At 62.8% G+C, this 57,671-nt stretch carries 46 protein-coding genes and 2 tRNA genes (1 of these 48 running past the window's edge); 31 read left to right on the forward strand and 17 right to left on the reverse strand.

The window, feature by feature from the left end; all coding sequences use genetic code 11:
* Nucleotides 1-451: 451 nt before the first annotated feature.
* From DWY03_RS01855 to DWY03_RS01895, 9 genes are all read left to right on the forward strand, one after another.
* Nucleotides 452-715, forward strand: a complete 264-nt coding sequence (locus DWY03_RS01855) for an HPr family phosphocarrier protein (protein WP_022094575.1) — start codon at nt 452-454, stop codon at nt 713-715.
* A gap of 133 nt (nt 716-848) precedes the next feature.
* Entirely contained in the window at nt 849-2,552 is a 1,704-nt protein-coding gene (gene ptsP / locus DWY03_RS01860; RefSeq protein WP_117757234.1) for a phosphoenolpyruvate--protein phosphotransferase, read from the forward strand.
* 74 nt (nt 2,553-2,626) lie between these two features.
* Nucleotides 2,627-3,559, forward strand: coding sequence for a 1-phosphofructokinase family hexose kinase (locus DWY03_RS01865; protein ID WP_006233969.1), 933 nt, complete (start codon nt 2,627-2,629; stop codon nt 3,557-3,559).
* 189 nt (nt 3,560-3,748) lie between these two features.
* The gene (locus DWY03_RS01870; protein ID WP_117820247.1) at nt 3,749-4,681 is read left to right on the forward strand and encodes a 1-phosphofructokinase family hexose kinase; all 933 of its coding nucleotides are present in this window, start codon (nt 3,749-3,751) and stop codon (nt 4,679-4,681) included.
* Between the two features lie 201 nt (nt 4,682-4,882).
* Complete coding sequence (locus tag DWY03_RS01875; protein WP_117820246.1) at nt 4,883-6,277, forward strand: CCA tRNA nucleotidyltransferase; 1,395 nt, start codon at nt 4,883-4,885, stop codon at nt 6,275-6,277.
* A 127-nt stretch (nt 6,278-6,404) separates the two neighbouring features.
* Nucleotides 6,405-6,481: transfer RNA gene (locus DWY03_RS01880), tRNA-Glu, on the forward strand.
* 22 nt (nt 6,482-6,503) lie between these two features.
* Nucleotides 6,504-6,580 (forward strand) — tRNA-Glu (locus tag DWY03_RS01885).
* 150 nt (nt 6,581-6,730) lie between these two features.
* The gene (locus DWY03_RS01890; RefSeq protein WP_117820245.1) at nt 6,731-8,038 is read left to right on the forward strand and encodes a lysylphosphatidylglycerol synthase transmembrane domain-containing protein; all 1,308 of its coding nucleotides are present in this window, start codon (nt 6,731-6,733) and stop codon (nt 8,036-8,038) included.
* A 116-nt stretch (nt 8,039-8,154) separates the two neighbouring features.
* On the forward strand, nt 8,155-8,766 hold the full coding sequence (locus DWY03_RS01895; protein ID WP_158558596.1) for a TetR/AcrR family transcriptional regulator: 612 nt from the start codon (nt 8,155-8,157) through the stop codon (nt 8,764-8,766).
* Nucleotides 8,767-8,954: 188 nt separating this feature from the next.
* Here DWY03_RS01895 and DWY03_RS01900 read toward each other — a convergent pair whose 3' ends face one another.
* The 6 genes from DWY03_RS01900 to DWY03_RS01925 all read right to left on the reverse strand — a co-directional run bounded on the left by DWY03_RS01900 (nt 8,955) and on the right by DWY03_RS01925 (nt 16,114).
* Nucleotides 8,955-10,388 carry a radical SAM protein gene (locus DWY03_RS01900; RefSeq protein WP_117837195.1) on the reverse strand — a complete coding sequence of 478 codons (1,434 nt, stop codon included), beginning with the start codon at nt 10,386-10,388 and terminating at the stop codon, nt 8,955-8,957.
* A gap of 152 nt (nt 10,389-10,540) precedes the next feature.
* Entirely contained in the window at nt 10,541-11,875 is a 1,335-nt protein-coding gene (locus tag DWY03_RS01905; RefSeq protein WP_233506802.1) for an ABC transporter ATP-binding protein, read from the reverse strand.
* A gap of 12 nt (nt 11,876-11,887) precedes the next feature.
* The gene (locus DWY03_RS01910) at nt 11,888-12,910 is read right to left on the reverse strand and encodes an iron ABC transporter permease (RefSeq protein WP_117837193.1); all 1,023 of its coding nucleotides are present in this window, start codon (nt 12,908-12,910) and stop codon (nt 11,888-11,890) included.
* A 22-nt stretch (nt 12,911-12,932) separates the two neighbouring features.
* Complete coding sequence (locus tag DWY03_RS01915; protein WP_117837192.1) at nt 12,933-14,504, reverse strand: ABC transporter substrate-binding protein; 1,572 nt, start codon at nt 14,502-14,504, stop codon at nt 12,933-12,935.
* 4 nt (nt 14,505-14,508) lie between these two features.
* The gene (locus DWY03_RS01920) at nt 14,509-15,042 is read right to left on the reverse strand and encodes a hypothetical protein (protein WP_117837191.1); all 534 of its coding nucleotides are present in this window, start codon (nt 15,040-15,042) and stop codon (nt 14,509-14,511) included.
* Between the two features lie 145 nt (nt 15,043-15,187).
* Nucleotides 15,188-16,114, reverse strand: a complete 927-nt coding sequence (locus DWY03_RS01925; RefSeq protein WP_117837190.1) for a sirohydrochlorin cobaltochelatase — start codon at nt 16,112-16,114, stop codon at nt 15,188-15,190.
* 458 nt (nt 16,115-16,572) lie between these two features.
* Here DWY03_RS01925 and cobM point away from each other — a divergent pair, with 458 nt between their 5' ends.
* Genes cobM through cobK form a run of 17 tightly spaced genes read left to right on the forward strand, consistent with a single transcriptional unit; the run spans nt 16,573 to nt 33,000 of the window.
* Nucleotides 16,573-17,364, forward strand: coding sequence for a precorrin-4 C(11)-methyltransferase (gene cobM, locus DWY03_RS01930; protein WP_022094563.1), 792 nt, complete (start codon nt 16,573-16,575; stop codon nt 17,362-17,364).
* Between the two features lies 1 nt (nt 17,365).
* A complete protein-coding gene (gene cbiD / locus DWY03_RS01935) occupies nt 17,366-18,550 on the forward strand; it encodes a cobalt-precorrin-5B (C(1))-methyltransferase CbiD (RefSeq protein ID WP_255413190.1) in 1,185 nt (394 codons plus the stop codon).
* Nucleotides 18,543-19,232: a precorrin-2 C(20)-methyltransferase gene (gene cobI / locus DWY03_RS01940; protein ID WP_117837189.1), complete on the forward strand. Its 690-nt coding sequence runs from the start codon at nt 18,543-18,545 to the stop codon at nt 19,230-19,232. The genes cbiD and cobI overlap by 8 nt, the downstream gene beginning before the upstream one ends.
* A 42-nt stretch (nt 19,233-19,274) precedes the next feature.
* Complete coding sequence (locus DWY03_RS01945; RefSeq protein ID WP_231500783.1) at nt 19,275-20,366, forward strand: cobalt-precorrin 5A hydrolase; 1,092 nt, start codon at nt 19,275-19,277, stop codon at nt 20,364-20,366.
* Nucleotides 20,366-21,109, forward strand: coding sequence for a precorrin-3B C(17)-methyltransferase (gene cobJ, locus DWY03_RS01950; protein ID WP_117773819.1), 744 nt, complete (start codon nt 20,366-20,368; stop codon nt 21,107-21,109). The genes DWY03_RS01945 and cobJ overlap by 1 nt, the downstream gene beginning before the upstream one ends.
* Nucleotides 21,097-22,569 carry a precorrin-6y C5,15-methyltransferase (decarboxylating) subunit CbiE gene (cbiE, locus tag DWY03_RS01955; protein ID WP_117837187.1) on the forward strand — a complete coding sequence of 491 codons (1,473 nt, stop codon included), beginning with the start codon at nt 21,097-21,099 and terminating at the stop codon, nt 22,567-22,569. Before cobJ ends, cbiE begins: the two co-directional genes overlap by 13 nt.
* A complete protein-coding gene (locus tag DWY03_RS01960; RefSeq protein WP_231500782.1) occupies nt 22,566-23,948 on the forward strand; it encodes a cobyrinate a,c-diamide synthase in 1,383 nt (460 codons plus the stop codon). The genes cbiE and DWY03_RS01960 overlap by 4 nt, the downstream gene beginning before the upstream one ends.
* A complete protein-coding gene (locus DWY03_RS01965; protein ID WP_117837186.1) occupies nt 23,941-25,083 on the forward strand; it encodes a nicotinate-nucleotide--dimethylbenzimidazole phosphoribosyltransferase in 1,143 nt (380 codons plus the stop codon). Before DWY03_RS01960 ends, DWY03_RS01965 begins: the two co-directional genes overlap by 8 nt.
* On the forward strand, nt 25,080-25,628 hold the full coding sequence (locus tag DWY03_RS01970) for a bifunctional adenosylcobinamide kinase/adenosylcobinamide-phosphate guanylyltransferase (protein WP_117837185.1): 549 nt from the start codon (nt 25,080-25,082) through the stop codon (nt 25,626-25,628). Before DWY03_RS01965 ends, DWY03_RS01970 begins: the two co-directional genes overlap by 4 nt.
* The gene (locus DWY03_RS01975) at nt 25,625-26,392 is read left to right on the forward strand and encodes an adenosylcobinamide-GDP ribazoletransferase (RefSeq protein ID WP_158558597.1); all 768 of its coding nucleotides are present in this window, start codon (nt 25,625-25,627) and stop codon (nt 26,390-26,392) included. Before DWY03_RS01970 ends, DWY03_RS01975 begins: the two co-directional genes overlap by 4 nt.
* A 41-nt stretch (nt 26,393-26,433) precedes the next feature.
* Nucleotides 26,434-27,390, forward strand: coding sequence for a histidine phosphatase family protein (locus tag DWY03_RS01980; protein ID WP_233506803.1), 957 nt, complete (start codon nt 26,434-26,436; stop codon nt 27,388-27,390).
* Nucleotides 27,390-28,364 (forward strand): adenosylcobinamide-phosphate synthase CbiB, encoded by a 975-nt coding sequence (cbiB, locus tag DWY03_RS01985; protein WP_117837182.1) that lies wholly within the window; start codon nt 27,390-27,392, stop codon nt 28,362-28,364. The genes DWY03_RS01980 and cbiB overlap by 1 nt, the downstream gene beginning before the upstream one ends.
* A complete protein-coding gene (locus tag DWY03_RS01990) occupies nt 28,361-29,584 on the forward strand; it encodes a histidinol-phosphate transaminase (RefSeq protein ID WP_158558598.1) in 1,224 nt (407 codons plus the stop codon). The genes cbiB and DWY03_RS01990 overlap by 4 nt, the downstream gene beginning before the upstream one ends.
* On the forward strand, nt 29,577-31,076 hold the full coding sequence (locus DWY03_RS01995; protein ID WP_231500780.1) for a cobyric acid synthase: 1,500 nt from the start codon (nt 29,577-29,579) through the stop codon (nt 31,074-31,076). Before DWY03_RS01990 ends, DWY03_RS01995 begins: the two co-directional genes overlap by 8 nt.
* Nucleotides 31,073-31,588, forward strand: coding sequence for a cob(I)yrinic acid a,c-diamide adenosyltransferase (locus DWY03_RS02000; protein WP_117839768.1), 516 nt, complete (start codon nt 31,073-31,075; stop codon nt 31,586-31,588). Before DWY03_RS01995 ends, DWY03_RS02000 begins: the two co-directional genes overlap by 4 nt.
* A complete protein-coding gene (locus DWY03_RS02005; protein ID WP_117839769.1) occupies nt 31,589-32,230 on the forward strand; it encodes a precorrin-8X methylmutase in 642 nt (213 codons plus the stop codon).
* Nucleotides 32,227-33,000 (forward strand): precorrin-6A reductase, encoded by a 774-nt coding sequence (gene cobK, locus DWY03_RS02010; protein ID WP_117837179.1) that lies wholly within the window; start codon nt 32,227-32,229, stop codon nt 32,998-33,000. The genes DWY03_RS02005 and cobK overlap by 4 nt, the downstream gene beginning before the upstream one ends.
* Before the next feature lie 211 nt (nt 33,001-33,211).
* Here cobK and DWY03_RS02015 read toward each other — a convergent pair whose 3' ends face one another.
* The 6 genes from DWY03_RS02015 to metK all read right to left on the reverse strand — a co-directional run bounded on the left by DWY03_RS02015 (nt 33,212) and on the right by metK (nt 41,876).
* A complete protein-coding gene (locus DWY03_RS02015) occupies nt 33,212-34,426 on the reverse strand; it encodes an ABC transporter permease (RefSeq protein ID WP_117837178.1) in 1,215 nt (404 codons plus the stop codon).
* Nucleotides 34,423-35,196 carry an ABC transporter ATP-binding protein gene (locus DWY03_RS02020; RefSeq protein WP_117837177.1) on the reverse strand — a complete coding sequence of 258 codons (774 nt, stop codon included), beginning with the start codon at nt 35,194-35,196 and terminating at the stop codon, nt 34,423-34,425. Before DWY03_RS02020 ends, DWY03_RS02015 begins: the two co-directional genes overlap by 4 nt.
* The gene (locus DWY03_RS02025) at nt 35,196-36,632 is read right to left on the reverse strand and encodes an efflux RND transporter periplasmic adaptor subunit (protein WP_158558599.1); all 1,437 of its coding nucleotides are present in this window, start codon (nt 36,630-36,632) and stop codon (nt 35,196-35,198) included. The genes DWY03_RS02020 and DWY03_RS02025 overlap by 1 nt, the downstream gene beginning before the upstream one ends.
* A gap of 129 nt (nt 36,633-36,761) precedes the next feature.
* On the reverse strand, nt 36,762-38,495 hold the full coding sequence (locus DWY03_RS02030; RefSeq protein ID WP_158558600.1) for a L,D-transpeptidase: 1,734 nt from the start codon (nt 38,493-38,495) through the stop codon (nt 36,762-36,764).
* 149 nt (nt 38,496-38,644) lie between these two features.
* Nucleotides 38,645-40,252, reverse strand: coding sequence for an L-serine ammonia-lyase, iron-sulfur-dependent, subunit alpha (gene sdaAA / locus DWY03_RS02035; protein WP_117837174.1), 1,608 nt, complete (start codon nt 40,250-40,252; stop codon nt 38,645-38,647).
* Between the two features lie 343 nt (nt 40,253-40,595).
* Nucleotides 40,596-41,876, reverse strand: coding sequence for a methionine adenosyltransferase (gene metK, locus DWY03_RS02040; protein WP_117837173.1), 1,281 nt, complete (start codon nt 41,874-41,876; stop codon nt 40,596-40,598).
* A 318-nt stretch (nt 41,877-42,194) separates the two neighbouring features.
* Here metK and gltX point away from each other — a divergent pair, with 318 nt between their 5' ends.
* The 5 genes from gltX (at nt 42,195) to DWY03_RS02065 (ending at nt 49,528) form a co-directional block, all read left to right on the forward strand.
* Nucleotides 42,195-43,670: a glutamate--tRNA ligase gene (gene gltX, locus DWY03_RS02045; protein ID WP_117839770.1), complete on the forward strand. Its 1,476-nt coding sequence runs from the start codon at nt 42,195-42,197 to the stop codon at nt 43,668-43,670.
* 210 nt (nt 43,671-43,880) lie between these two features.
* Nucleotides 43,881-46,334: a primosomal protein N' gene (gene priA / locus DWY03_RS02050; protein WP_117839771.1), complete on the forward strand. Its 2,454-nt coding sequence runs from the start codon at nt 43,881-43,883 to the stop codon at nt 46,332-46,334.
* An 18-nt stretch (nt 46,335-46,352) separates the two neighbouring features.
* Nucleotides 46,353-46,889 (forward strand): peptide deformylase, encoded by a 537-nt coding sequence (def, locus tag DWY03_RS02055; RefSeq protein WP_117790334.1) that lies wholly within the window; start codon nt 46,353-46,355, stop codon nt 46,887-46,889.
* A 321-nt stretch (nt 46,890-47,210) separates the two neighbouring features.
* Nucleotides 47,211-48,131: a methionyl-tRNA formyltransferase gene (gene fmt, locus DWY03_RS02060; RefSeq protein WP_117839772.1), complete on the forward strand. Its 921-nt coding sequence runs from the start codon at nt 47,211-47,213 to the stop codon at nt 48,129-48,131.
* Nucleotides 48,128-49,528: an RsmB/NOP family class I SAM-dependent RNA methyltransferase gene (locus tag DWY03_RS02065; RefSeq protein WP_117839773.1), complete on the forward strand. Its 1,401-nt coding sequence runs from the start codon at nt 48,128-48,130 to the stop codon at nt 49,526-49,528. The genes fmt and DWY03_RS02065 overlap by 4 nt, the downstream gene beginning before the upstream one ends.
* Nucleotides 49,529-49,669: 141 nt before the next feature.
* Here DWY03_RS02065 and DWY03_RS02070 read toward each other — a convergent pair whose 3' ends face one another.
* The 5 genes from DWY03_RS02070 to DWY03_RS02090 form a co-directional block, all read right to left on the reverse strand.
* Complete coding sequence (locus DWY03_RS02070; RefSeq protein ID WP_055310612.1) at nt 49,670-49,906, reverse strand: FmdB family zinc ribbon protein; 237 nt, start codon at nt 49,904-49,906, stop codon at nt 49,670-49,672.
* A gap of 88 nt (nt 49,907-49,994) precedes the next feature.
* Nucleotides 49,995-53,291 (reverse strand): 4-alpha-glucanotransferase, encoded by a 3,297-nt coding sequence (locus DWY03_RS02075; protein ID WP_117839774.1) that lies wholly within the window; start codon nt 53,289-53,291, stop codon nt 49,995-49,997.
* A gap of 217 nt (nt 53,292-53,508) precedes the next feature.
* A complete protein-coding gene (glgA, locus tag DWY03_RS02080; RefSeq protein WP_197032794.1) occupies nt 53,509-55,770 on the reverse strand; it encodes a glycogen synthase GlgA in 2,262 nt (753 codons plus the stop codon).
* Nucleotides 55,771-55,860: 90 nt separating this feature from the next.
* Entirely contained in the window at nt 55,861-56,988 is a 1,128-nt protein-coding gene (gene glgD, locus DWY03_RS02085) for a glucose-1-phosphate adenylyltransferase subunit GlgD (RefSeq protein WP_117837171.1), read from the reverse strand.
* A 4-nt stretch (nt 56,989-56,992) separates the two neighbouring features.
* Nucleotides 56,993-57,671, reverse strand: partial view of a glucose-1-phosphate adenylyltransferase gene (locus tag DWY03_RS02090; RefSeq protein ID WP_035138263.1) — the 3' portion only. It continues 470 nt past the right edge of the window; the window shows 679 of its 1,149 coding nt (coding positions 471-1,149); its start codon lies off the right edge, out of view — the gene reads right to left on this strand; it ends in the stop codon at nt 56,993-56,995.

The raw sequence follows: 57,671 nt of genomic DNA on the forward strand, positions 1-57,671 counted from the left end.
TAGGGACTGTTTAAACGTTTCAACCCCATAATCAGTCCATATTTCACCGCAAGTTAGAAGAAGGGGATAGCGCTGCCTGTCTATCGGATCGTCCGGGCGGACAAATATTCAGCCTGAATTCCTTTCAGCCGACATTACTCTGGATCGACCGAGTTTCCGCAGCTTGCTCGCCCACAGGGGCCCGTGCGCGGCCTGTGAGATTTATCGCGAGTTCCGCACGAGCCGAAGAGCACTTAATGTGCTCTTCGTGCGAGCAGGACTGTAGAGCAGGAAATCTCACAGGCCGCGCACGGGCCCCTGTGGGCGAGCAAGCGGACGACAAACACATCTGTCCAATAATTCGTCTGAAACACAATGAAAAACCGTTTGATGTGAGTTAATATAAACAACGTCGTGAATCTGACTCCTGCCACATGCATGACAGGGGTTAAACACAAAAAAGGAGTCAACTATGGTTTCTGAGAAGGCTACCCTCGTTAATCCTCAGGGTCTGCACATGCGTCCGGCTGGTCTGTTCGCCTCCACCATGGGCAAGTACGCCTGTGACGTGACGGTCGTCACCCCCGAGAAGGAGGTCAACGGCAAGTCCCCGATGGCCCTCATGGCTGCTGGTATCCCCTGCGGCACCGAGGTCGAGGTCAAGTGCGACGGCGCTGACGAGGCCGAGGCTCTGGCTGCTGCCATCGAGCTCATCAAGAGCGGTCTTGGCGAGTAGAACTCAAACGGGTCGCATGTTGAACAACTAAGTTCATATTTGGGGGCGCAGTGACCTGTTGTAAGGTAGCTGCGCTCTTTTGTCATGGATATGGCAAAACGCTTTATCACATGACACGGAGAGAGGAATGGGAATGTATCAGGGAGTCAACGCTTCCGAGGGCATCGGTATCGGCACCGTCATGGTCGCCGTCGATCCCGACTTGACGTTTGAGCCGCACGAGGTTGCTGATTCGGCCGCAGAGAAGGAGCGCTATCAGACCGCTCTTTCGGTCTTCTGCGAGAAGACCCAGGCTCAGGCCGACCACATGAAGGAGACGGTGGGCGAGGCCGAGGCCGAGATCATGAGCGGACACATTGTCCTGGCTCAGGACCCGGGCATGACCGACGCCATCAACGCCGCCATTGACGGCGGCACCTGCGCCGAGCAGGCGCTCATGGACACCTCGACCATGTTCGAGAACATGTTCCTGTCCATGGACGACGAGATGTTCCGTCTGCGCGCCGCCGACATCGCCGACATCCGCACCGGTATTCTGGCCGAGCTGCTGGGCAAGGAGGTCGTCGACCTCTCCGTCCTGCCCGAGAACACCGTCGTTGTCGTGCACGACCTCACGCCGTCCATGACCGCCACGATCGATAAGGCCCACGTTGCCGGTATCGTCACCGAGACCGGTGGCCGCACGTCGCACTCCGCGATTATTGCGCGCGCCCTCGAGATCCCGGCTGTCCTTTCGGTTTCCAACAGCTGCACCGCGCTGCGCAACGGTATGACCGTTGTCGTCGACGGCGGCAAGGGTATCGTCGAGGCCGATCCCGACGAGGAGACGCTCGCCGCTTACACTGCCAAGGCCGAGGCTTTCGCTGCCGAGAAGGCAGCCCTCGAGGCCTTCCGTGGCAAGCCGTCCGTGACTGCCGATGGCATCAAGAAGATCATCGCCTGCAACATCGGTAACCCCGATGACGTGCCCAACGCGCTCGATCACGACGCCGAGGCTATCGGTCTGTTCCGCTCCGAGTTCCTGTTCATGGACTCTGCTGAGCTTCCTTCCGAGGAGGAGCAGTTCAACGCCTACCGTAAGGTCGCCAGCGCGCTCAAGGGTGCTCCGGTCATCATCCGCACGCTCGATGTGGGCGGCGACAAGGAGATTCCGTATCTGCACATGGTCAAGGAAGATAACCCCTTCATGGGCTTCCGCGCCGTGCGTTACTGCCTGGCCAATCCCGACCAGTACAAGGTACAGCTCCGCGCTCTGCTGCGCGCTAGCGCCTTCGGTGACGTCAAGATCATGATCCCGCTCGTCACCTGCGTCGAGGAGGTCTTGGCTGTCAAGGAGCTCGTCGAGCAGTGCAAGGCCGAGCTGACCGAAGAGGGTCGCAAGTTCAACGAGAACATCGAGGTCGGCATCATGGTCGAGACGCCCGCCGCTTCGCTGCTCGCAGACCGTCTGGCCGAGGTCGCCGACTTCTTCTCTATCGGCACCAACGACCTGATCGGATACACCATGTGCGCCGACCGTGGCAACGACACCATCTCTAACCTGTACCAGGTGTACTATCCCGCCGTGCTCCGCTCGCTCAAGAACATCATCGAGAGCGGCGTTAAGGCCGGCATCATGGTCGGTATGTGCGGCGAGGCCGCTGCCGATCCGCTGCTCGAGCCGCTGCTGATCAGCTGGGGCCTGGAGGAGTTCTCGATGAGCGCTCCGTCGATCCTACGCGCCCGCAAGACCATCAGCCAGTGGACCAAGGCCGAGTGCGACGAGCTCGCCGAGAAGGCGCTCGCCTGTAACACCGCCGCCGAGGTCAAGGCACTGCTTGAGTCCGCAGCTCGCTAATTTGGTATCAGAGGTATCCGCGTGGTTGGAATGGGCCGGCCACGCGGCCCTCACATATACAGGGGGTACTGTAAATGTTCTACACGCTAACCGCTAACCCGGCTGTCGACATGACGGTTTCGAGCTCTCCGCTCGAGCCCGACGAGAACGTCCGCACCGGCTCGGCCAGCTACACGGCTAACGGCAAGGGCCTCGACGTGTCCTTCGCCTTTAAGAAGATGGGCGTCGACACCGTCGCGCTCGGCTTCTTCGCTGGCTTCACGGGCAAGTTCATCGTCGAGGAGGTCATGAACCTGGGTTGCCTCTGCCGCCCGGTCTGGACCGACGGTATCACGCGCATTAACACCTACGTCAACGATGGCCAGCACGAGTACGGCATCCTGAACCCTGGCGCTCCTATTACGCCGCAGCACCAGGAGGAGCTCTACAACATCCTGGACACCGCGGGCGATCTTGAGTGCCTGATCGTCTCCGGCTCCGTGCCTCCCAAAGCTACGCCCGACTTCCTGGCTCAGGTCATGGAGCACGCTCAGGCTCGTGGCGCCGACGTCGTCCTGGACCTGTCCTCCGACAAGCTCAAGGAGCTCGCTCACAAGAAGCCGCTGCTCATCAAGCCGAACCATCACGAGATGAAGGCCATCTTCGGCGTGCCGGTCGACACCGACGACGAGGTTCGCGTTGCCATGAAGATGGCTCACGACGCTGGCGTTCAGAACGTGCTGCTCACCCGTGGTAGCCGCGGCGACGCTTACTTCTCCAACGGCGAGGACATCTGGTACGCCAAGCGTGAGTTCAACATCAAGCTGGTTTCTTCCGTCTGCGCCGGCGACTGCACCCTCGCTGCGTTCCTGCACAAGTGGTACAGGGATCGCGACAACGTCGAGGAGGCCATGAAGCTCGCTATGGCCACCGGCGCCAACGTTGCCGAGTCCGTCGGCATCGGCGACTTCGGTCACGTCGACGAGTACAGCAAGCGCGTTGCTGTCCGCAAGCTCGATCGTCAGTAATCGAAACGCGACATATTCGTGCGCATGCGGCGCCCCGGTTTCGGCCAGGGCGCCTTTTTTGTTCGGCCATGGGGGAGAGGTGTCCTTCCGTACTTCATCGCTTCCACACCGTTCGCCGAGTTGTCCTAGCCTTTTACCGATGTGTGGAATATACTTTCATTAACACGTTGCTTCGTGAAAGGAACATTCATGATTTACACGCTCACTGCAAATCCCGCCATTGACTACAACATCGCCTGCGACGGCCTTGCTGCCAACACCGTCACGCGTACCCGCAACGCCGTCTACACGCCCAACGGCAAGGGTCTCAACGTCTCGTTTACGCTTGACCACTACGGTGTCGACACCACGATCTTGGGCTTTTTCGCCGGCTTCTCGGGCGAGTTTATCGTTAAGGGCGCTGAGGCCCTGGGCGTGCCCGTCAAGCCCGTGTGGACCGACGGCATCACGCGCGTCAACGTGTTCCTCAATGCCGGCCCCGACACCGAGTACAACATGGTCAACGCCGGTGCCGCCATCAACGATGCCAACGAGCAGGAGATGTTTGAGCTTATCGATTCGCTTGATGACATGACCTGCCTGGTCATCAGCGGCTCGCTGCCTCCCAACACTTCCGAGGGCTTCCTGGCCGAGGTCCTGCGCCGCGTCAAGGCCAAGGGGGCCGAGTTCGTCCTCGATATCTCGAGCCATCAGTTGGCCGACCTCATTGCTATGGAGCCGCTCCTCATTAAGCCTAACGACGACGAGCTGCTCGACATCTTTGGCATTAAGGTGAGCGGCGGCGACGACGAGTCCGTTAAGGGTGCCATGGCCGAGCTGCACGCCAAGGGCGCCAAGAACGTGCTGCTGACCCTCGGCGGTGCCGGTGCGTACTTCTCCAACGGCGAGCACATCTGGTTTGCCAAGCGCACCTTTGACGTCAAGCTGTTGTCGACGGTGTGCGCCGGCGATTCCTCACTGGCCGCCTTCCTGTCTGTGTGGCACGACGCCCCCGAGCGTGTTGAGGACGCTCTGCGTCTCTCGATGGCCACCGGTGCCAACGTGGTCGAGTGCCCGGGCCTGGGCGATTTTGCTAAGGTCGATGAGTATCAGAAGGGCATCGCCATCCGTCAGGTCTGCTAACGCAGCGCACGGACCTTGCATCTTTGCTTTGTAGAGCACCCGTCTCGGATTGCCGAGGCGGGTGCTTTTTCATGTTTGTAGTCGATGCCTTGGGATCCAATCGTGCTTGAAGCGCGTTCGCGTGTGCGCCCGCTCTCATTTCTTGCTAGACTTCATGGAAACCATCAATCGATATGCCCGCAATTGCAGGAGGCCACAGGAATGTGCAATGTTTCGCTCAACGCTACGCAGCCGTCAGCTGCCTCTCTGCGCGTGCTGTGCGCTCTTGAGGATGCTGGTCTTGAGGCCTGGTACGTGGGCGGTTGGGTGCGCGACGCCCTGATGGGTTGCCCCAGCCACGATGTTGATATGTGCTGTAGCGGCCTGTGGCAGGAGTCCAAGGTGGCGCTCGAGGCCGCTGGTATCGCGGTCGTGGAGTCGGGCATTAAATTTGGCGGAATCACGGCTATTTCCGATTGCGAGCGTATCGAGGTCACCACGTACCGTCTGGATGGCTTTTACACCGATGGTCGCCATCCCCAGAGTGTGGAGCGTGCCGCCTCGCTCGAGGACGATCTGGCGCGCCGCGACTTTACCGTCAACGCTATGGCATGGCATCCCGAGCGCGGGCTTGTCGACCGCTACGACGGCCAGGGTGACTTGGAGCGCAAGCTGATTCGCGCTGTCGGCGATCCCAAGCGTCGCTTTAACGAGGACGCCCTGCGCATGTTGCGTGCGGTGCGCTTTGCCTGCCGCCTGGACTTTATGATTGAGCCCGAGACTAAGCGCGCGCTTGCCGAGTGCGCGCCGCTGCTCGACGCCGTGGCGCGCGAGCGTGTGGGTATTGAGCTTGAGGGCATTCTTTCGACCGGTCATGGGGGAGACGCGATGCTGCGCTACCCCGAGCTCATCTGTGCCTCTGTGCCTGAGCTGGCAGCGGGTCGCGGCTTTGATCAGCGAAGTGTCTATCATGCGTTTAACGTTTACGAGCATATCGCCCGTGTGCTGACGGTGGCAGGGGAGCTTGCGCTGTGCGACGGCGTCGCGCCCTCGTCGAGCCTTATGTGGGCGGCGTTTTTGCACGATGTGTCCAAGCCCGATTGTTTCACGGTCGATCACGCCGGCAGCGGACACTTCTACGGTCATCCCGAGCTCGGCGCCAAGAAAGCGCGCGTCATTATGGATCGCCTGGCGCTCTCGCACGACCTGGTGCGCGACGTGTGCCTGCTCATCAAATATCACGACAAGCCGCTGCGCCCCGAGCGCTCCTGCCTGCTCAATATGATGCGCGCGCTTTCGGGCGAGGGCGTCGACACGCCGCGTTTGATGGACGAGCTCATGGATCTTAAGCGTGCCGACACGCTCGGCAAGGCCCCGTCGTGCTTCTATTACGTTGAGACGATTGAGGAGATGCGCGCGATGGCGCACGAGCTGCTGAAGGCGGGGGAGCCCTATACGCTCAAGATGCTCGCCATCAACGGCGGCGACCTGATCCGTGCCGGTGTGAAGCCGGGGCCTGAGCTAGGCCAACTACTCAACGCTGCCCTCGATGCCGTTATCGAGGACAACATCCCCAACGAGCGCGAAGCTCTTTTGGTTCATCTCAACTTGAATTAGCTACCAAGTTTACCTGCGTATTCCATAACCTGCCGACAATTTTTCGGCAATTTGGAATTTCTTCTTGCGCTGACGTTTTTTGTCCCGTAATATATTTCCTCGCAGCACGGCAGTGCAGATGTCATGTGGCCCGTTCGTCTAGCGGTTTAGGACGCCGCCCTCTCAAGGCGGAGATCACCAGTTCGAATCTGGTACGGGCTACCACTTCTTTTCTGCTGAGGCTTATGGCCCGTTCGTCTAGCGGTTTAGGACGCCGCCCTCTCAAGGCGGAGATCACCAGTTCGAATCTGGTACGGGCTACCACGCATCTGATACCCGGTCTTCCCTTGGAAGGTCGGGTTTTTTATTTTCAAACAACCGTCTGCAATTCCCGTTTGAACCAGAGCTTTGCGTTCTGTCTATGGCCCTTACGGGTACAATATCCAAGATATTTTGACTGTTAGAAGGAGTCTCATGACGGAGTCCTCTCAGCATACGTCTAAGCCCCAGGTCGAGGTTGAGGCCTCGGGCGGAGATGACAATAAGAGCGCACGCCGCGGCGCCATCTTTATCGGCGTCGTGCTGGTGGGTTATATCGTCTATCTGGTGGTAACCGGGCAGATGGGGCAGTTCTGGGCCGCAATGTCGAGCGTCCAGGCGCCATGGCTCGTTGTCGCGTGTCTCTGCATGTTCATGTATCTGTTCTTTGGCATTGTGGCCTATGCGATCGCCGTCTGGCTCGACCCATATTCGCCCGTCGGTATTCGCGACCTCATTTCGGTCGAGGCGAGCGGCATCTTCTTTGGCAACCTTACGCCCATGATGATGGGCTCGACTCCCGCCCAGATCTACCGCCTGACCAAAGCGGGCCAAAACGTCGGCGAGGCCGGAGCCACGCAGTTCACGCGCTTTATCGTGTACCAGTTTGGACTCGTTGCCTGGGGCGCTATCCTACTGCTTGCTCGCATGCCGTTTTTTGCCGAGCGCTATGGCGACATGACGCTGCTGTGCGTCTTTAGCTTTGGTGGACACTGCTGCATCTTGCTTGGCATCTTCGCCGTCGCGCTCATGCCTAAGACCGTCACGCGCGTCGCCCATTGCATCATTAATTGGCTCGAGCGCATAGGCGTCTCGTCCACTAAGATCGAGGGATGGCGCACGTTTGTCGATGGCGAGATCTACTCGTTCTCCGAGAAGTTCAAGCTTTCGGCTGGCCACTTTTCGTCCATGCTGCTCACGGTGGTCATCACCATGCTGCAGCTCGCGTTTTTCTACCTCGTGCCGTATTTCCTGATGCTTGCCTTTGGCCACCACGAGGTCGACTTTTTCTCGGTCATGGCCGCGAGCGCCTTTGTCCAGCTGCTGAGCTCTGCGGTCCCCCTGCCCGGTGGAACTGGTGGCGCTGAGGGCGGCTTTGCATTGTTCTTGGGTCATTTCTTTGGGTCGGCTTCGACCGCTGGCTATCTGCTGTGGCGCCTCATTACGTTTATTGCGCCGACCATTTTGGCTGCGCCCCTGCTGGGCCTTAAGAGCGCCCACAACGAGAGCATCCATGCGCGCTGGGATCGCGTGATGCGCAAGCTCGGCCGCACGCCTCAGACGCCCTCTGCGCCCACTATGCCGCACCCCACGAATGCTGTTACCGTTGATCCCAAGAAGCGCGCTCAGAAGGCTTCTGGGACCGCTAAGCCGGCTCATAAAGCCTATGTGCGCCAGACAGGCGATGGTATTCGCGTATCTCCGTCGGCACTCAATAAGAAGAAGCATCCCAAGTCGCAGTAGGGCAGTCGTGCGTTCTTCATGATGCGGGGCATATTTGTGCTGTATGGGGGATAATCCTCTTACGTAGATTATCTCTCATCTGTTGATGAATGCTCGCATATCGAAGGGACACGCCCATGGCAACCAGCAAACCGCGTCTTGATCGTCGCATCATTCGCAGCCGTAATGCCATCCTTTCGGCTTTCGAGCGCCTGCTCATGGAAAAGCCGCTGGCAGACATTACGGTGAGTGCCATCGCGCGCGAGGCCAATGTCGACCGCAAGACCTTTTACGTTCACTTTGGTACGGTTGACGGCCTGCTCGATGCCATTGCCGTCGATGTGGTGGAGATGATTGTCGACTCGGTCGAGAAAACGCTTGCTTCTATGGACGGTGACACCAGCGAGCGCGCTCTTGGCGCGGCGGCGACCTTCTTTAAAACCGTTAATGAGGCGCTGTGCAACAACTTAGTGCTCAATCGTCAGCTGATCGAGAATATTCCGCTCGATGATTTCATGGCTCGTCTTCGTGCGCCGCTCGAACATGAGATTGCCGAGCGCGATCTGCTGCCCCAAGGTCTCAAGGACGAGATGTTCGACTATTATCTGGCGTTTTTGCTGTCGGGTATTATCGGTATCTATCGCACGTGGGCACTGTCTGACGGCTCGGTTCCTATCGAGCGCGTCTCTGAGGTCGCCAACGACCTGACTCTCAACGGTCTGTCGAGTCTGGAATCTCGCTTCGAATAGCATCGATAATTCAACAACTTAAAGAAGTTGCGGTGGAATAGGGATTGTTTTGGTTATTGGAAGGCCGTTCCGGTCCCTATTTCACCGCAACTTAGTAAAACTGTTTTGATGGTAAGGCGGAGCAGCCTCGAAGATGAGCCTCGAGACTGCTCCGCTTCATTTCTGAGCGTTTGTCGTGTAGGGCAGCATTAATCGCCGTTTTTGAGTATGCGGCCCTGTTTTTCGAACTTGTGCATGTCGCTATCGGCCATGCCCTGCGACTTGTCCTCGTGACGCTTGGCGTATAACGGATCGTCGAAGTCGTTCCAGATGCGGTCGGCGACAGGTGACCATGCCTCGGCGGCAGCCTGGGTCTTTTCGCGCAGCTGCTCGGGTGACTCCTTCTCGATTAGGTCGGTGCTCATTGCGCCACTCTCGGCGACCAGTTTTGGCAGCACGTCGGGATTCTCGAGCATGGGGCATGGTTTGAGGTAGTTGTCGTTAAACGGCATGTTCTCGTAGTACTTCATAAAGAGGGGAGAGCGCAGCGCGTCGAGTAAGCTCACATCGTGGATGTTGGCGTTTGAGTAGTGGATGAACACGCACGGCTCCACGTCTCCGGCGGCGTTGATGTGCAGGTAGCGGCGGCCGCCGGCGATACATCCGCCTACAAACTCGCCGTCGTTTTGGAAGTCGAGCGTAAACAGCGGCTTCTTCTCACGCATTTCGCGGATAAAGTGATACATGTGCTCGCGCTGCTTGGGCGTGGGCATGAGCTCGGGGGTTGCATTGCGGCCAACCGGCATAAAGTGGAAGTACCAGCAGAAGAGTGCTCCCTCGCCGATCATCCAGTCCATGTTCTCCTCGGTAGCAACCGTATCGGCATTGGCGCTGGTCCAACAGGTGGAGATACCAAACGGCAAGTCGCGCTCGCGCAGGAGTTTCATGGCGTGCTCGATCTTTGCGTAGGTACCCTCGCCGCGACGGGCGTCGGTGGTGTGCTCATTGCCCTCGGCGCTGATGGCGGGGACAAAATTACCTACGCGAATCATATCGTCGCAGAAGGCCTCGTCGATCAGCGTGGAGTTGGTAAAGCAGAGAAACACGCAGTCCTGATGTTTTTCGCAAATTCTGATCAGGTCGTGCTTGCGGACGAGCGGCTCGCCGCCGGTATAGATGTAGATATGCGTACCGAGCTCTTTGCCCTGTGTAACGATAGAGTCGATGTCTTCGAACGAGAGATTCTGCTTGTAGCCGTACTCGGCGGCCCAGCAGCCCGTGCAATGCAGGTTGCAGGCGCTCGTGGGATCGAGCAGGATGGCCCACGGAACGTTGCACTGGTACTTTTCGCGGTTCTTTTCCTGCTCTGGCCAAGCAAGCAGGTTAGCGTCGACAATGAGGGTCTTAAGCAGCTTGGTTCGCATCTGGGGATTAAGGCTGAACACACGCATGATCAGGTCATACCAATTGCCGCGGCTCTTGATGACATTGGTGAATGCCTCTCGCTGTACAGGAAATACGCGATTGGGGACCAGCTTGTTCACGAGGTCCATGATTTTGTCGATGTTTTCTTGCGGGTTGTCGTCGAGATAATCGATGAGCTTGTTGAGCGCTGCACGCTCTGCTGACTGTGTAAGCGACATGGGTATATCCTTTCACGTGTGCTCTGTGTGTGATAATACCCACTTGTGGATTAAACGAAGTCTAAAGATTTGTAATGTGTCTATTCAACGAATCAATTTAATTTGGGGTGAAGCGTTATAGCGGATGCTCTCTAAGTTGCGGTGAAATAGTGTCAGATGGGGATGCGGACGATTTCTTGGACCGCGCCTAGGCGTATCCAATTGGAATCCTCCGATTCGCCTTTGCACGCTTGCATGACCTCGATACCATGCGAGCGTGCGAACTCGATGAGCTCTGCGTTGCGGGCGTTTATGGTGCCGAAGGCGGCGGGGCACACGATAAGGCGCGCGCAGTGGACGAGGAGCTCTTTGGCGCGGGCTATGGTTTTATCCCCGATCGGCTCGAAGGCGCGCTCGGCCACGCATTCCGTCGCCAGGTCGCGCGCGAGCTCGCAGTCGATGTCCCCTTCGTGCAGAACGCCCGCGTAGAACGCCTTGCCCTGCCGGATGAGCTGGCGAAACACAGCCGACCCCGTACCTGCGCCGGCGATGACGAACGTGTGCGCATCGCCGTGTGGGCGCCCAATTTCCACGCTGCCGAAGCGCTCGTTGAAGGTGCCATGTTGAAGGCCGTAGAGCTCGCCAATCGTCTCGCGCGTGAATATGTCCTCGGGTGCGCCGGCGCGGAAGACCCGGCCGTCCTTCACGCAAATCACTTTGTCGGCGCTTTTCTGCGCGAGCTCGAGTTCGTGGATGGACATGATGACAGCCACATTCCGCGATTTCGCAAGGTGGCGAAGTATTCGCAGCAGGTCGATCTGGTAGCGGATATCGAGATACGATGTGGGCTCGTCGAGCACGAGCACACGCGGATCCTGCGCGATGGCGCGTGCGAGCATGACGCGCTGGCGTTGCCCGTCGCTTATCTGCATGAAGTCGCGCTCGGCGAGCTCTTCCACATGTGCGGTTTTCATGGCCTCGTCGACCCGACTATGGTCGTCGGGCGAGAGTGTGCCCATTCGCCCGGTGTAGGGATGCCTTCCCGCCTCTACGATATCGCGGCAGGTGAGGAGCTCGGTCCGGGGGCGATCTGTCAGCATAACGGCAAGGTTCCTTGCGAACTCCGCCGTCTTCCATCGGGAAATCTCCCGCCCGTCGAGCTCGACCGCGCCGGCAAGCGGTGCCAGATGGCGTGTGATGGTTTTCAAGATGGTCGACTTGCCCGAGCCGTTCGGCCCGATGAGTGCCACGACGTCGCCCGCGCGAACCTCCAGATCGACGCCTTCGACTACGACCTTCTTGTCGTAGCCCGCCGACAGGTCGCTTATGCGGAAAAGCGGCGCTCCGTCAGCCTGCGTTGCGACCGGGGTTTCGAGGTTCGACTCCGCTCGGAGGAGGCGTCCCGTGCGCAGTTCCGCACGAGCCGAAAGTGCATTCTGGCGCTTTCGTGCGAGCTCAGGATTGTCTAAGCATGGAATGTCCCCTCCGAGCGTTTTGGGCTGCGGCACGAATTTCCCCATCTACCTCACCCGCTTCTTCAACATGAGTGCGATAACCACCGGCGCGCCGAAGATGGCGGTGACGGCGCTGATGGAAAGCTCGACGGGGGAAAACAGCGTGCGCGCGATCAAATCGCAGCCCGCGCAGAAGATGGCGCCTCCCAAGAAGCACGCAGGAATCACTCGGATGGGCTTCGACGACTTCAGCGCCGACTTAACGAGATGCGGAACCGCGATGCCTACGAACGACACCGGACCAGCGAACGCGGTCACGCAGGCGGAGAGCATGCTCGCTAGAAGGACGAGCACCACGCGGAAGCGTGCGACGTTCACGCCGACGCTTTTCGCGTAGGCTTCTCCCAGCTGGAAGGCGGAAAGGGGCTTCGATATCGCGAATACGCATGCGCTCACGGTGATCACCACGACCGCGATGACCGCGACGTCGTCCCAGCTCGAACCCGAGAAGCTACCCAAAGACCAGTTGTGCAGGTTCACGATGGACTGGTCGTCGGCGAAGGCGATGAGGAAGTTCGTCGCCGCCGAGCAGATGTATCCCACCATGACGCCCGCCACGATGAGCATGGCCATGGAACTTATGCGCCGTGCGATGAGGAGCACGAAGCCGATGGTGATAAGCGAGCCCAGAAACGCTGCGACCACCATGGCCGGCGAGGACATGGCCTGGTTCGCGCCCAGAAGTACGATCATCGTAAGCGCGACGACGAACTTTGCGCCCGAGGAGACGCCCAAGATGAACGGGTCGGCGATGGGGTTGTTGAAAAACGTCTGCAGCAGGAACCCGGAGAGGGAAAGCGCCCCGCCGAGAAGCACGGCTGAAAGCACACGCGGCAGGCGAATCTCCCAGATGACTTGGCTTTCCATGGAATTGGCCGCGCCGCCCGAAAGGATGCCGGGGATGTGGTCTGCGGGCACGAGCACGCTCCCGATGCACAGGTTGGCCCCGACGAGCACGATGAGGGCAACGGCGAGCAGCGCCGTCACGACGCGACACCGCGCGGCGCGCCCCGATTCGTCGTATGTCATGGAAAGTCGGCTTCTCATGGTGCTAGCCGAGCTTCCTCAGATAATGGAAGTCGCTCGCGTCATCGCCGGTGAACGCCCCGTGCAGCTCGTCGATAATGTCGGCGGTAGAAGTCATCTGCTGGTACATGTCGGCGCTTGTGACCCAGACGTTGCCGTTCTTCACGGCTTTGAACTGCGACAATAGCGCGTTTTTGCCTACGAAGTCGTTCAAGGTGGCAACCGATTCGTCGATGGTGCCGTTGTAGACGATGATGTCGGCATCCTTCGCCGTCGCGTAGAAGCGCTCCATTTCGAGCGTTACTGACGAACCTGACGTCGACGCCGTCTGCGCGTCATCGAGCGCGTAGTTGCCGCCTGCAAGCTCGATCATCTGCGCCACGTAGTCGCCCGCCCGCCGCGTGACGGCGGCCCCGTTCGAGTTAATGTAGAAATACGCCACGGTTTTACCTGACGACGCAAGCCTCGACGTTTGCTCGACGCGGGCCTTCTGCTCGTTGAACAGGTGCGCGGCCTCGTCTTCCTTGTCGAATAGGACGCCGAAAAGCTTAATCCACTCGACGCGCCCGAGTGCTTCGGGCTCGCTCGACGACTGTTCGGTGAGCACGACGAGTCCGAGCTTCTGCAGCTTTTCCTTCACATCGGGCGTGTGGTTGATCATAGTGTTCTCGATGGCGAGCGTGCAGCCCGAGGCCGATATTCGCTCGTAGTCGGGCGCGCTGTACTTGCCGCCGTAGGCGATCGCCCCACTTTCGAGCGCGCTTTTGAAGCCCGCGACCGAGCAATCGTCGGCCTTCGTGCCCGACATAATGATATTGTCGTTCGCATCGAGCGCGTCGACCAGGCACATCGTCGCCGACGACACGAGGTACACCTTGTCGGCGGGGCGCCTTATGACCGCGATGTCGGAGCTCAACCCATCAGGTACCTTTGCATTTTGCGGCACCACGAGGAAGCGCTCCCCGTTCGAAATGCAGATAAGCCGCAGGCCGCCTTCGTACTCGTCGACAGTGAAGTGCTCGGCGTATTCAAGCTGAAGCGTCCCCGTCGGCTTCCAGCCGCAGCCCAAATCGGCGTTGTGGAAGTCGGCCGCGGCGTTTGAAGCCGTTCCCGCAGGGGAGCCGCCGCTTGCTTCGTCGCCCGATTTCTCCTTCATGGTGGATGAATCGAAGTGGAGCGTGTAGTCGATGGTGTGCGGCGTTGACATGGCGACGGTCTCGGCCGACACGGCGATGTCCTCGTCGAGCGTGACGGGTATCTCGAACGTGGAGTTGCCGCCGTCGTTTACGGGCGCGTAGTCTACGCCGTCGACGGTCATCTTGTCGTAGTTCGAACTCGACCAGGTGATGGTCGCGGTGTAGGCGTCGCCATCCTTCACAATTGTGGTGGGTGAGGCGATGCTTGCGCGCCCTGACCCGCCGGCAAGCGAGACGCTCACAGTGTATTCCTGAGAGCCTGCCGTGCCACCGGTCGCGTTCGGGCTCGCACTGCACCCCGCGAAGGGAAGCGCGAGCAGGGCGACGAGAACGCAGGCGATCGCGCGCACCGCGATGCTGCGACGCTTCCTGCTTTCCCCCTTGGGAAGAATCGACCGCATGGCGTTACTTCTGTGCGTCGGCGCGCAGATCGACGCCGGCGGATTCGAACACGAGCGTGCGGTCGTACCACTGCTCTTTTCTAATACTCCACGCGGCGCAGGCGGTGTCCTCGTCGAGCGCTTCAACGGGCACGTCGTAGGTGTACTTGCCTTCCGCGTTTTCCACATAGGGGATGAAGTCGGCCTCGCTCGCGGCGGCAGCCTCGTCGCCCGTGCCCATGAAGAGCTTGCCGTAGCCCGTGCCGGAAAGCGTCATCACGCAGTGCATGGAGCCGTTTTCCACGATGAGCTGGGCGTCCACAATCCTGAACATGTTCGAGCTGGAATCTACGGTGATCGGATAGGTGCCGTCGGCCACCTTGTCGGCGGTGATGGGGGCAGCGCTTGCGCCCTCGGGCGCATCGGCCGCCTGTTCGGTCTTTTCCTGGGAATCGGCATCGCTTGCCTTTGCGCTGTCGATTGAATTTCCGCCGCAGCCGGCGAGCGAGAACGCGAAAAGCGCCGCTGACAGGGCGAAGGCGAGGGTTTTCTTCAACATGGAGGGGGTTCCTTTCAATCGCTTCGACCGCCCGCGCCGTGCGGTGGGCTGACGGGATGCGAATGCAACGGGCATGCGCCGTCAGTCGGGGAAGGCGCATGCCCGTTGCACGGGGACGCGACCGGCGCCCCCGTGCGCGGCGAGTTTACAGCTTGGCGATGGCGTCGTCCACGTGCGAGACGTAGATTTCGTCGACCGCGACGTTCTGTCCCAGACCCTGGAGCAGGCACGTCACTTCGAAGCCGGCGGCCACGAACTTCGCAGCCCAGCTGTCGGGGTCGGTCTCGTCTGCCATGTCGTTGTTCGCGTGGTCGCCCGCGACCACCATGAACGGCGCGAGCACGGCCTTCTTGTAGCCTGCGGCGCTCGCGGCGGCGATAACATCCTCGCAGGTCGGTTCAGCCTCGACGGTGCCGACGAAGAACTGCGTCAAGCCCTCGTTCTTAAACACTTCCTGCATCTTGGCATAGTCGGCGTTGGAATCGGCTTCGGTGCCGTGACCCATGAGGCACAGCGCCGTCTTGCCGTCGTCGAAGGACGCCATGTTCTCCTTAATGGCTGCGGCCACCTTCTTGTAGTCGTCGTCGGAGGTGAGCAGCGGGTCGCCGAGCGAGATCTTGTCGAACTTGTCGGCGTACTTGTCGAGCTCGTCTTTCACGTCGGTGTATTCCAGGCCACCCATGAGATGCGTCGGCTGCACGACGATTTCCTTCACGCCGTCTTCCACGCAGCGGTCGAGCGCCTCGGTCATGTTGTCGATCGTGATGCCGTCGCGCTTCTTCAGCTTGTCGATGATGATCTGCGCGGTGAAGGCGCGGCGGATGTCGTAGTCCTGCCAGTACTTCTCGCGGATAGCGTCTTCGATGGCGCCGATGGTAATGTGGCGCGAGTCGTTGTAGCTCGTGCCGAAGCTCGTGACGAGGATGACCGGCTTCACGGCCTTCTCCTTTTCACTCGATTTCTCGGAACTCGCGGAGGTGTTGGAGCAGCCCGCGAGCGCGACTCCGGCGAGCGCGACGGCTCCGGTTGCTGCGGCGCCCATGAAGCCGCGGCGTGACATCTGGTCGGACATGGTATTTCCTTTCCTCGGTTTGCCGGTCCCCCGGCGACAGTTGCTTGTCGGCACAAGCGAAAGAAAAGCGCACCCCTCGGGGTTCACAAGGAGCTAACGCCACGGCGATGCCGTGAGGAAAAGGCGAAGCAGTCTGGCTTGGGGCGCGAGGCGGTTCGCCCGCGCGTCCTATACAGTAATGTCCCTTGCCCAGGATTCCCACCTGGTTCCCTCCGCAAGCCAGCGCGGGCTGTGCGGGCGCCGCGCCGGTCATTTCCTTTTATCCGATTGTCATATGCTCGTTGCCGAAACTTTTACTATGATAGTGGGCACTTGTGAACGTGTCAAAGCCAGGGCGGGCGGCATTGCGCCTCCTGCCTGCGTATTTGCGCCGATTGCCGCTGCGGGCGCCGTGTTTTGCCTGCTGCGCGAATGGCGGCGTAAACGGTTGCGATGAGAAACGGGAAGGGAAGGCTCGGATGATTCATATCGTTGGCGCAGGCTCGGGCGCCGCCGACCTTATCACGCTGCGCGGGGCGCGCCTTCTGCGCGCAGCCGACGTGGTCGTTTGGGCGGGAAGCCTTGTGAACCCCGAGCTGCTCGCTGAGTGCAAGGAATCCTGCATCGTCTACGACAGCGCGCACATGACCTTGGAGGAAGTGCTCGACGTGATGTGCGCGGCAGATGCGCGGGGCGAGGAAGTGGTGCGCCTGCACACGGGCGACCCGTGCCTGTACGGCGCCATCCAGGAGCAGATGGACGCGCTCGACGCGCGCGGCGTGGACTACGAGGTGGTGCCCGGCGTGTCGAGCTTTTGCGGTGCCGCGGCGGCGCTTCGCCAGGAATACACGCTGCCGGGAATCAGCCAGTCGGTCGTGATCACGCGGCTTTCCGGACGTACCCCCATGCCCGCGGGCGAGGGCATGCGCACCATGGCGGAAAGCGGCTCGACTATGGTCATCTTCCTGAGCTCGGGTATGCTCGCCGAGCTTTCCGCCGAGCTTTTGGCCGCGGGCCGCAGCTCCGACGAGCCGGCGGCGCTCGTGTACAAGGCGACCTGGCCTGAGGAACGCGTGGTGCGCTGCACAGTGGGCACGCTCGCCGATGCGGGCGCGCGAGAGGGCATCGACCGCACGGCACTTGTGGTGGTGGGCCGCGTGCTCGGAGCTCGCGGCGGGCTTGCGCACGACGGCGCGCAAGCGGAGTCGTACGAGCGCAGCAAGCTTTACGACCCTTCGTTTGCCACGGGGTATCGGAAGGCGAGCAGCTAGCGTGGCCTTCGAGCACTACATATATACCGGGACGACCCGCCTGCGCTGCGGCTACACCACGGGGAGCTGCGCCGCGCTCGCGGCGAAGGCGGCCTGCGAGATGCTCTTGTCACGAAAGCCCGTCGGCCTCGTGTCGATCGTCACCCCCGGCGGGCTGCCCGTCGAGGCGAACGTGGTCGACGCATGCATCGGCGAGGGGTGTGCCCAGTGCGCCGTGCGAAAGGACGCAGGCGACGATGCCGATGTGACCGACGGCGTGCTCGTGTACGCGCGCGTGGAACATGCGGGGTCCGGCACGGGCGCTGCGGGCAGCAAGGGCGTGCCCACGCGCGAATCGGAAGTTTCCGTCGATGGCGGCGTGGGCGTGGGGCGCGTGACGCTGCCCGGGCTCGAGCAGCCGGTGGGGGCGGCCGCCATCAACGCGACGCCGCGCGCGATGATCACTTCGGCGGTGCGCGAGGTGTGCGCCGCGCACGGCTTTTCTGGAAATATTGCTGTGACGATTTCGGTACCCGAGGGCGTTTCCCTTGCCGAAAAGACCTTCAACCCGCACCTGGGGATAGAGGGCGGCATCTCCATCCTGGGCACGACGGGCATCGTCGAGCCGCGCAGCCTCGCTGCCTTGCGCGACAGCATCGTGCTCGAGATCCGGCAGCATGCGGCTATGGGGCGGCGCGGAGTCGTGCTCACGCCCGGCAACTACGGCGGGCAGTTCATCTCGGGGCATTTCCACCTAAACGGTGCGCCGGTGGTCTTCATCTCCAACTTTGTGGGCGATGCGATTGATTGCTGCGTTCGCGAGGGATTCACCAATGTCCTTCTTGTGGGACACATCGGCAAGCTGGTTAAGGTCGCCGGCGGCATCATGGACACCCATTCGCGTACCGCCGACTGCCGCGCGGAGATTCTGGCCGCCCACGCGGCCTTGGCCGGCGCGGGCGCGAAGACCGTGCGCGAGATCATGTCGTCGGTCACGACCACGGCGGCGCTCGAGGTAATCGAGGCCGCCGGCGTGGGGGACGCTGCGCGCGCATCGCTCGCTGCGGCAATCGAGGACAGGTTGCGCCGCCGCGCGGCGGGCGCATGCGACATCGCCGCGGTCGTGTTCGACGCCGAGCGCCGCGAGCTTTTCCGCACGTCGGGCGCCGATGCAGTTATCGGGGAATTGGGGGCGACGTATGAATAAAGGCGTGCTGTACGGGGTGGGCACGGGGCCTGGCGACCCCGAGCTGCTCACGATCAAGGCCGTCCGCACAATCGAATCGTGTCCGGTCATCGCCGCACCGCAGACGGCGGACGGGGCCATGGTCGCGCTCGACATCGTACGCGGCGCCGTCGACCTTACAGGCAAGACGGTGATCCCCGTGCGATTCTCGATGACGCGCGACGTCGAGCGCCGCGCGGCCGAGCATGCCTCGCTTGTTCGCGAGCTTGTCGCGCACCTGGATGCGGTCCGCGACGTCGCGCTGCTGAACCTGGGGGACCCGAGCATCTACGCCACCTTCCAGCGCATAGCGCCCGACGTGCGCGCCCGCGGGTTCGAGGCGCGCGCCATTCCCGGCGTGCCGAGCTTCTGTGCGGTCGCCGCGGCGCTCGAGCGCGACCTCACGCCCGAGATGTCGTCGCCTCTGCACATCGTGCCCGGCGGCTACGACGACGTGCGCCGCGCAATCGGCTGGCCGGGGACGAAGGTGGTCATGAAGGCGCGCCGCTCGCTTGCGGACACGAAGCACATCCTTCGCGAGGAGGGCGCCTTCGACGGTGCCGAGCTCGTAGAGGACTGTGGGCTTCCGGGCGAGCGCGTGTACCGCTCGGTCGACGATGTGCCCGATCGGGGCAGCTACTTCTCGACGATGGTGGTGCGCTAGATGAGGGTTTCCTGCATAGCGTTCACTGAGAGGGGGTATGCTTTGGCGGAGCGCACCGCTCGTGCGCTTTCCGATTGCGCGCAGACAGGTGAAGATGACCCTGGCTGGGACGTTTCCGTTTCGCGCGGGTTCGGCGAGGGGAAGGCCGACCTGCGCGCATGGACGGCGCTCGCGTGGGAAGCGTCGGACGCGCTTCTGTTCGTGGGCGCGGCGGGCATCGCCGTGCGGGCGATCGCGCCGCATGTCGCCTCGAAGGCAAACGATTCCGCGGTTGTGGTGATCGACGAGGCAGGGCGCTTTGCCGTCTCGCTTTTGTCGGGGCATTTGGGCGGTGCGAACGAGCTTGCGCAAACTGTGGCACGCGCGGCAGGGGCCATCCCCGTCATCACCACGGCGACCGACGTCCGCGGCGTGTGGGCGGTGGATACGTGGGCGCGCTGTGCGGGGCTCGCCGTTTCGAATCCCGAGGCTATCAAGCGAGTGTCGGCGCGGCTGCTTTCGGGCGGGCGCGTGGCGCTCTATTCCGCCATGCCGATTTCGGGACAGCCGCCTGAGGGGGTTGACATTGTGTCCGACCGCGCTCGGGCCGATATCGTCGTGTCGCCGTTCGCTGGCGCGAATGCAGGTGCGTCCGTTCGCACGGCGGAGACAACGGACGAGGTCGTGCCCGCCGGTGAGACGGGGAAGCCGGCGGGCGTGCGGGCGCAGGCGCCTGCGCCCGAGCCGCTTCACCTTGTCGTGCCCTGCATCGTTGCGGGCATAGGGTGCCGTCGCGGTGCGTGCGCCGAAGCGATCGGGGAGGCGTTTCTTCTCGCGTGCGGGCAGGCGGGCATCTCGCCTTCGGCCGTTCGCGAGGCGGCGACGATCGACGTGAAGGCGCGCGAGGAGGGCCTGCTCGCCTTCTGCCGCGCGCGCAATATCCCGCTCGCGACGTATTCCGCAGAGGAGTTGTCGCAGGTCGAAGGCAGCGTTTCGCCATCTGATTTCGTGTGCGCGACGGTGGGGGTCGACAATGTGTGCGAGCGCGCGGCGCTCGCGGACGGGGGTAAACTTATCTTCCCGAAGCTCGCTCACGGCGGCGTGACCGTCGCGTTTTCCAAGGTAACTTTCGAACTTTCGTTTAAGGAGCGGTGATGGGAAAGCTCTTCGTGGTGGGGATCGGCCCGGGCGGCCCCGACGGCATGACGATTGCGGCTCGGCGCGCGCTCGAGGCGGCCGACATCGTTGTGGGGTACACGAAATACGTGGAGCTCGCGCTCGCCGCCGTGCCTGACGCGGCGCATCTCGCGACGCCGATGATGCACGAGGTCGAACGGTGCCGCCTGGCGCTTTCACGCGCGCAGAGCGGAGAAGCCGTGGCGCTCGTGTGCAGCGGTGACGCGGGCGTGTATGGCATGGCGAGCCCCGTGCTGGAGCTTGCGGAGGACTACCCCGATGTTGACGTGGAAGTTATCGCCGGGGCCACCGCGGCTCAGAGCGGGTCGGCGGTGCTCGGCGCCCCGCTTGCCCACGACTTCGCGGTCGTGTCGCTCTCCGACCTGCTCACGCCGTGGGATGTCATCGAGCGCAGGCTCGCCGCCGTGGCGAGCGCCGACTTCTGCATCTGTTTGTACAACCCGCGCAGCAGAAAGCGCGCCGACAGGCTCTCGCGCGCGGCGAAGATTATGCTCGAATGGAAGGCCCCCGACACGCTCTGCGGCTGGGTACGCAACATCGGGCGCGAGGGGCAGCAGTCGGGCATGTGCAGGCTCTCCGAGCTGGAGGAGTTCGACGCCGACATGTTCACCACCGTGTTCGTCGGCAACGCGGACACGAAGCGCGTAGGCGGCCGTATGGTCACGCCGCGCGGGTATCGGGAGATTCCATGCGAAAGGTAACGATCATCGGGGCGGGGCCCGGAAACCCCGACTTGCTCTCGCGTGCGGCGCTCGACGCGATCGACATCGCCGACGTGGTCATCGGCGCTCATCGCGCGCTTGTCGGCATCGACGTGCCGCCCGACGTGGTGAAATGCGAGCTCGTGAAGACGGCGGACATCGTCGCCGCGCTCATTGATGCGGCGTCGTGGCAGCGCGCCGTGGTCGTGATGACGGGCGATGTGGGGCTGTTCAGCGGCGCGCGCCGCCTGATGGAGGCTCTCTCCGGCGACGCGCAGGTGGACGTGCACGTCATTCCCGGCATAAGCTCAGCGTCGTATCTCGCCGCGCGCCTCGCGCGTCCATGGCAGGATTGGCGCTTCGCGAGCGCTCACGGCGTGGCGTGCGACATCGTGGCCGAGGCCGAGCGCGCAGGTGAGCTCTTCCTCGCCACGTCGGGCGGGGAAGACCCCTCGCGGCTTTCGGGCGAGCTTGTGCAGGCGGGCTTCGCGGACGCGCGCGTGACGGTGGCCGAGCGCCTGTCGTACCCCGACGAGCGCATCACCTGCGCGACCGCAAGTGAAATCGCAGGTCAGACGTTCGACGACTTGAACGTGATGCTTATCGAGTTCGCAGGCTGCGCCGGGTCGCCTGCGGGCTCTAGCGCAGCCTCCGAGGCGCCGGCCGGCGCGTCTGCGCCCGCGGCGGCTTCTTTCGCGGCGGACTCTGCGGGCGCATTCCGCGCCGCGAGCTCCCGCTGGCCGTACGCTTCCTCGGGCATTCCCGACGAGCTCTTCATCCGCGGCGAAGTTCCCATGACCAAGCAGGAGGTGCGCGCCGTCGCGCTCGCGAAGCTGCGCCTTACCGCGACCGACACCGTGTGGGATGTCGGCGCCGGCACGGGGAGCGTGTCGATCGAGGCGGCGCTCGTCGCGCGAGCGGGGTCGGTATGGGCGGTCGAGCGCAACGCGGCCGGCGTGCGGCTCATCCGAGAGAACGCGGATGCATTCGGGTGCGGCAACGTGCATGCGGTCCCCGGTGTCGCCCCCGAAGCGCTCGCGAAACTGCCTGTCCCCGACGCCGTGTTCGTCGGCGGGAGCGCGGGCGAGCTTCCCTCCATCGTGGAGGCGGCGCTCGAGAAGAACTCGCAGGTTCGCCTGTGCGTGCCATGCGTCACCGTTGAGACGCTCACCGAGGCGTGCGCGCTCCTCTCGGGTTCGCGCTTTAAGGGGTTCGAGGCGTGCCAGGTGTCGGCCGCCCGTGCCGAGGCTGTAGGCTCGCACCATCTTATGAAGGCGCAAAACCCCGTGTTCCTCGTCAGCGCGCGTGGTGCGGGCGCGGATGCCGAGGAGCTTGCCGAAGTCGGCGCGCTTGCTGAGTCGCCTGTCGGGGAGGACCTCTCTGTCGAGGGGAACCCATCCGTTGAGGTGGTCTCGCTTGCTAACTGCAGCGCCGCAGGTGGGGAAGGCGGCGCCCGGTGAGCACGTCCATCCCGCGCTTCATGGTCGCTGCGCCCTCGAGCGGGAGCGGCAAGACGGTCGTAACGTGCGCGCTCCTGCGCGCGCTCGCGCACCGCGGCATTGCATGCGCGGCCTTCAAATGCGGCCCCGACTACATTGACCCGCTCTTTCATCGCCGCGTCGTGGGCGCGCGCTCGGGCAACTTAGACGGCTTCTTCACCGACGCCCCGACGCTTCGCGCCCTGCTCGCCCGCGGCGCCGCGGGCGCGGATATCGCGGTGCTCGAGGGGGTCATGGGCTTCTACGACGGCATGGCGCCCGGCGTGGCCGATGCGAGCAGCTACCAGGTTGCGCGCGACACGGAAACGCCGGTCGTTTTAGTGGTGAACGGGCGCGGGGCGTCTTTATCGCTCGCCGCCGTAATCCGCGGCATCGCCGAGTTCCTGCCTTGTGCGAACGTGCGCGGCGTCGTGCTGAACAAGACGAGCGCCGCTGCCTGCGCCTACGCGAAGCCTGCGATCGAGAAGCACGCGGGCGTCGCGGTTTTGGGTAATATCCCCGCCGACGAGGCGTTCTCGCTCGAAAGCCGGCATCTGGGGCTTGTGACCGCCGAAGAAGTCAAGCAGCTCTCCGCGCGCATCGACAAGATGGCCGAGCTGGTGGAAAAGAGCGTCGACGTCGACCGCTTGCTCGAAATAGCGGCGACGGCACCCGATATCCGCGAGGATCCTTACCGGTTGGAGCCGATCGCGGGAGCGTGGCCCATCATCGCCGTCGCGCGTGACGAGGCGTTCTCGTTCTACTACGAGGAGAACCTGCGCGCGCTCGAGGACCTGGGTTGCGAGCTGGCCTTTTTCAGCCCCCTGTGTGATAGCGAGTTGCCCCGGGGGACAAGCGCCCTCTATCTGGGGGGCGGCTACCCGGAGCTCCATGCGCGGCAGCTTTCCGAGAACGCGCTGATGCGCGAGGCGGTGCGGCGCGCGGTGGAATCCGGTATGCCGACGGTCGCCGAATGCGGTGGATTTCTGTACCTGCAGCGCGAAATCGCCGATAGCGAGGGGCGGCGCTGGCCTGTTGCGGGCGCCCTTGAGGGCGCAAGCGAGAACGGGGGAAGGCTGTCCCATTTCGGGTACGTGGAGCTCACTTCTCAACGCGACGGGCTCTACGGGCCGCGCGGCACACGCATCCGCGCGCACGAGTTCCACTACTGGCAGTCCACCTGCCCGGGCGGCGACTTCTGGGCGCAGAAGCCCCGGCGCGACAAGGGCTGGCCGTGCATGACGACCACCCCGTCCCTGGTTGCGGGCTTCCCGCATGTGTACTATCCTGCGAACCCCGACGTTGCGCGCGCGTTCGCGTCTGCCGCAGCGTCGTTCGCAGAGAGGAGACGGCATGGCTGAAGCAACTGAAACCGCGCTTGCCTGCATCCGCGAGGAAGTCGAGCGCGCGTTCTCGTCGGCGCCGGGCGCCGTGCTCGAAGCCGCGCTCTCCCGGATTGCGCCCGCAGACGAGTGCGCCCGCGCCGCCGCGTACGCCGCGTGGGACTCCATCGCGCACCCCTTGGGGGGATTGGGCGACTTTGAAGACGCCGTCGCGCGTATCGCCGCAGCTCAGGGGAGCGCCGAGGTGGCCGAGTTTCCCCGTGCGCTCGCGGTATTCTTCTCCGACAACGGGGTTGTTGCCGAAGGCGTGTCGCAAAGCGGGCAAGACGTGACGCGAGCCGTCGCGCGCAACATGTGCGAGGGGGCCACGAGCGCCTGTCGCATGGCGGCGTTCGCGGGTGCCGAGGTCGTGCCCGTCGACGTGGGTATGGCCCGGGGCATAGAAGACGCGCGCATGGTGCGCGCGAACGTGCGGCGGGGGAGCGGCAACATCGCGCACGGGTCCGCTATGTCTCGCGATGGGGCCGTGCGCGCGATCGAGGTCGGAATCGCCGTCGCGTGCGGGCTAGCCCGCGCCGGCGTACGCCTTCTCGCCGCGGGCGAGATGGGCATCGGCAACACGACCACCTCGGCGGCGGTGGCCGCAGTGCTCATCCGGACGGACGCGCGGAGCCTCGTCGGGCGCGGCGCGGGGCTCTCGGACGCCTCGCTCGCGCTCAAGCGCGACGTGGTCGAGCGCGCTATCGACGCGAACTCGCCCGATCCCGCCGACCCGATCGACGTGCTCTCGAAGGTGGGCGGCTTCGACATCGCGGCGATGTGCGGCTTCTACCTGGGGGCCGCGGCCTCGAAGGCGCCGGCGCTCCTCGACGGGGTCATATCCTGCACGGCGGCCCTGTGTGCGGCGCGCCTGTGCCCCAACGCCTTGGGCTACCTCGTGGGCACCCACGCATCAAGCGAACCCGCAAGCCAGGAGCTCCTTCGCGAGCTCGGCATAAAGGCACCCCTCGACGCAGGCATGCACTTGGGCGAGGGTGCGGGCGCCATGGCGTATCTGCCCCTTCTGGATTCGGCGCTGCGCGTGTACCGGGATGGGAAGACGTTCACGGCGACTGGCATGGCTGCTTACGAGCATTTCGAGGCCGGGAAATGACGGTGACGCTCGTCATCGGCGCCGCCGCGAGCGGCAAGAGCGCCTACGCCGAGTCCCTGTGCCTCGGGCGCGACGGCCCTCGCGTGTACCTGGCAACGATGGAGCCCTTCGGGGAAGAGGGCGCCCGCCGCATCGCGCGCCATCGGGCGCTGCGCGAGGGCAAGGGGTTTTCCACCCTCGAGCGCACGCGTGACGTGGGCACTGCAGTGTCCGGGCTTCCGCGCGGCTGCACGCTTCTTTTGGAGGACGTGGGCAACCTGGTTGCAAACGAGCTTTTCGCGGAAGGCGGCTTGTCCCCACGTGACCCCGACGCTGCGGCGCGCGAGGTGCTCGGAGGCATCGAACGGCTCGCTCAGGCCGCTGCGTATACGGTGGTGGTCACCGTCGACGTGTTCGCCGATGGGATGCGCTACGATGAGGGGACCGAGGCATGGAGGCGCGCGCTCGCGCGCGTGAACGCGGGCGTGGCGGCGCTGGCCGACCGCGCAGTCGAAGTGGTATGCGGGATTCCCGTGTGGATGAAAGGCGAAGGACCTACAAGGTGAAGATAGCTGAGGCAATCGGCGCGGCGTTCGGAACGTTCTCGCGCATCCCCGTCCCGAAATCGGCCTGGACCGATTTCGGATCAACCCATGCGCTTGCCGCGTTTCCCCTGGTGGGCCTTGCGGAAGGCTTCCTCATGACGGCGTGGGGGCACGTGGCGAACCTGCTCGGCGTGCCCGCGACCATCGTCGCGGCCGTGCTCGTGGCGCTGCCTGTGGCGGTGACGGGAGGCATCCACCTAGACGGGCTCTGCGACACCTCCGATGCGCTTGCAAGTTGGGCCCCGCGCGAGCGAAAGCTCGAGATCATGCACGACCCGCGGGCGGGCGCCTTCGGGGTCATCGGTGTTGTCGTGTACCTTATTCTGCAGTTTTCCCTGTTCACCGCGCTGCCGCTTACGGCGGGGGCGTTCCTCGCGCTTCTGTGCTCGCTCGTGTTCTCCCGCGCGCTTTCGGGGCTCGCCGTTGAATGCTGGCCTGCCGCGCGGGCGGACGGCATGGCCGCGGGGCTCTCGCCTTCGAAGAAGCGCTCGGCGATCGCCGTGCCGCTTTGCGCTTTCGCTGCGGCTTCGGCTGCAGGGATGGTCGCGTGCGCTCAGGCCGTCGGCGCCCTTATGGCGGTGGCGGGGCTTTTGGCGCTCGCGTGGTACCGCCATGTTGCCCTGTCCCGCTTCGGCGGGGTGACGGGGGATTTGGCCGGATGGTTTCTGCAATGGGCCGAGCTCGCGATGCTTGCCATGCTGGTGGCGGGGGGCATGCTCCTATGATGCTCGTGGTAGGTGGCGCGCATTCGGGGAAGAGGACCTTCGTGCGCGAAAAGCTCGGGTTCGCGGCGGACGATTTCGTCGACGCGGCGCAGCTAGCGGAGGGCGGCGTGCCCGCGGCTTTTGCCGGCCGCGTCGCGTACCGTGCTGAGGAACTCGTACGCGCGCTCGACGCTGACCGGGCGCTCGAGTGGCTGATCGGCTTCGACGCAGTGATTCTGACCTTGGTCGGCTCGGGGGTCGTCCCTATGCGTGCGGAAGACGCCCAATGGCGCGAGCGCGCGGGGCGCTTGGGATGCGCGCTCGCTGCGCGCGCCGACGTCGTCGTGCGCATGACGTGCGGGATTCCCCAGGTCATCAAAGGAAACCTTGCCGATGCGCCTCGAGGGACGCAGGGCGTGGGCGCGCCTTTGGAAGTCGTCTTCGTGCGCCATGGTGCCACGGCGGGCACGGAAGACCATCGCTACAGCGGGGCGGGCACCGACGAGCCCCTGTCGAGCGCGGGCGAGCGCGCTTTGCGCGACCTCGCGTGCGCTCGTGACGTGTTCCGTGTTATCACGAGCGGCATGGCCCGCACCGACCAGACGGCGCGCATCCTCTTCCCGAACGCGGAGCTTATGGCGTGCCCCGGTCTGCGCGAGATGGATTTCGGTGACTTCGAGGGGCGAAGCGCTGCCGAGCTTAAAGAGAATGTGCGCTACCGCGCCTGGGTAGACTCCTGGTGCGAGACGCGCTGCCCGCATGGCGAGGGCAAGAGCGATTTCACCCGCCGCGTCGTCGCGGCGTTTCGGGAGGCGTGCGAATCGGAGCGCGCCCAGGGGAGTGGGCGCGCCGTCTTCGTCGTTCACGCGGGTACCGTGAAAGCGCTGCTCTCCGAGCTAGCTGTCCCGAAAATGGGATACTTCGACGTGCATACCGAGCCGGGCGGCGCATGGGCCGCCACCTGGGATGGGCGCTGCCTTCGCGACGTTCGCCCCGCTTCGGGGGGCGATGTCCGGTGATGACCATTCTTGCCGTCGCCACCGGGTTCGCGGCCGACCTTGCCTTCGGCGACCCGCGCTGGCTTCCCCATCCCGTCGTCGCCATGGGGCGCGCGATCACGTGGGCCGAAGGCCGCCTGCGGGGCGCATTCCCGCAAACGTCCGCGGGCACGCGTGCCGCAGGGCTTGTGCTCGCCGTGGCGCTTCCGCTTGCGTGTGGGCTTTTGACCTGGGGTATCCTACATCTTTGCGGCATGGTTCACTCCGGCTTGCGCTTCGTGGCCGAGGCATGGGTGAGCTATCAGATTCTCGCGACATGCGAGCTGCGCCGCCAGAGCCTGGCCGTGGCCCGCGCGTTCTCGAAGGGCGGCCTTGTCGCGGCGCGCGAAGCCGTCGGGCTCATCGTGGGACGCGACACGTCTGTTCTCGACGAGCAGGGCGTCGTGCGCGCCGCCGTGGAAACTGTGGCGGAGAACGCGAGCGACGGCGTCATCGCGCCGCTTTTCTACCTTATGATCGGGGGTGCGCCCTTGGGCATGGCGTACAAGGCGGTGAACACGCTCGACAGCATGGTGGGCTACAAAAACGAGCGCTACATCGACTTCGGCTGCGCCTCGGCGCGCCTCGACGATGCGGTGAACTGGATTCCCTCGCGCTTATCGGCCTTGTTCATGATCGCCGTGTGCCCGATCGTCGGGCTCGACGCGCGTGGGGCGGCGCGCATCTGGCGCCGCGACAGGCGTCGCCATGCGAGCCCGAACGCGGCGCAGACCGAGTCAGCGTGCGCGGGCGCGCTTGGGCTGCGCCTGGCAGGACCCGCGGTGTATTTCGGCAAGCTCGTTGAGAAACCGACGATAGGCGACGCGTCCCGCGAAATCGAGTGGGGCGACATCGCCCGGGCGACTAGGCTCATGCTCGCCGCGTCCGTATGCGCGCTTGTCGTCTTCGGCGCCGCGCGCGCGGCGGTCGTGCTCGTCGTGGGGGCGATGGTATGAGGGAAGACCACGCGGCGTCCCGGGCTGCCGGGGGAATCCTGCGCGCCCGTGCGCATGGGGGCAGCTGGCAATCGCTCGGCATCGCTTGCGAAGGGGGCGCCTCCGACCTCATCGACTTCTCGGTGAACGTGAATCCGGCAGGCCCATCCCCGCGGGCCGTCGCCGCAGCTTGCAAGGCACTTTCTCGAATCGACGCATACCCCGATAGGGAAAGCCGCGCCCTCGTTCGCGCCCTAGCGCGCGCCCAGGGCATTCCCGAAGATACTATCGTCTGCGGCGCGGGCGCGTCCGACATCATCTGGCGGCTCGCCGCAGCGGTGCGCCCGAAACGCATCGTCGTGTGCGCGCCGACGTTCTCTGAATATGCGGAGGCGGCATCGTACTACGGCGCTTGCGTGCAGGAGTTCCCGCTCTCCGAAGCGGACGACTTCGACGTGCCCGCCTCCTTCGCCCGCGCGATCGAGGGGCCGAGAGACGTGGCGTACCTCTGCAATCCGAACAACCCGACGGGGCGCCTCGTCGACCCCCGCGTGATCGATGCCGCGGCTTGCCGCTGCGAGCAGGTGGGCGCGCTGCTCGTCGTGGACGAGTGCTTCCTCGGATTTGCGCCCGACGCCCGCGAAAGGAGCGTGGCCACACGCGCCGCGTGTTCGCGCCATGTGGCCGTGCTCTCCGCATTCACCAAGCTCTACGGAATGGCGGGGTTGCGGTTGGGATATCTGATCAGCGGAAACGCCCAACTCATCGAGGGGATTCGCCGGGCGGGGCAGGCGTGGCCCGTCTCCTCGGTCGCCGAGGCCGCTGGCATAGCCGCCCTGGAAGACGTCGAATACGTCTCGCGCACGCGCGATGTATTGGCGGGCGAGCGAGCGTGGCTTTCCCACGAGCTCTCCTCGCTCGGGCTTTCCGTCGTGCCGTCGGATGCGAACTTCCTTTTAGTCCGCACGCCGGCGAAAGACATCCCCGAGCGCCTGTATAAACAAGGGGTTTTGGTCCGCACGTGCGACTCGTTTTCGGTACTGTCCCGTTTCTGGTGCCGCGTCGCGGTGCGCACGCGCAAGGAGAACGCCCGGCTTGCGATGGCGTTCAGCCGCGCGCTTCGGGCGGAAGGCACATCGGGCGAAGGCGAACCCGACGAACGGGGCGGCGCTTCTTGCAGCGGCGCTATGGCGGTCGCGGATGGCCGAGGCTCGGCGAAGGAGGTCGATACCCGTGGGTAGGGCGAAGCCCATCATGATCCAGGGCACCATGTCGAACGCGGGGAAGAGCCTGCTTGCGGCGGGGCTGTGCCATGTGCTTTCGCAGGACGGCCTGCGCGTGGCTCCCTTCAAGAGCCAGAACATGGCGCTCAACAGCGGTGTCACGGCCGATGGGCTCGAGATGGGGCGCGCCCAGATCATGCAGGCCGAGGCGTGCGGCATCGCGCCCGACGTGCGCATGAACCCCATCCTGCTCAAGCCCGAAAGCGACCACCGAAGCCAGCTCATCGTGGCCGGCAAGGCGCAGGGAGCCTTCGCTGCGAGGGACTACTTCGCGCGAAAGAAGGCGCTCATGCCGCAGATTTTGGAGGCGTTCGATTCGCTCGCGGAGGAAAACGACGTCATCGTCATCGAGGGCGCCGGCAGCCCCGTCGAAATCAACCTTGCCAAAAACGACATCGTCAACATGGGGCTCGCGCGCGCCGTGTCCTCCCCCGTGCTGCTCGCGGGCGACATCGACCCAGGCGGGGTGTTTGCCCAGCTCTACGGCACGGTCGCGCTCTTTGCGCCCGAGGATCGCGCTCTTTTGCGGGGGCTTGTGGTGAACAAGTTCCGCGGCGATGTGGAAATCCTGCGCCCGGGTTTGGACCCGCTCGAGAAGATGTGCGGGGTTCCCGTCGTGGGGGTCGTGCCGTATCTTACGCTCGACCTGGACGACGAGGACTCGCTCGCACCGCGCCTATCTGCCCGCGAGGCGCGCGGTGTCATCGACGTTGCCGTCGTGCGCCTTCCGCATCTGTCGAACTTCACCGACTTCGACCCGCTTTCGCGCGTGCTCGGCGTGGGCGTGCGCTACGTTTCCTCGACGACCGATCTGGGCCGGCCCGACCTGGTGGTGCTCCCCGGCTCGAAGACCACGCTCGACGACGCGCGCTGGCTTGCGGCTAGCGGCATCGGAGCCTGTGTACGCGCGCTTTCGGGCGCGGGCACGCCGGTGCTCGGCATATGCGGAGGCTACCAGCTTTTGGGAGACGAGCTTTCCGACCCGCACGGCAGGGAAGGCGCTGGCACCGCGCGCGGGCTCGGGCTCATTCCTGCAAGTACGGTGTTCAAGGAGGAAAAGCGCCTCGCCCAATCGGAGCTGCGCATCACGGGCGCCCAAGGCGCGTTCTCGGTGTGGAACGGCATGATGGCGCGCGGGTACGAGATTCACGACGGCGAAACGACCGTCTCCTGCGCCCCTGCGGGCACGATTGGCGGCAAACCAGAAGGCGCGGCCTGCGGAAACGTGTTCGGAACCTATCTCCACGGCCTGTTCGACGAACCGGGGGTGGCACTCGCCCTCGCGCGCTCGCTCGCGCGCATGCGCGGCCTGCCCGAGAGCGTCGTGGGTGCTGAGGGCGCGGTGTCCGCGGCCGATCATCGTGCGCGCGAGTTCGACCGCCTGGCCGACTCCGTGCGCGGGGCGCTCGACATGGAGTATGTCTACCGCATTATCGAGGAGGGCGTATGATCCACGTGTATCATGGCGACGGCAAAGGCAAGACCACGGCGGCGATGGGCCTCGCCCTTCGCATGCTCGCCGCAGGCCGCCGCGTCGTCGTCGTGCAGTTCCTGAAAGACGGCGAAAGCGGGGAGGTGCGCCTGCTCGCCGAGCATTTCGGCGTGCCCGTGTTCGCGGGGAAGGCGTCGGACAAGTTTACCTGGTCCATGACGTCGGAAGAACTTGCCGCGACGCGCGAGCTGCACGATGGGAACCTCGCTTCCGCGCTCGCCGAGCTCGAGGGCGCGCAGGAGGGGCTGCTCGTGCTCGACGAGGCGCTCGACGCGCTTTCGAAGGGGCTTGTTGACGAGGCGCTCGTGGACCGCGCGCTCGATATGTCCGCGCGCGGCGTCGAAGTAGCGCTCACCGGGCGCGCGCCTTCCCGCAAGATCGTGGAGAAGGCCGACTACATAACCGAGATGCGGTGCGAGAAACACCCCTACGAGCAGGGGATATGTGCAAGGGAAGGAGTGGAGTACTAGATGGATTCCAAGGAGATGGCGCCCGGCGACATCGAGCGGCGCAGCTTTGAGATCATCACCGAAGAGCTCGGCGGCCGCACGTTCCCGCCGCTCGAAGAGCCCGTCGTGAAGCGCGTCATCCACACCACTGCTGACTTCTCGTACGCCGATTCCCTCGTGTTCACCCATGACGCCGCGCACTGTGCGCTCGACGCGCTGCGCGCAGGGGCCACGGTGCTCACCGACACGAACATGGCGCTCGCAGGCATAAGCAAGCCCGCGCTCGCGAAGATCGGCTGCCAGGCCGTGTGCTACATGGCCGACCCGGATGTCGCCGCAACGGCGCGCGCCGCGGGCACGACTCGCGCCGTTGCGAGCATGGACAAAGCTTGCGGCATCGAGGGTCCGCTCATCGTGGCCGTCGGTAACGCTCCCACAGCACTTCTGCGCCTCGCCGAGCTCATGGACGCGGGGAAGATCGCGCCCGCGCTCGTCGTTGGGGTGCCGGTCGGGTTTGTGAATGTGGTCGAGGCGAAAGAGGAGCTACTCGCGCGACGCGTGCCGGCCATCGTCGCGAGGGGTCGCAAGGGCGGCTCGACCGTGGCGGCCGCCATTATGAACGCGCTGCTCTACGAGATCACGCGCCCAGGCGGCCTGAAGTGACGGCGCCCGCATCCGCGCCGGCGCTGCGTATCTTCGCCGGCACCACCGAGGGCCGCCTTCTGTGCGAATGGGCGAGCGGGGTGGGCATCCCCGCCCGTGCCTACGCGGCAACCGAGTACGGAGGCGAGCTTTTGGGCGAGCTCCCGGGCATCGAGGTGCATGCGGGCAGGCTCGAAGAGGCCGACATGGAGCGCGAACTTTCCGGCGCGCGCATCGTCGTCGACGCCACGCATCCCTTCGCTACGCTCGCAAGCGGCAACATCCGGGCCGCTTCGCTCGCCGTGGGTGCACGATGCTTGCGCCTTGCGCGCCCGGTCGAGGCGCTGCCCAAAGGCGTCGTCTCGGTCACGTCGATCGCCTGCGCGGCGCGCTTTCTCTCCGAGAACCCGGGTCGCGCGCTTCTCACGACGGGGAGCAAGGAGCTTGCTCCCTACACGAGCGTCGTCGATTACGCGGAGCGCTTCTTCGTGCGTGTGCTCCCGCTGCCCGGTGCTATAACGAAGTGCATCGACGCGGGGTTTTCGCCATCGCACATCATCGGCATGCAGGGGCCCTTCACCCGCGAGCTCAACGAGGCGATGCTTCGGCAGGTGGGCGCCCAGTGGCTTGTGACCAAGGACTCGGGAACCGTAGGCGGCACGGCCGAGAAGATCGCCTCTGCGCGCGACGTGGGAGCGCGCTGTATCGTGGTCGCCCGTCCCGCCGAGGGAGGCGGGGCCCTTTCGCTTAGGGAAGTGGAGGACGCGCTCTTACGGGAGTTCGCGCGCTAGGCGCTCGCCGCGCCTGTGCGCCCTCCCGCCAGCGAGGAGAAGCGCCTCGAGCAAGCTCGAACCGTACAAGACCGTCATCCGCCAATAGCTCGAGGACGAAGCCCGGAACTGGCGCAAGCAGCCCTTCAATAAGTTGCGGTGAAATAGTGTTTGTTTTTGCTGCTAGATAGCACATTCAGTCCCTAATTCACCGCAACTTGTTGGTGGTGGCTTACTGGTAGCGTAGACACTCCACCGGGTCGAGCTTTGCTGCGCGGCGAGCGGGGTAGAAGCCAAAGATTACGCCGATTCCGACGGAGACGGCGAAGGCCAGCAGCACGGTGGCGATTGAAAAACTCGGTGTGATTTGCCCGCTGGCACCGAGTTCGCCAAGAATCCCGGATCCGGAGGCAAACATCGCGAGGCCCCATGCCAGCAGATAGCCAATCAGGACACCTAGCAGTCCGCCGGTGACGCACAGCGCCGAGGATTCGGCCAAAAACTGCGCGGTGATATCGCGACGACTTGCGCCCAGAGCGCGGCGGATGCCGATCTCGCGGATGCGCTCCGTTACGTTGGTAAGCATCATATTCATAATGCCGATACCGCCGACAAGTAGCGAGATGCTGGCGACAGCGCCCATGATGAGCGAGAACGCGCCCATAAAGGAGTTGAGCGCATCGATGGCGCTTTTCATGGAGGTCGCCGATACACTGTCGTACTCATCCTCCTCCTCGATGCCCTTCATCGCGCGCACCTTGGACTCGATGGTCTTACAAAGCTCATCCATGTCCGTACCCTCGGCGGCAAGTGCTGTCACGCTGGGGAATGAAGGATTCTCGTCGCCAAACAGTCCGGAGATAGTTTCGCGTGGCATATACAGCGTGAGCGAGCCCATGGAGTCGCTGCCCCCATCAATCACGCCTACAATCTGCACCTCGCCGTTGGACACCTTGATGGTTTTCCCCAGCGCATCCTGTTCGTTGCCGTAAAGCTGATCGGCGCCGTTGCGGCTGATGAGCGCCACGCGCGAGCCTGATTGGGACTCGGCCTGGGAATAGGTGCGCCCCGCAACGAGCTTGCTGGCCCCCACGGCGTCGAGCATGTCGCTATCGACACCCTGTGCCATGACGGTATAGCTTTTATCGCCGGTCTTATACTCGGTATACGCGCTGTCGACAATGCCGATCTGCTCTATCTGCGGCACCAGTTTTTGAAGCTTCTCGATGTCCGACTCGGTGAGTTCTTGCGACGAATAGATTTGCACCATGCGTGCCGCATTGAGGCCCAGGCTGTTGACCAGGCTGTTTTGGATGCCGCCGATGAGCGAAGTCATGGCGATAACCGAGGCGATGCCGATGACAATGCCCAGGATGGTGAGCAGGCTGCGCCCCTTGTTGGCCTCGAGCGAGTGAAGGGCTTCCTGGATGAGATCGCGGGCGCTCATGCCATCTCTCCTTTCGGCGGGTTGGCGGAGGCGGAAATCATGGGCAGGCTATCTACGGCGCTGCGCAGGGTCCGCGGTGCATGTGGAATATACGCGCCGTCGTGAATGCGACCGTCGCGGATGGTCACGGCACGGTCGGCCTCGGCGGCGATGCCGGGGTCGTGTGTGATAAGCACGATGGTTTTGCCGCGCTTCTGGAGCTTATGGAAGGTCTCCATCACAAGCGCTCCGGTAGCGGAGTCCAGGTTTCCCGTCGGCTCGTCGGCCAGAATGATGGGCGGGTCATTGACGAGGGCGCGTGCGATGGCGACGCGCTGCATCTGGCCGCCCGAGAGCTCGGATATGCGGTGGTCCCAGTGGTCGACGGGCAGCGTGACAGCCTGCAGCGCGTGCACGGCGCGCATTTCGCGCTGGCTACGGGGCACATTGGTGTAGGCCAGCGGCAGCATGACGTTTTCGATAACCGACAGGCGCGGCAGCAGGTTGAAGCTCTGAAAGACAAAGCCAATGCTCAGGGCGCGAACTTCGGTGAGCTCGTCATCGTCAAGCTCGGCCACGTTGAGCCCTTGCAGGTAGTAGTCGCCCGCCGTCGGCTTATCCAGGCAGCCTAGGATGTTCATGAGCGTTGATTTTCCCGAGCCCGAGGGGCCAGTGACAGCGACGAATTCGCCGGAATTTACCGCCAGGCTCACGTTGTGCAGGATGTGGGCGCAACCCGCCTCGCTCTCAAAAATGCGGTGCACGTTGCGGATGTCGATGACGGGACGCATTACATGCCCTCGTCGGCAGACATGCTGCCCGAATTCGCGCCGTAGCCGCCGTCAGCCATTGCGTCCGCTCCGGTGTCCATGACGAGGGTGTCGCCATCGCGCAGCTTGGTAACCGGCACGTTAGGGTTGATCTCGTTGCCCTGGTCGTCTCGCTTGACCTGTGTCTTGCCGACTACGGCTTCGTTGTCGTTTTGCGTCACGACGGTCACCTTAACGCGACGGGTCTGCTTGCCCTCGTCATCAGTCGCCACGTTGACGTAATAGTGTTCGCCGTCTTCGGTGATGAGCGCCATCGTCGGCACCATTACCACGTCGTCGAGCTGCTCGGTCACCACCGATACCTCGGCCGTCATGCCCGGCTTCAGGCGCGCGTCGGGCGCCTCGATGAGAATGTCGACGTTAAAGGTTACGCTGCCGCCGCCACCGTTGGCGGCGTCGGAGTTTGCCACCGACGCGATAGCCGTGACGGTGCCCATGCTCACGATATCGGGAAACGCGGGATACGTGACGTTGGCGCTCTGCCCAACGGCGATCTTTGCGATGTCCTTTTCGCCCACCTGCACGGTCACCTTCATCTTGGATAGGTCGGCGATCTGCATGCACTGCTTGCCGCCGCTCGTATCGCTTTCGCCCATGATCATGCCGCCCGTTACCGTGGCGCCCACCTTGGCGTTGAGCTCCACGATACTGCCCGAGCTCGGGGCCGTGACCGTACGGCTGACTACCTTGGCGTTCGCCTGATCGAGGTTTGCCTGGGCCGATGCGAGGCTGCGCTGCGCGGCCGATACGGCGTTCGTGTCCGCCGATGCGGCGGAGATGCCAGCCGCTGCGGAAGCTCCCTCGACGTCCGTCATTGGGGTGGCCTGTGCGGCGGCTACGGCTTTCTGCGCGTTGGCGAGGTCTTCCTGGGCGGCTGCAACTGCACGCTGCGCCTCGGCAACGTTGCGATCGAGCTCGTCGTTTTTAATGGTCATAAGCACGTCGCCCTCGTTGACGGATTGGCCTGCCTGCACGTTGATCGAATCGACCGTGCCGTCGACAGAAGGGGAGACCACTGAGGACGAAATGGGTTTGAGCTGGCCTTTCGCCTCGACCGTTGTGGTAAACGTACCCTCGGTCACCATGTCGGTCACAGGCCCACTAGTGCCCTGTGGCTGCGCATTGATAACCAGGGTTGCGATAATGGCAATGAGCGCGATGACTCCCACGACGCCGGCGGCAATACCGCGTCGAATCAGCTTTTTACGTCGACGTTCGGCACGTTTTGCCTTGAGCTTGGCATATGCCTCTTCATCGGAAATCTCGGCCGTATCGTTTGTGCGTTCGCCTTGTTTGTCGGCAGGTATGTCTGTAATCAGAGGAATCGTTTCGGTGGCACCTTCGGGCGAGTGCTCGGTATCATCCGGGCCCGGGGTGAGCGTGGGGACATTCGGCATAGCGTCTCCTTTATAGAAAGAACCTCGATAATTATATGCGCCCACCGGTTGGGGCGGGCGCATATGGCGGATTCTTTCGGAACTGTTAGATTGGAGCGTCAGTTCCCCGTTGTGTGAAGGCGTGTTTTCCTACGAGTGCACGACCACGCACAGGCCGACTTTGATGCAGTCGTGAAGTGCCCTGGCGTCGGCCAGGCGCAGGTTGATGCAACCGTGGCTGCCGCACCACTTGTACGACTCGGCGTTATCGAAGCTCTTGTCGTTTTGCCAGGTGGCATCGTGGAAGCCGATCATATTGCCCTCGAACGGCATCCAGTAGCTCACCGGGCTTTCGTATTTGGGCTTACCGGTCTCGGGGTCCTTGGCTCCGATCAGGGTGCTGCCGCCGTCGTTGCTGTTGATCTGCCACACGCCCTCGGGGGTGGCGTCTTCGCCCGGTTTGCCGGAAATAAAGTTGGCCTCCCAAACGATATTACCGTTCTCGTCATAGTAGCGCGCGTGCTGCTCGGACAGGTCGACGTCGATATACGCCTTCCAGTCGGGCTCTCCCTTTGCGGTAAAGGTGTCGGCCTTCTGGGAGTACTTGATCTCGATTTCGCCGGTCTGCTTGTTGTTGATGGCGTCCTCGACCTGCTTGGCGAGCGAGCTGCTGTCGATGGACCAACCAAAGTCACCGCCTTCGACGGCGCACTGCTTGCCATCGGCGCGCGTCCACCAGCGAGTGGAGCCCACGGTATTAAAGCCGTTGGCGAGCTCGGCTGCCCAGCTGCTGATCTGCGACGTATCGAGCGTGGGGTTGGCCGGATCGGCAAAGCTGATCCACTGCAATACGGAGCTGCCATCAACTTTGCCGGCATCCTCGCCGTTGAGCTTAAGGGTCACGTTGACGCCCAGGAAGTTGTTGGCGGCATCGCATGCGGCCTGAATCTGATCATCTGTCAGCGTTCCATTGAGTGGCTCATAGGCATCGTTGCCGAGCTTGGAAAGATCTACGGTCTCGGCCAGCGAGGAAAGCTCGAGCTCGGCATACTTAATGACATGCTCGCGGTTGATTTTTTCGTTGGAGCGCGCCTTCTCGACGGTAAACTTGCCGGCCTGCTCGTCATAGGAGCTATTGGCCTCGAACGTGCCCGAACGGCCCTCGTTAAACTCGTCGATAGCGGCGCCCAGGTCCTCCTCAAACTTCTTTTGGTCAAAGGTGTCGGAGAGCATGGACAGGTCGACGTCTTGATCAAGATCGACTTCGTTGGAGGTAGCAGTTGTTTTGGTCTTGCCGCTTAAGGATTCCACAAGGCGGACCGGCCAAATAAAGGCTTCGTTGTGGTTGATGATTTCTTTTGCGGCAGCTTCACCGTCGACGATGGGTTCATCGGACTCGGGCTGATAGGTCCAGCTAAAGTCATCGCCTGTCACGGTGAGCTTATAGTGCTTCCATGCCGAGTTGACCTTGGTGGCGGCAGACGAAGCGTTGGAGAACGAGACGTCGACGCCGGCGATGGTGGTGTTGGGGTAGGCTACCTGCGAAAATGCTACGACGCCTACGATATAGACAATGACGATTAGACCCAGGACGACAAAGAGCGTCGTCTTTTTGCCCGACTTTTTGTTCTCGGCGGGTTTGCGCGCGGGGCCACGATCGCCCCGAGCGTGCGTGGGGGGCTGCTTGGGCGCATTGCCGTTTGCCTGGCGCTGCTGACGTTGTTGACGCTGCTGTCGCTGTTGGTTCGGGCGTTGGGAAGCGTTTGCTGCACTACGCTGCTGACCGTGGCTCGGCGCGATAGGACGCGGCGACTGAACGCCGCCGGTGTGCCTGCTCGGCTGCTGCGGATCGGGAATCAGTTGAGTTCGATCGTTTTGCGACATCGTATGCATATCCTTCGATTTTCGCCTTGCGGTTCATCGTGTTTTTACTGGGCTTGCATTATAGCGATTGCCCTGCTGTTTGTGGTACGGAAACGGTGGCATTCAAAAGAGGTGGGACATTTGTCCCACCTTTGAGTCGTTCTTTGCCGCTATCCGCACACACCGCATTTTGCACAGGCCGAAAGTGCGGCCGGAGCCTGCGCGATGCCGCCCTTTGCCGTCTCGCGCAGCGTGGCCGGCAACGCGTGGCCCACCGAGAGCATGACATGTGCCATCTGGTCAAACGGCACCAAGCTCTTAATGCCTGCGAGAGCGAGTTGTGCCGAGCTAAAGGCCGCTGCCACGCCAATGGCGTTGCGGTTTTGGCAGGGCACCTCCACGAGGCCACCGACGGGGTCACAAACGAGGCCCAGCAGGTTACTCAGCGCGATGGAACTGGCGTCGAGCGCCTGCTCGGGCGTGCCGCCGAGCATCTGCACCAGCGCGGCGGCTGCCATGGCGGCGGCGCTTCCCACCTCGGCTTGACAGCCACCCTCGGCGCCGGCGACGCAGGCGCTCGTGGTGAGGTTGAGGCCGATGGCGGCTGCGCAGTAGAGCGCGTCCATGACTTGCTCGTCGTCGAGCTGCAGGCGATCGGCGAGCGCAAGCACGCAGCCGGGTACAACACCCGCGGACCCTGCCGTGGGGGCGGCGACGATCACTCCCATCGTGGCGGAGCGCTCGAGCACGGCCATCGCGCGGGCCACGGCTTCGGTCTGGACGGGGCCCATCAGGCTTTCACTCAAATCGTTGCGGCCGGTGGCTTCGACAAGCTTGGCCTCGCCGCCGATTAGCCCGCCGAGCGAACGCTGCGGATTGGCGAGGGGGGCCGTGGTCTCCTCGCGCATAACCTCGAGCACGCGGCGCATGGCGGCGACGGCGTGGGCCTCGCCGGTCAGACGCGCCTCGCGAACGGCCATGACGGCGCCGATGCTGAGCCCCAGTTCCTCGCACGCATCGAGCAGCTGCTCACCGTCGTCGAAGATTTCCTTGGCCGAGACGCCGGGGGAGAGCGACGAGGCAGAACCGGGGAGCTCGATAAACGTTGCGTAATCGACATTGTCGAGCTTGCGCAGCATGGGGACGACGGTGTCGTCGGGCGCGCCGTCGGTCTCAAAGACGGAGTAGGCCTGGCCGCCCACTTCGGTGCGGTAGGTGCGGCAGAAGGCGATGTTCACGTGTGCGTAGGCGAGCAGGTTGGTGAGCGCGGCGAGTACACCGGGGACGTCCTTGTGCGCCACGAAGAGTGTGGAGTACATACCTGAGATGTCGACGCCGACGCCGTTAATGCGGCTGATGCGCATCTTGCCACCGCCCAGGCTCTCGCCGCGGACCTGTGCCGTGGCGCCCGTGTCGTCGACCATGTCGATGTCGACGGTATTGGGGTGGATGGAGGCGTCGTCGCCCTTGATGTCAAAGTGATATTCTAGGCCCTGCTCGCGCGCGAGGTCGAAGGCCTGCTTGATGTTCTCGTCATCGGTGTCGAGGCCCAGGATGCCCGCGACGAGCGCACGGTCGGTGCCGTGGCCGCGGTAGGTGTGGGCGAAGGAGTTCCACAGGCCAAAGGTGACCTTGGTGATGCGGCCTTCCAGCAGGCTGGCGGCAACTTGGGCGCAGCGCAGGGCGCCGGCGGTGTGCGATGAGCTGGGGCCGACCATGACGGGGCCCAAGATCTCGAATGCCGAGGTCGTAGCTAGTGTTTGCGGCTTGCCTGCCATGGGTGCTCCTGTTCTATCCCGTCGTCCCGAGGGGCGGGGCATACTCTATCCCGCCGTTCCGAGGGCTTTGGTATTTGGTCGCCTGCTCGGGCAGTCCTGCTCGCACGGAGAGCACATTAAGTGCTCTCCGGCTCGTGCGGAACTCGCGACCGACCAGATACCAAAGCCCTCGGAACTTAGGATACATGGTTGAAGTCGCTCTGCTGCGAAATTTATCGGCCTATGACCTATTCCATGTCCCAGGTCGGCTCATCTTCACCACCTTTAAATAAAAAAGAAGTACCGGTTGGAGCCGGTACTTCTTTTGGTGCGTTGTTTTTTGGCTGTAGCTTTTCGAGTTAGCTTACAGGCCGCAGGCTGCTTTGAGTTCTTCGACTCGGTCGGTCTTCTCCCAGGTGAAGTCGGGGTCTTCGCGGCCAAAGTGACCGTAGGCTGCCGTCTTTTCGTAGATGGGGCGACGCAGGTCTAGGTCGCGGATGATTGCGCCCGGGCGCAGGTCGAAGGTCTTCTCTACGGCCTCGACGATCTTGTCCTCGGCGACCCTAGCGGTACCGAAGGTGTCGACCATGATTGAGAGGGGCTTGGAAACGCCGATGGCGTAGGCAAGCTCGACCTCGCAGCGGTCGGCCAGACCGGCGGCGACCACGTTCTTGGCGACCCAGCGCGCGGCATACGCGGCGGAGCGGTCAACCTTGGTGCAGTCCTTGCCACTAAAGGCACCGCCGCCGTGACGGCCGTAGCCACCGTAGGTGTCGACGATGATCTTGCGGCCGGTGAGGCCCGTGTCGCCCATGGGGCCGCCCACGACAAAGCGACCGGTGGGGTTCACGTAGATGTCGGCGTTGTCCCACGGCATGTTCTCAGCGGCCATGACCGGGGTGATGACGTGCTCGATAAGGTCGGCCTTGATCTTGCCCATGTCCTCGATCTCGGCAGCGTGCTGCGTGGAGATGACGATGGTCGTGACCTCGACGGGCTTGCCTTCCTCGTAGCGCACGGTGACCTGGGTCTTGCCGTCGGGACGCAGATAGGGCAGGGTTCCGTCGTGACGCACGGCGGCCAGGCGCTCGGCTAGGCGACTCGCCAGGTAGTGCGGCATGGGCATGAGGGTCTTGGTCTCGTTGGAGGCATAACCGAACATCATGCCCTGGTCGCCGGCACCGATCAGGTCGATCGGGTCGGTGGTAGCGCCGGTCTGGGTCTCGAAGGACTCGTCGACGCCCTGGGCGATATCGGGTGACTGCTCGTGGATGAGGCTCATAACGCCGCAGGTGTCGCAGTCAAAACCGAACTTGGCACGGTTGTAGCCAATGCGGCGGATAACGCCGCGAGCGATTTCCTGCACGTCGACGTAGGCCTGGGTGCGAATCTCGCCGGCGACGATGACGGTGCCGGTGGTCACGAGGGTCTCGCAGGCGCAGCGAACGTTCTCCACGTTGGCAGGCACGCCGTTGGGGGCGATGTAGCCCTGCTCCTGGAGCTCTATTTCTTTGGCGAGGATTGCGTCGAGGACGGCGTCGCTGATCTGGTCGGCGATCTTATCGGGATGACCTTCGGTCACCGACTCCGACGTAAAAACGAAGGACCCGTGTTGGGGTGGGATGGAACGAAGTTCTTCTGACATGATTGTCCTTTCAAAAACGTGTCCCAGCGACCGTTACCATTCCGCCGGGCTCTCTATGCAAGGGCACATCATAGCGCGTAATTCAAACATTCACACCCTTTCCGCACCTATTCATTGGGGACAGACTTAAATGACCGGCCGGGCACTCATTGGGGACAGGCTTAAACGAACAGCCTTACCTAAGTGCCGACAGGTTGCCCAAAGACTGGTCATTTAAGTCTTTCCTCAATGACTGGGTCGGTGCCCTTTATGCGGAGGTTGCTTTGATGCTTTATACTGGTGCGGTTAGACATCCATCCTGCAATCGAGGAGATTTCCATGGCATCAGACGTTCGCGTCCGCTTTGCACCCTCACCGACGGGCAAGCTGCACATCGGCGGCGCCCGCACCGCTATCTATAACTGGGCTTTCGCCCGCTCAAACGGCGGCACGTTCATCCTGCGTATCGACGACACCGACCCCACCCGCTCCACCGACGAGAACACGCAGATCATCCTGCGCGCCATGCGTTGGCTGGGCCTGGACTGGGACGAGGGTCCCGAGGTGGGCGGCGACTTTGGCCCCTACGCCCAGACCGAGCGCTTGGACCTGTACAAGCAGGCCGCCCAGAAGCTTTGGGACGAGGGCAAGGCCTATCCCTGCTTCTGCACCAAGGAGCAGCTCGACGCCGACCGCAAGGCCGCGCAGGAGCGCAAGGACCCCTTCCAGGGCTATCAGCGCCGTTGCCGCGATCTTGATCCCGAGGAGGCCCGCCGCCGCATCGAGGCCGGGGAGTCCTACGTCCTGCGCATCAAGGTGCCCGTGGACCGCGGCGACGTCGTCATCCACGATGCCGTCCACGGCGAGGTGACCTTCGACGCCAAGGAGCTCGACGACTTTGTCATCTTCCGCTCCGATGGCACGCCCACGTACAACTTCGCGACCGTCGTCGACGACGCCATGATGAAGATCACCCATGTCATCCGCGGCGACGACCACCTGTCCAACACCCCGCGCCAGGTCATGGTCTACGAGGCCCTCGGCGCGCCCGTGCCCACGTTCGCCCACATCTCCATGATCCTGGGCGCCGACGGTAAGAAGCTCTCCAAGCGCCACGGCGCAACTTCGGTGGAGGAGTACCGCGACGCCGGTTACCTTTCCGACGCCTTCGTCAACTACCTGGCGCTGCTCGGCTGGTCGCTCGACGGCGAGACCACGATCATCCCGCGCGATGTCCTAGCCAGCAAGTTCTCGCTCGACCGCATCTCCAAGAACCCGGCGACCTTCGATCCCAAGAAGCTCGATTGGGTCAATGCCGAGTACATCAACGGCATGTCCGACGCGCAGTTTGCCGATGAGATCATGGTCCCCAAGCTGCACGAGGCGGGTCTCATCGAGGGCAACGTCGAGTACGGCGAGGACTGGATTGATGCGCTTGCCGCCATCGTCAAGCCGCGCACCAAGATGCCGACCGACGCCGTGACCGTCGCCGCTCCCATCTTTGCTACGGCCGAGACGCTCGAGTATGACGAGAAATCCGTTAACAAGGGCCTGGCTAAGGAAGGCATGGGCGCCATTCTGGATGTCGCCAAGGCTGCGCTCGAGGGCGTGGACAAGTGGACTGCCGGGGCCATCGACGCCGCGCTTGAGCCGCTGCCCGAGCAGATGGACCTCAAGAAGCGCGTGGTGTTCCAGGCCTTGCGCGTCGCCGTCTGCGGCAACATGGTTAGCCCTCCGCTGGGCGAGACCATGGCGCTCGTCGGCCGCGACGACTGCCTGGCGCGTATCGACCGCGCTCGCACGATGGCGCTGTAGTAGACGCGCAAATGCATGTATCCGAGCCCCGTTCACCCGAGCGGGGCTCTTGTTTCTGTACCGATGAGTGGGTTGCTGGGACAAAATAATCAGTAGTGTTTGTCCCATGTTCGAGTGACGCAACGAGCTCGACACTCGTATCGGCCATGGGACAAACTCTACTGATTATTTTGTCCCACCCCTTTCAGGTCCGTTCGTTAGAGGTGGTGTATGGCTCAACAACTGTCGCTGTTTGGTTTGCCGGAACCGGAGGAAGCTCCGGTGAAGCCCAAGCCTGCCGCTGCCTCGGCTCAGTCTAAGCCTTCGTCCGAGCCCCCTGCCGCCTACGCGAGCGTGGTCCTCGACATCCCCACCCGTGCGCTGTCGGAACCGTTTGCTTACGGCATCCCCGAGTCCCTTGCCAACGAGGTCCAGATCGGATCCACGGTCCTGGTCCACTTTGGTAACCGTGCCGCCGCGGGCTATGTCGTCGACATTGCGCCTGATCTGGGCGATCTGCCGGGCAACAACTCCCTCGACCCGGTGCGCATCAAGCCCATCGAGGCCATCCTCAGCAAACCGCTCTTTACCGCCGAAGCCGCCCGCATCGCACGTTGGATGAGCCGCGAGTATGTCGCGACGCTTTCCGAGTGTCTGCGCCTGTTCTTGCCTCCGGGTGGCAGCCCGCGTGTGGTCAAGGGCGACGACGGTGTGTGGACGGTTGAACGTCCAGCCGTCAAACCCATCCAAAACCGCTGGGTGATGCTTACGCCCGAAGGCTTTGACTACACGCCACCCAAGACCGCGGTCCGCCAGCGCCAACTCATCGAGGCGCTCCAGTGTGGTCCTGTCACGACGCGCGACCTCAACCTTCTCTATAACAGTATGTCGGCGACCATCAAGGCGCTCGAAAAACGCGGCATCGTGGTGGTGGAGGAGCGCCGTGCCTGGCGCGGTTGCAGCGAGCAGACTACGCTGTCCTCGGCAAGCGGCAAGGCGCCGGTCTCCCTTACCAACGGCCAGCAACAGGCACTCGCGCAGATTGAGCGCGCCCGCCTTGACGCTCATGGCGACGTGGTGCTGGTTGACGGCGTCACCGGCTCCGGCAAAACCGAGGTTTACCTCTCCGCTATCGAGCGCGTGCTCGCGGCAGGCCGCTCTGCCTGCGTGCTCGTGCCCGAGATCTCGCTGACGGCCCAGACCGTCGGCCGCTTCCGCTCGCGCTTTGGCGAGACGGTCGCGGTCTTCCACTCGCGCCTTTCGGCCGGCGAGCGCCTGGACCAGTGGGACATGGTTGCCAATGGTACTGCCCGCGTTGTCGTCGGCGCGCGTTCGGCGCTCTTTTGCCCGCTCAGCGACCTGGGTCTCATCATCATCGACGAGGAACACGAGACCAGTTACAAGCAGGGCTCCAGCCCGCGCTACCATGCGCGCGAGGTTGCGGCCGAGATGGCGCGCCGCTATCGCTGCCCACTTGTGCTGGGCTCGGCCACGCCTTCTGCCGAGGCCCTCGACCGCTGCCGCCGCGGTACATACAACGGTGCTACCTGGACGCGTGTCGAGATGCCCGAGCGCCCGGGACTCGCCGTGCTGCCTACGGTCCGCATTGCCGACCTGCGCCGTGAGTTTTCACACGGCAGCCGCTCCATGTTCTCAAAACCCTTGATGGAGGGCTTGGAGCGTGTGGTCGAGCGTCGCGAGAAGGCCGTGCTGCTGCATAACCGCCGTGGCTTTGCGCCGTTCCTGATGTGTCGCGAGTGCGGCTGCGTTCCCACCTGCAACCACTGCTCCACAGCGCTTACGTATCACGAGCGCACGCACACGCTGCAATGTCACACATGCGGATCCTCCTGGCGCGTGCAGCCGTATCCCGCGCCCACGAGTCGTTGCCCCAAGTGCGGCAGCCGCTACCTGGCAAAAATGGGGCTGGGCACGCAGCAGATCGAGGACGCACTGCACCAGATGCTGCCCGAGGACGTCGCCATCATCCGCATGGATGCCGATTCCACGCGCGGCAAGGATTCGCACAAAAAGCTGCTCGAGCAGTTCGATGCGGCCGATTGCGCCGTGTTGCTGGGCACCCAAATGATCGCAAAGGGTCTCGATTTTCCCGAGGTCACGCTCGTGGGCGTGGTCAATGCCGACTTCGCCCTTAAGCTGCCCGATTTTCGCGCAGGGGAGCGCGCCTACGATTTACTGGAGCAGGTCGCCGGCCGTGCCGGTCGTGGTGATCGTCCCGGCGAGGTGATCGTCCAGACCTACCTGCCCGAGGATCCGGTCATTCGTGCCGTCGCTGAGCACGACCGTTCGATCTTTACCGACTACGATTTGGACCAGCGCCGCGACGCGCTGTACCCGCCGTTTGTTCGCCTGGTCAACATCTTGGTGTGGTCGGCAAACCGAGACGACGCGCAGGACTACATTGGGCGCATTGCAAAGCTTCTTAAGCGCCGCTGGCATGCCGCCGCGCCCGATTTTTTGCGGGCGGGGAGTGCCGTGCCGCAGGTGCTAGGCCCGGCTTCGTGTGTAATCGAGAGAGCCAAGGACCGTTACCGCTTCCATCTGCTTGTGAAGTCGCCCGTGGGGTACCATGTCTCTGATGATATCGACGCCTGCCTCAAAGAGGTGAGCTCTGTGCGCGGCGTGAGCGTGAGCGTTGACGTCGACGCCTATGATTTGATGTAACAAACCGAAAGGATGGCCATGGAAGCCAACGGAATCGTACTGTCGCCCGACCCTCGTCTGCGCCAGGAGTGCGCCGTCATCGAGGAGATCACCCCGGCGATCGAGGCGCTTGCCGAGAAGATGAAGAAAATGATGTTCGATAACGGCGGTTGCGGCCTGGCTGCTCCGCAGATCGGCGAGCTCATTCAGCTCGTTACCATCGACTGCGACTACAGTGACAAGAACGACTACGACCCGTACGTGCTCATCAATCCCGTGATTGTCGAGCAAAGCGACCATCTCGTTCCGTATAGCGAGGGCTGTCTATCCATTCCTGGCATTAGCTGTGAGATCGAGCGTCCCGACCATGTCGTCGTCGAGGCGTATGACCTGGACGCCAACCTGATTCGCTATGAGGCCTCGGGCGATCTGTTCTGCGTGTGCCTGCAGCACGAGATCGATCACCTGCACGGCAACACCATGTTCGAGCGCCTTAAGCCTATGCAGAGGATCAAGGCCGTCAAGGAGTACCAGGACGCCCTGGCCCGCGGCGCTCGACCGGGCGAGACTGAGTAGGTTTGTCCGTCCCCGGGGCGCCCGCCTATATCATCCCGTGCTCAAACATTCTCGCTGCGCTGCGAAACTGCGCGCGGGACGATATAGGCGGGCGCCCCGGGGACTACGTTGACGCTGCTTGTCTCGCCCAGGTGCCGTCGGGCCAGGGATGGGCGTCTTCGCTGATAGGTGCTTTGTTGGAAGAGCTGCTTTTATTGCGGCTCTTTCCTTGGTTTTGGGTATATTTGTTCTTGTTGAATTGTTATTGCGGATGGCCTGGGAACCTTGCTTTCCGCTGTTCTTTGTAGCCGTCTCGGCTTTGGTTGAGGGGAGACGATCTTTATGCGTATTGTGTTTATGGGTACGCCTGATTTTGCTGTGCCTTCTTTGACTTCGCTTGTTGAGGCTGGGAATGAGATTGCGCTTGTTGTTACTCGTCCTGATGCTGTTCGCGGGCGTGGTAAAAAGTTGGAGCCGTCTCCTATTAAGGCCAAGGCGCTTGAGCTTAGGTTGCCGGTTATTGAGGCTAATCGTATGACGGCCGAGGTTGTTGAGGCGCTCCAAGCTGCGCAAGCCGATATTTTCTGTGTGGCTGCTTATGGTTGCATTTTGCCGGATGAGGTGCTGCATATGGCGCCGCTTGGTATTGTGAATGTTCATGCGTCCTTGCTGCCTCGCTGGCGTGGGGCTGCTCCTATTCAGCGTGCCATTCTTGCTGGTGATGAGATTGCTGGCGTTTCTATTATGCGCATTGGGCATGGCGTGGATACCGGCGCCTATTGTGCGCAGGCCTCGACCTCGGTTGCCGGTAAGCATGCTGAGGCGCTGACCATGGAGCTCGCTGAGCTCGGCGGCAAACTGCTTACCGATACGCTTCCCTCTCTTGCCGATGGCACTGCCGTGTGGACTGAACAGGATGAGGCGCTCGTTACCCATGCTGCCAAGATTTCTAAGCAGGAGATGCGCTTGGATCCGCAAATGGCGGCGCTCGATTGCGTGCGTCATGTGCTCGCTTCGTCCGATACCGCGCCTGCTCGTTGCGTGATTGCCGGCAAGACCGTGCGTGTGCTCGATGCTGCGGCGGCTGATGTGTCGCTCGGCGAGGGTCAGGTTCTCGTTAAGGCCAAGCGTGTTTACCTGGGCCTTTCTGATGGCTCGGTTGAACTGCTCGAGGTTAAGCCCGATGGCAAGCGTGCTATGACTGCTTCTGCTTGGTCTGCTGGCCTGCAGGGTGCCGATCTTATCTGGGGTGTTTTGTCATGAGCAGGCTGTCTCCCGCGCGCAAGCTTGCGCTCGATGTGCTGATGGAGGCCGATCGCCGCGGCATGTATGCACGCGACGTGCTGTCCTCTCGCGCATTGGCCAAGGCTATTGACCAGCGCGATTCCGCTTTTGCCGCCCGCTTGGCGCTGGGTGTTGCCGCCACGCAGGGTATTTTGGACGAGCTGCTCGATCAGTTTCTCGATAAGCCCAAAAAGGTTGCGCCGCGCGTTCGCATGGCGCTTCGTATTTCTGCCTTCGAGATGCTCTACCTGCATACGCCTGGCCGCGTTGCCGTAAGTCAGGGAGTTGAGCTGGTTCGCTGCGGTGCTAAGTCCGCCGCCGGTCTGGCGAACGCCGTTCTGCATAAGGTTGCGGACAACGTCGATGATTTTGCCGCCGCGGTGGATGCCGATGAGTCTGAGCGACGCTTGGTTCGCCTGTCTCGCCTGATGGGCTTGCCGCGATGGCTGTGCGCTCGCATTATGGCATCGTTTGACACACCAGAGGGTGCGCTTAACTTTGCCGGCAATCTGGCCCCCGCGCCGCTGGCCCTGCATGAGAACGCTTTTGCTTCCAAGCCCGATCCGTATATCTCGCAGCTCGTCGCGCCTGTCTTCCCGGGCTGCCATGCCCCGGTTGATGCCCAGGTTACCGTTGCTTCGGGTGTGTTTGAGCGTGCTGCCGCGGTGGCCTCGGACCTTAACGCCCAGCTTATCGCCACAGCTGCCACGCGCCCTGGTTGCTGCCTTGAGATTGGTGCCGGCCGTGGCACCAAGACCTATGTGATGATGTGCCAGGCCAAGCGTGCGGGCTATGAGCGTCAGCATACGGCGCTCGATTTGCATGATCGCAAGTGCGACCAGAATCTCGCTCGCCTGCATAAGGCAGGTATTCAGGGCGTTCGTACGGTTTCGGGTGATGCTTGCGAGCTTGATGAAGTACTGACGTCGTTTGATGCCATGCTTGGCGAGCCGGTTAAGTTCGATACGGTCTTTATCGATGCGCCGTGCTCTGGCACCGGAACCATGCGTCGTCATCCCGAGATCCCGTGGCGCCTGACCGAAAAGGATGTGACGGTTGAGCTGCCCAAGCTGCAGCTGACGATGCTCAAAGAGGCTGCTGCGCGCGTGGCTGCCGGCGGCGAGCTCATCTATGCGACGTGCTCGGTTTTCGACGAGGAGAACACGCAGGTCGTGGAAGCGTTCCTGAGCTCTCCCGAGGGTGCCGGCTTTAGCGTTGCACCGCTTTCCGAGGCGCAGATTCTTCAATTGCCTGAGTTCGCCCAGGCCAAGAAGCTCGTCTCCGTACGCCAAAACGTTCGAGGCCTCTTCCAAAGCGTACCGGTAAACGCCGATTCCTACGACGGCCACTTCTGCGCCCGCCTGGTCCGTAAGTAACTACTAAGTTGCGATGAAATAGGGATTGAATAGCGGCTTTTACCTGCCAAACAGTCCTTATTTCACCGCAACTCATAAGGAAACCTGGGTATCTAAAGAAGCGGCCCCGCGATCGGTGTTGATCGCGGGGCCGCGTTGTTTCTAGTGGCTGTGAGGGCAGTTGGCGCAGCAGCCGCTGGTGGCGCTGGTGCTGGAGCCGCCGCTTCGCTGGTCGGTGTTGTAGAAACCGCTGCCCTCAAATTTAATGCCGCTGGCCGAGAACGTCTTGGCCGCCGGAGCGCCGCAGCTCGGGCACACGACCTCGGGAGTCTCGGACATGGGATGCTCAACCTCAAACACGTTGCCGCAGCTCGAGCACTTGTAATCGTAGCGCGCCATAATACTTCCTTTTCAGCACAAAGCGGGCAGATTACTCTGCCCGCAAAAATTCAAACGTTTGTAACTGTACCCTATATCGGGGGTTTTATCACGCTTCGTCCCAGAATCTATGGTTGTTGCGCAGGAGCTGTGCGGTTTTGTCCTCAGCGGCTACAATGTCCGCCTCGTCAGCCTGCCAGGTCCAGTTGCCCGTGGCCACGCCCGGAACGTTCATGCGCGCGTCGTCGCTAAGCCCCAGAATATCCTGTAGCGGCATCATCACCAGGGGAGCGTCGCTTGCCAGCGCGTCGCTCATCAGCTTGGCCGCCACCTCAACACCGCTCGGCACGTCGCCGCCCGCAAAGGAACGCGTGCACCAACCGGCCAGCGTCGACGTATCGTGCGTCGAGGTGTACAGGATTTTGCCCGGCGTGGGATGCACGCCGCAACGAACGTCGTAGTCGCTAAACTCCAGCACATCCATGCCGGGGAAGCCGCAGGTGGAAGCCATGGCGCGAACGCCAGGCGTCAGATAACCTAGGTCCTCGGCGATAAAGTTGAGCGGACCTAGCTCGTCGTAGGCGGTCTGGAACAGGTCTTTGCCCGGGCCCGCCAGCCAGCGGCCATCGGCACAGGCCTTGCCGGCGGGGATGCTAAAGTAGCTGTGGAAGCCCAGGAAGTGGTCTAGGCGCACGCGGTCGTAGAGCGAAAACGCACGACGCAGGCGATCCATCCACCAACTATAGCCGTTCTCCTTCATGTGTTCCCAGCGGAAGGTGGGGTTGCCCCACACCTGGCCCTCGGGCGCAAAGTTGTCGGGCGGCGCGCCCGAAATCTCAATCGCCTTGCCGGTGTCGGACAGCCAGAAGTTCTCGGGTTCGCTCCACGCGTCGGCCGAATCATCCGAGACATACATGGGGATATCGCCGATGACCTCGATGCCCTTCTTGTGTGCATAGTTCATGAGCTCGCACCAGGCCAGGTCAAAGCGATACTGCATGTACGCCTGCAGCTCGGCCTCGTCGTGGAAGCGCTTGTCATCGATCAGGTGCTCGTTGTAGCGCGCGACATCCGCCGGCCAATCGTGGCGCGACAGTCCCTCAAAGTGCTTCTTTACCGCCATGTAGACGCAGTACTTCTCGAGCCAGTCGGCATTGCGATGTTTAAACGCGGTGTAGAGCGGGTCGGCATCCTCGCCGCCGCGGGCCTTCCAGGTGACGAAGTCGGCAGCCAGCTCCTCGTGGCTCTCGGGCAGCAGGTCGATATTGCCTGCAAAGGCCGAAGGACCGGCGTAGGGGGAGCGGAAGAAGTCCGTGGGATTGACGGGCAGGACCTGCCAGTAGCGCATGCCCATGGCAGCCAGGTGGTCGATAAAACGACGCGTGGGCGCACCGATCGTGCCAGGCTTGCCGTCATCGGTCGGCACCGAGGTGATGTGGCACACGACGCCCGCGCCATGATCGAGCGGCTCCTGCAGGCGCTTCTCGGCATGGTGATAGATGATCGAAGAGCCCAGCGGGTACAGGTCGAGCGTGACGGTACCGTTGTGGATTTCGCATTCGTGGCCGCTGATCACGTCGCTTGCACATTCGCCGAGCGCCGGGATCGTCACGCAGTGCGAATTGCGCAGGCTGCGGTTGATGATAACCGTCGCGGCCTCGCCGTCTTTGCCCGTGCGGGTGTAGGCCAAGACGTCGTCGTTGAGAGCGAAGGCCTTGATCTCGCCATCGACCATAAAGGGCAGAGCGCGGCGCACGGCAGATGCGTTCTTAACGATGGCCAGCGTATCGAAGTCATGGAGTTGGTCCTTGGTCGGCAGGGTACGACGGTTGCCCGGATCGGTGAGGCCCTCCAGCCCGTACTCATCGCCGTAATAGATCGAAGGCACGCCGGGGAAGGTCATCTGCATGAGCGTTGCCAACCAAAAACGGCTCTTGGCCAGGCCCATCGAGTTCTCGTCCAGGCGCCATTTGCTGCGCTCGCTCTCGGGCAGCTGCGACTCGTCGGGGCCACCGCCGAGCACCGAGATAATGCGCGGGCGGTCGTGGCTCGAAAGCAGATTGAGCGCGCAGGCCAGTGCCTCGCGCGGGTAGTTCTCGCGCAGGGTCTCGATGTCCTCAGCAGCTTGATAGGCATTCTTGTAGCCCATCAAAAAGCCGATGACCATGTCGCGGAAGGGGTAGTCCATGGCAGAGTCGAGCTCAGAGCCCTGCAGGTAGCGGCGCAGATGGCCGTAGCTGATCTTGTTGGAGGCGTCTTCCCAGACCTCGCCGAGCAGCAGTGCGTCAGGTTTCTCGGCGAGCACGGCCTTTTTGATCTCGGCCAGGAAGTCATCGGAAAGCTCGTCGGCCACGTCCAGGCGCCAACCATGGGCACCGGCGCGCAGCCATTTGCGGATCACGCCGTCCTTGCCCAGGAGCCGCTCGCGCACCAGTTCGGAGCTCTCGTTGATGGCGGGCATGTTTCCCACGCCCCACCAGCAGTCATACGAACCGTCTTCATGGAAGTAAAACGCATCGCGCCACGGCGAGTCCTCGCTTTGCCAAGCACCGACGCCGGGATAATTGCCGTAGCGGTTAAAGTAGATCGAATCGTCGCCCGTGTGGTTGAAGACGCCGTCCAGGATGATGGAGATGCCCAGCTTCTCGGCTGCCTTGCACAGCTCGGTAAAGTCCTGCTCGGTGCCCAGGATCGGGTCGATCTTGGTGTAGTCGGCCGTGTCGTAGCGGTGGTTACTCGCGGCCTCAAAGATGGGGTTGAGGTAGATGGCCGTAAAGCCTAGCTCGGCAATGCGGCGCAGGTCATTTTGGATACCCTTGAGCGAGCCGCCGTAAAAATCCCAGGTCTTGATGGAGCCGTCTTCGGCACGCTCGTACTCGGGCGGTTCGTTCCAGTCCTCGACCATGCGGCGCTGGATTCCTTTGCGCGGTTTTTCAACTTCGGCAAGCGTGCGTTCGCGCCAGTTTTCGTCGCGTGCATAGCGGTCGGGGAAGATCTGGTAGACCATACCGCGCTCGTACCAAGTGGGACGGTTCTCTCGGTGCTTGTAGACGGTAATCTGGAAGGACGGAACCTCGGCGTAGTTGTAGGTCACACCCTCGCCACCGGTGCGACCCTGCGGTGCACCCAGGCGTACCGCAGGCTGGCCCTCGATGTTGCAGATAAAGCTGTACCAGATAAGACAGGGCTCAGTGCACTCAAGCTCTACGGTAAATATGCCGTCGCCCTCGTGCGTCATGGGATACAGAGACTCACCGATTTCATCGACCCAGGTGCGCAGGGTGAGCGTTGCCTGGTTGGGGTCGGCATCCTCCAAAATCACCGAGAGCGAAACGGAAGTTCCTGTGGTCACAGCGCCAAACGGAGTACGAAACTGCGGCAGACGGCTGTTGTGAATCAATCTCATAATACGGTCCAGTTCAATAGAATCACGGCCTGCGGGCCATGGGCTTTACGCGCAAGTTGTAAGTATATCTTTTGTACACAGGCTGTATAAACAACATCCGTTTACCATCGGCGAACGGTTGTCCTAGAAAATCGATTTACCACTACCTACAGAGAAGGGACGCCCGGTTGGAGCGCCCCTTGCTTAGGGTTTGATGAGGTTTTGAATCGTCTGTATGCTAGCGGCGCTTGCGGGTGGCCGTTGCCTTGCGGACGGAGGTCTTCTTGGTCGGGGCCTTTTCCTCAGTCGGTGCGGCGGGGGAGACCGGGGTCTCCATTGTGGGCTCGGGCTTGGCCTTTACTGCGGGTTTGGCCTCGGCCTTAGCTTCCGCCTTAGGAGCAGCAGCCTTGGTCGTGGTCTTTTTGGCCGTCGTTGCAGTGCGCTTGCGCGTGGTGGTTTTGGCGGCCGGCTTGGCCTCGACAGCTGCCTCGGCCTTGGACTCGGCAGGCGTCTCCTCGACCTTGGCGGCCGGCTTTGCGGCAGCCTTGGTTTTGGTCGACTTTGTGACCGTGGCCTTCTTGGCGGTCGTGGTCTTGGTCGCGGTCGTCTTCTTGGCTGCAGTCTTGGCCGGAGTCTTCTTGGCCGGCTTGGTCTCGGTCTTTACCTCGGGAGCAGCCTCGGCCTCGGCGGCCTTCTTGGCAGCGGCGGTCGTGCGCTTGCGCGTAGTCGTTGCCTTGGCGGTAGTTGCCTTGGCAGCGGTGGTCTTGGTGGCAGCGGCCTTGGTTGTCGTAGCCTTCTTGGCCGTCGTCTTGCGCGTCGTGGTCTTCTTGGCAGCAGGCTTCGCAGCCGGCTTAGCCTCAGCCTCGGGAGCAGCCTCGGGAGCTGTCTCAACCTTCACCTCAGATTTAGCCTCAACCGGCTTCTCCTCAGCCTTAGGCTCGGGCTTGGCCACAACCTCGGCCTGGGGCTCGGGCTCGGCCTCAACTTTCTCAGCAACAGCCTCAGGCTCGTCGACAACAGCCGCCGGCCTCTCAATCTCCGGATGCATAAAGAAGTACAGGTCCAGATACTTGTCGGCCGAGCGCGTCCAGCTAAAGTCCTGGCTCATGGCCTGCGTGACCAGCTGGTTCCAGGCATCGCGGTTGTCCCAGAACAGGCGTGCCGCACGGAACACGGCGTCGCCCATCTCGTCGCCGTTAAAGTTACTAAACGAGAAGCCCGTGCCCTCGCCGGTAAACTCGTTATACGGAATCACAGTGTCCTTCAGACCACCGGTCTCGCGTACGATAGGCAGGGTACCGTAGCGCATGGCAATGATCTGCGACAGGCCGCAGGGCTCAAACTTCGAAGGCATCAGGAACATGTCGGCGGCAGCATACATGCGCTGCGACAGCGCCGGATCGAACTCGATGCGCGCGGCCATGGTGCCGGGGTACTTGTCCTGGAAGTAGCGCAGGCCGTCCTCGTAGTCGCGGTCGCCGGTGCCCAGCACCGCCACCTGCACGCCGCCGGCCAGAATGCGGTCGAGCGCGTACATGACCAGGTCCATGCCCTTTTGGCGCGTCAGGCGCGTGACCATCACCATGAGCGGGCGGTCGTCGCGAACCTCGAGCCCCAGCTCTTCCTGCAGCTTGGCCTTGCACACGGCCTTGCCGGAGCGGTCTTCAACCGTGTAGTTGGCGGCAATGCGCTTGTCGGTCGCCGGGTCAAAGCCCGCCACGTCAATGCCGTTGAGGATGCCCTGCAGCGCGTACGAACGCTCGCGCAGAACGCCGTCCAGGCCCTCGCCAAACTCGGGCGTCTGGATCTCGTTGGCATAGGTGGGGCTCACCGTAGTGATGGCATCGGCATAGCGCAGGGCGCCCAGCATGTAGTTGATGCTGCAGGCGTCGCAACGCAACTGCGAGGCGGCCGCCGGAATATGCGCCACGCCCAGGATGTCCTCCATCACGGTGTCGCTAAACTGGCCCTGGAACGCCACGTTGTGGATCGAGAACACGGTCTTGACGCGGTCGTACAGCGGCAGGCCCTGGTAGAACTCGCGCAAGAACACTGGCGCCAGCGCCGTCTGCCAGTCGTTGCAGTGCAGGATGTCGCACTCAAAACCGGCCGGCAGGTGCTGCAGACTCTCGGTGATGGCCTTGGAGAAGAACGCAAAGCGCTCGCCGTCATCAAAGAAGCCGTACGGATAGTCGCGCGCAAAGTAGCGCTCGTTGTCGATGAACATATAGGTGACGCCGTCGTGCTCGAGCTTCTCGAGACCGCAGTACTCGTTGCGCCAGCCCAGGCTCACGTAAAAGTCGGAGAAGTGCTCCATCTGCGCCTTGTACTCGTCCTTGATGGTGGCGTACTTGGGCACCATGACGATGACCTCGGCGCCGGCGCGCACAAGCGCCGCGGGCAGCGAGCCCGCCACGTCGCCCAGGCCACCGGTCTTTACAAACGGTGCGCACTCGGCCGAGGCAAACACGATCTGCATCTTTTTGCTGGAATCTGCCATATTGTCTCCCATGTTGCAATTCGAGAATAGCCGCCTGGCGCTAACCGGGCGGCTATTCTACATGTTACGAGCGATGTTGCGGTGCCAACGTTAACGTACGATGGTGGTGTCGGAAGTTAACGGAGCCTTGCCCAGCACCAGGATGTTCTCGGGCGTGCCGCGAAGCTCGGTGTTGGTGGGAACCACGTTGTTCTTGTCTAGAATGGCGTTCTCAACGCGGGCGCCGCTCTTGATGATGCAGCTCTGGTTGATGATCGAGTTGGTCACCGAAGCGCCCTCCTCGACCACGACGCCGCGCGACAGGATCGAGTTGCGCACGGTGCCCTTGATGATGCAGCCGGCCGAGATGATCGAGTTGCACGCGTGGCTGCCGGTCGCATAGCGCGAAGGCGGCACGTCGTGGGCCTTGGTCAGAATCGGGCGCTCGGGATCGAAGAGCTGGTCGGCTACTGTCTGGTCGAGCAGGTCCATGCTGCGGCGATACAGCGACTTCTCGCTAAACACGCCCACGACCTCGCCCTTGTACTCGTAGCTGCACACGTCGATGTTGCCAAAGTCGCCCTGGAGTGCCTCTAGCAGGTCCAGATAGTCGGCGGCCTGGTAGTGGTCGATGATCTCGAGCAGCGTCTCGCGGTTGACGATGCAGCAGTCCATAGAGGCGTTGTCGCCGTACACGACGCCGGCGCTCACGCCCGTCAGGCGGCCGTTCTCGTTAATCTCGAGCTTGGTCTCGTCATCAACATTGCGCGTGGCCTTGCAGTACACCACGGTCATCTGGGCGCCAGAGTTCTCGTGCGCCTCGATGATGGTGTTGAGGTCCATGTTAAAGATGATGTTGGTGCCCATCATCACAACATAGGGCTTCTGCGAGCGCTGGAACAGTGTCTTGTTGGAGATGATGTCGCGCAGCAGGAAGCGCATGCCGCCCTTGGTGGTGCCATACGCGTTGCCGGGGACCATGAACAGGCCGCCCTTCTTGCGGTCCAGGCCCCAGTCCTTGCCCGAGCCCACGTGGTCGATCAGCGAGCGGTAGTTACCCGGCATGACGACTCCAACGGTCTTGATGCCGGCATTCATCATGTTGGACAGCGGAAAGTCGATCAGGCGGTAGCGGCCCAAAAACGGAACGGACGCGATGGGGCGGTCCTTGAGCAGGACACTGCCGTAGGACGAAGAGTAGTTAGCGGTGATATAACCGATGGCCTTGCGATTGATCATCGGATCATTCCCCCTTCCCGATAACGACGTCATTTCCAACGACGGCCGTATCCTTGGTGGTATCGACAGAGCCGAGCTTCACGCCCTCTTCGACCGTGGAGTTCTCGCCCAAAATAGCGCGGCAGATGTGCGCGCCGCTCTTAACGTGCGCGCCCGGCAGTAGCACGGAGTCCTCGACCACGGCGCGCTCCTCGATGATGACATCGGTCGAAAGGATCGAGTGGCGAGCGGTGCCGTAGATCTTGCAGCCATTGGAGACCAGGCAGTCGTCTAGGCGGCCGTCCGGGCCAATGTAGTGCGGCGGACGCGTGGTGATGTTGGACATGATGGGGAAGTTCTTGTCGAACAGATCGAACTCGGGGTTGTTACCCAGCAGGTCCATCGAGGTCTCATGGAAGCTGGCGATGGTGCCGACGTCCTTCCAGAAGCCGTGGAACTCGTAGCTGTACAGGCGCTTGTTCTCACCGAGCAGCTTGGGGATGATGTCCTTGCCAAAGTCGTGGCTCGAGCGCTGGTCCAGAGCGTCCTCCTCGAGCGCCTCGATCAGCACGTCGGCCGAGAAGATGTAGATGCCCATGGACGCGAGGTTCGAATCGGGCTTCTCGGGCTTCTCGGTGAACTTGGTGATGCGGCCGTCCTCGGGGTCGGTGGTCAGGATGCCAAAGCGGCTGGCCTCCTCCCAC

Source organism: Collinsella sp. AF23-2 (assembly GCF_003459245.1).
Classification (GTDB): Bacteria; Actinomycetota; Coriobacteriia; order Coriobacteriales; family Coriobacteriaceae; genus Collinsella.

Coding starts and splice junctions, on each gene's coding strand:
- DWY03_RS01855 (WP_022094575.1), top strand. CDS start 452: ATGGTTTCTGAGAAGGCTACCCTCGTTAATCCTCAGGGTCTGCACATG.
- ptsP (WP_117757234.1), top strand. CDS start 849: ATGTATCAGGGAGTCAACGCTTCCGAGGGCATCGGTATCGGCACCGTC.
- DWY03_RS01865 (WP_006233969.1), top strand. CDS start 2,627: ATGTTCTACACGCTAACCGCTAACCCGGCTGTCGACATGACGGTTTCG.
- DWY03_RS01870 (WP_117820247.1), top strand. CDS start 3,749: ATGATTTACACGCTCACTGCAAATCCCGCCATTGACTACAACATCGCC.
- DWY03_RS01875 (WP_117820246.1), top strand. CDS start 4,883: ATGTGCAATGTTTCGCTCAACGCTACGCAGCCGTCAGCTGCCTCTCTG.
- DWY03_RS01890 (WP_117820245.1), top strand. CDS start 6,731: ATGACGGAGTCCTCTCAGCATACGTCTAAGCCCCAGGTCGAGGTTGAG.
- DWY03_RS01895 (WP_158558596.1), top strand. CDS start 8,155: ATGGCAACCAGCAAACCGCGTCTTGATCGTCGCATCATTCGCAGCCGT.
- DWY03_RS01900 (WP_117837195.1), bottom strand. CDS start 10,388: ATGTCGCTTACACAGTCAGCAGAGCGTGCAGCGCTCAACAAGCTCATC.
- DWY03_RS01910 (WP_117837193.1), bottom strand. CDS start 12,910: ATGACATACGACGAATCGGGGCGCGCCGCGCGGTGTCGCGTCGTGACG.
- DWY03_RS01915 (WP_117837192.1), bottom strand. CDS start 14,504: ATGCGGTCGATTCTTCCCAAGGGGGAAAGCAGGAAGCGTCGCAGCATC.
- DWY03_RS01920 (WP_117837191.1), bottom strand. CDS start 15,042: ATGTTGAAGAAAACCCTCGCCTTCGCCCTGTCAGCGGCGCTTTTCGCG.
- DWY03_RS01925 (WP_117837190.1), bottom strand. CDS start 16,114: ATGTCCGACCAGATGTCACGCCGCGGCTTCATGGGCGCCGCAGCAACC.
- cobM (WP_022094563.1), top strand. CDS start 16,573: ATGATTCATATCGTTGGCGCAGGCTCGGGCGCCGCCGACCTTATCACG.
- cobI (WP_117837189.1), top strand. CDS start 18,543: ATGAATAAAGGCGTGCTGTACGGGGTGGGCACGGGGCCTGGCGACCCC.
- cobJ (WP_117773819.1), top strand. CDS start 20,366: ATGGGAAAGCTCTTCGTGGTGGGGATCGGCCCGGGCGGCCCCGACGGC.
- cbiE (WP_117837187.1), top strand. CDS start 21,097: ATGCGAAAGGTAACGATCATCGGGGCGGGGCCCGGAAACCCCGACTTG.
- DWY03_RS01965 (WP_117837186.1), top strand. CDS start 23,941: ATGGCTGAAGCAACTGAAACCGCGCTTGCCTGCATCCGCGAGGAAGTC.
- DWY03_RS01970 (WP_117837185.1), top strand. CDS start 25,080: ATGACGGTGACGCTCGTCATCGGCGCCGCCGCGAGCGGCAAGAGCGCC.
- cbiB (WP_117837182.1), top strand. CDS start 27,390: ATGACCATTCTTGCCGTCGCCACCGGGTTCGCGGCCGACCTTGCCTTC.
- DWY03_RS01990 (WP_158558598.1), top strand. CDS start 28,361: ATGAGGGAAGACCACGCGGCGTCCCGGGCTGCCGGGGGAATCCTGCGC.
- DWY03_RS02000 (WP_117839768.1), top strand. CDS start 31,073: ATGATCCACGTGTATCATGGCGACGGCAAAGGCAAGACCACGGCGGCG.
- DWY03_RS02005 (WP_117839769.1), top strand. CDS start 31,589: ATGGATTCCAAGGAGATGGCGCCCGGCGACATCGAGCGGCGCAGCTTT.
- DWY03_RS02015 (WP_117837178.1), bottom strand. CDS start 34,426: ATGAGCGCCCGCGATCTCATCCAGGAAGCCCTTCACTCGCTCGAGGCC.
- DWY03_RS02020 (WP_117837177.1), bottom strand. CDS start 35,196: ATGCGTCCCGTCATCGACATCCGCAACGTGCACCGCATTTTTGAGAGC.
- DWY03_RS02025 (WP_158558599.1), bottom strand. CDS start 36,632: ATGCCGAATGTCCCCACGCTCACCCCGGGCCCGGATGATACCGAGCAC.
- DWY03_RS02030 (WP_158558600.1), bottom strand. CDS start 38,495: ATGTCGCAAAACGATCGAACTCAACTGATTCCCGATCCGCAGCAGCCG.
- sdaAA (WP_117837174.1), bottom strand. CDS start 40,252: ATGGCAGGCAAGCCGCAAACACTAGCTACGACCTCGGCATTCGAGATC.
- metK (WP_117837173.1), bottom strand. CDS start 41,876: ATGTCAGAAGAACTTCGTTCCATCCCACCCCAACACGGGTCCTTCGTT.
- gltX (WP_117839770.1), top strand. CDS start 42,195: ATGGCATCAGACGTTCGCGTCCGCTTTGCACCCTCACCGACGGGCAAG.
- priA (WP_117839771.1), top strand. CDS start 43,881: ATGGCTCAACAACTGTCGCTGTTTGGTTTGCCGGAACCGGAGGAAGCT.
- def (WP_117790334.1), top strand. CDS start 46,353: ATGGAAGCCAACGGAATCGTACTGTCGCCCGACCCTCGTCTGCGCCAG.
- fmt (WP_117839772.1), top strand. CDS start 47,211: ATGCGTATTGTGTTTATGGGTACGCCTGATTTTGCTGTGCCTTCTTTG.
- DWY03_RS02065 (WP_117839773.1), top strand. CDS start 48,128: ATGAGCAGGCTGTCTCCCGCGCGCAAGCTTGCGCTCGATGTGCTGATG.
- DWY03_RS02070 (WP_055310612.1), bottom strand. CDS start 49,906: ATGGCGCGCTACGATTACAAGTGCTCGAGCTGCGGCAACGTGTTTGAG.
- DWY03_RS02075 (WP_117839774.1), bottom strand. CDS start 53,291: ATGAGATTGATTCACAACAGCCGTCTGCCGCAGTTTCGTACTCCGTTT.
- glgA (WP_197032794.1), bottom strand. CDS start 55,770: ATGGCAGATTCCAGCAAAAAGATGCAGATCGTGTTTGCCTCGGCCGAG.
- glgD (WP_117837171.1), bottom strand. CDS start 56,988: ATGATCAATCGCAAGGCCATCGGTTATATCACCGCTAACTACTCTTCG.